The sequence below is a fragment of the Microcoleus sp. S1D4 genome (assembly GCF_036700765.1).
Lineage (GTDB): Bacteria > Cyanobacteriota > Cyanobacteriia > Cyanobacteriales > Microcoleaceae > Microcoleus.
On the sequence record NZ_JAUBPP010000015.1, the window covers coordinates 67327 to 124997 of the forward strand.

At 44.3% G+C, this 57671-nt stretch carries 55 protein-coding genes, 1 rRNA gene and 1 pseudogene (2 of these 57 only partly in view); 29 read left to right on the top strand and 28 right to left on the bottom strand.

Translation table 11 applies throughout. From position 1 onward, the window contains the following. The 3 genes from QT998_RS16850 to QT998_RS16860 all read right to left on the bottom strand — a co-directional run. On the bottom strand, positions 1-575 hold the 5' portion of the coding sequence (locus QT998_RS16850) for a serine/threonine-protein kinase (protein WP_333088738.1). Its footprint begins 400 nt before the window's first position; the window shows 575 of its 975 coding nt (coding positions 1-575); the start codon lies at positions 573-575; the stop codon falls past the left edge of the window. Further along, positions 515-730 (bottom strand): hypothetical protein, encoded by a 216-nt coding sequence (locus QT998_RS16855; RefSeq protein ID WP_333088737.1) that lies wholly within the window; start codon positions 728-730, stop codon positions 515-517. The genes QT998_RS16850 and QT998_RS16855 overlap by 61 nt, the downstream gene beginning before the upstream one ends. Positions 731-1149: 419 nt before the next feature. Next, positions 1150-1812, bottom strand: coding sequence for a glycoside hydrolase family 108 protein (locus QT998_RS16860; RefSeq protein WP_194009441.1), 663 nt, complete (start codon positions 1810-1812; stop codon positions 1150-1152). A 99-nt stretch (positions 1813-1911) separates the two neighbouring features. Between QT998_RS16860 and QT998_RS16865 the strand changes: the two genes are divergently transcribed. The 3 genes from QT998_RS16865 to QT998_RS16875 all read left to right on the top strand — a co-directional run bounded on the left by QT998_RS16865 (position 1912) and on the right by QT998_RS16875 (position 5396). After that, positions 1912-4086: an O-linked N-acetylglucosamine transferase, SPINDLY family protein gene (locus QT998_RS16865; RefSeq protein WP_333115819.1), complete on the top strand. Its 2175-nt coding sequence runs from the start codon at positions 1912-1914 to the stop codon at positions 4084-4086. Between the two features lie 145 nt (positions 4087-4231). After that, a complete protein-coding gene (locus QT998_RS16870; RefSeq protein WP_333088732.1) occupies positions 4232-4822 on the top strand; it encodes a tRNA-(ms[2]io[6]A)-hydroxylase in 591 nt (196 codons plus the stop codon). Positions 4823-4913: 91 nt separating this feature from the next. Next, positions 4914-5396 carry a GNAT family N-acetyltransferase gene (locus QT998_RS16875; RefSeq protein ID WP_333088730.1) on the top strand — a complete coding sequence of 161 codons (483 nt, stop codon included), beginning with the start codon at positions 4914-4916 and terminating at the stop codon, positions 5394-5396. 83 nt (positions 5397-5479) lie between these two features. Here the strand turns inward: QT998_RS16875 and QT998_RS16880 are convergent, their stop codons facing one another. From QT998_RS16880 to QT998_RS16890, 3 genes are all read right to left on the bottom strand, one after another. Continuing rightward, positions 5480-9319: a PAS domain S-box protein gene (locus QT998_RS16880; protein WP_333115822.1), complete on the bottom strand. Its 3840-nt coding sequence runs from the start codon at positions 9317-9319 to the stop codon at positions 5480-5482. Between the two features lie 284 nt (positions 9320-9603). Continuing rightward, positions 9604-10995, bottom strand: coding sequence for a malic enzyme-like NAD(P)-binding protein (locus QT998_RS16885; protein WP_333115824.1), 1392 nt, complete (start codon positions 10993-10995; stop codon positions 9604-9606). 830 nt (positions 10996-11825) lie between these two features. After that, the gene (locus tag QT998_RS16890; protein ID WP_194068941.1) at positions 11826-12221 is read right to left on the bottom strand and encodes a hypothetical protein; all 396 of its coding nucleotides are present in this window, start codon (positions 12219-12221) and stop codon (positions 11826-11828) included. A 293-nt stretch (positions 12222-12514) separates the two neighbouring features. On the opposite strand from QT998_RS16890, the gene argS reads away from it, so the two are divergent. After that, positions 12515-14272, top strand: coding sequence for an arginine--tRNA ligase (gene argS, locus QT998_RS16895; RefSeq protein ID WP_333115828.1), 1758 nt, complete (start codon positions 12515-12517; stop codon positions 14270-14272). 75 nt (positions 14273-14347) lie between these two features. Here the strand turns inward: argS and QT998_RS16900 are convergent, their stop codons facing one another. From QT998_RS16900 to QT998_RS16940, 9 genes are all read right to left on the bottom strand, one after another. After that, a complete protein-coding gene (locus QT998_RS16900; RefSeq protein WP_333115830.1) occupies positions 14348-14608 on the bottom strand; it encodes a ParE family toxin-like protein in 261 nt (86 codons plus the stop codon). Further along, positions 14605-15018, bottom strand: a complete 414-nt coding sequence (locus QT998_RS16905; RefSeq protein WP_333115832.1) for a hypothetical protein — start codon at positions 15016-15018, stop codon at positions 14605-14607. The genes QT998_RS16900 and QT998_RS16905 overlap by 4 nt, the downstream gene beginning before the upstream one ends. A 25-nt stretch (positions 15019-15043) precedes the next feature. Continuing rightward, on the bottom strand, positions 15044-15445 hold the full coding sequence (locus QT998_RS16910) for a type II toxin-antitoxin system RelE/ParE family toxin (protein WP_333115834.1): 402 nt from the start codon (positions 15443-15445) through the stop codon (positions 15044-15046). Beyond that, positions 15435-15653, bottom strand: a complete 219-nt coding sequence (locus tag QT998_RS16915) for a hypothetical protein (RefSeq protein ID WP_333115837.1) — start codon at positions 15651-15653, stop codon at positions 15435-15437. Before QT998_RS16915 ends, QT998_RS16910 begins: the two co-directional genes overlap by 11 nt. Positions 15654-15715: 62 nt before the next feature. Beyond that, positions 15716-16558 (bottom strand): ATP-grasp domain-containing protein, encoded by an 843-nt coding sequence (locus tag QT998_RS16920; protein WP_333115840.1) that lies wholly within the window; start codon positions 16556-16558, stop codon positions 15716-15718. Positions 16559-16746: 188 nt separating this feature from the next. Beyond that, a complete protein-coding gene (locus QT998_RS16925; RefSeq protein WP_106147661.1) occupies positions 16747-17178 on the bottom strand; it encodes a DUF4279 domain-containing protein in 432 nt (143 codons plus the stop codon). Between the two features lie 23 nt (positions 17179-17201). Continuing rightward, positions 17202-17441 carry a polymorphic toxin type 33 domain-containing protein gene (locus tag QT998_RS16930; protein WP_106147659.1) on the bottom strand — a complete coding sequence of 80 codons (240 nt, stop codon included), beginning with the start codon at positions 17439-17441 and terminating at the stop codon, positions 17202-17204. 62 nt (positions 17442-17503) lie between these two features. After that, positions 17504-18193, bottom strand: coding sequence for an ImmA/IrrE family metallo-endopeptidase (locus QT998_RS16935; RefSeq protein ID WP_333115843.1), 690 nt, complete (start codon positions 18191-18193; stop codon positions 17504-17506). Between the two features lie 15 nt (positions 18194-18208). Beyond that, entirely contained in the window at positions 18209-18532 is a 324-nt protein-coding gene (locus tag QT998_RS16940) for a helix-turn-helix domain-containing protein (RefSeq protein ID WP_172189318.1), read from the bottom strand. 252 nt (positions 18533-18784) lie between these two features. Here QT998_RS16940 and QT998_RS16945 point away from each other — a divergent pair, with 252 nt between their 5' ends. The 5 genes from QT998_RS16945 to QT998_RS16965 all read left to right on the top strand — a co-directional run bounded on the left by QT998_RS16945 (position 18785) and on the right by QT998_RS16965 (position 22532). Then, positions 18785-19051, top strand: coding sequence for a hypothetical protein (locus tag QT998_RS16945; protein ID WP_194068932.1), 267 nt, complete (start codon positions 18785-18787; stop codon positions 19049-19051). 120 nt (positions 19052-19171) lie between these two features. Further along, positions 19172-19873, top strand: a complete 702-nt coding sequence (locus tag QT998_RS16950) for a hypothetical protein (protein ID WP_333115845.1) — start codon at positions 19172-19174, stop codon at positions 19871-19873. A 61-nt stretch (positions 19874-19934) separates the two neighbouring features. Then, on the top strand, positions 19935-20303 hold the full coding sequence (locus QT998_RS16955) for a hypothetical protein (protein ID WP_333115848.1): 369 nt from the start codon (positions 19935-19937) through the stop codon (positions 20301-20303). Positions 20304-20360: 57 nt separating this feature from the next. Next, complete coding sequence (locus tag QT998_RS16960; protein ID WP_333115851.1) at positions 20361-21338, top strand: hypothetical protein; 978 nt, start codon at positions 20361-20363, stop codon at positions 21336-21338. 114 nt (positions 21339-21452) lie between these two features. Further along, positions 21453-22532, top strand: a complete 1080-nt coding sequence (locus tag QT998_RS16965; protein WP_333115853.1) for a hypothetical protein — start codon at positions 21453-21455, stop codon at positions 22530-22532. A gap of 124 nt (positions 22533-22656) precedes the next feature. Here the strand turns inward: QT998_RS16965 and QT998_RS16970 are convergent. Beyond that, positions 22657-22839: pseudogene (locus tag QT998_RS16970) on the bottom strand (alpha-amylase); the annotation flags it as partial. A gap of 196 nt (positions 22840-23035) precedes the next feature. On the opposite strand from QT998_RS16970, the gene QT998_RS16975 reads away from it, so the two are divergent. The 4 genes from QT998_RS16975 (at position 23036) to QT998_RS16990 (ending at position 26654) form a co-directional block, all read left to right on the top strand. Continuing rightward, positions 23036-23851, top strand: a complete 816-nt coding sequence (locus QT998_RS16975; protein WP_333115856.1) for a hypothetical protein — start codon at positions 23036-23038, stop codon at positions 23849-23851. Positions 23852-23869: 18 nt separating this feature from the next. Next, positions 23870-25900, top strand: a complete 2031-nt coding sequence (locus QT998_RS16980; protein WP_333115860.1) for a pentapeptide repeat-containing protein — start codon at positions 23870-23872, stop codon at positions 25898-25900. Then, positions 25897-26067: a hypothetical protein gene (locus QT998_RS16985; protein ID WP_442921520.1), complete on the top strand. Its 171-nt coding sequence runs from the start codon at positions 25897-25899 to the stop codon at positions 26065-26067. Before QT998_RS16980 ends, QT998_RS16985 begins: the two co-directional genes overlap by 4 nt. A gap of 305 nt (positions 26068-26372) precedes the next feature. Next, entirely contained in the window at positions 26373-26654 is a 282-nt protein-coding gene (locus tag QT998_RS16990) for a YiaA/YiaB family inner membrane protein (protein ID WP_333088697.1), read from the top strand. A gap of 78 nt (positions 26655-26732) precedes the next feature. Here QT998_RS16990 and QT998_RS16995 read toward each other — a convergent pair whose 3' ends face one another. The 4 genes from QT998_RS16995 to QT998_RS17010 form a co-directional block, all read right to left on the bottom strand. Next, entirely contained in the window at positions 26733-27200 is a 468-nt protein-coding gene (locus QT998_RS16995; protein WP_333088695.1) for a ferredoxin, read from the bottom strand. 100 nt (positions 27201-27300) lie between these two features. Continuing rightward, the gene (locus QT998_RS17000) at positions 27301-27687 is read right to left on the bottom strand and encodes a DUF1257 domain-containing protein (RefSeq protein ID WP_193974477.1); all 387 of its coding nucleotides are present in this window, start codon (positions 27685-27687) and stop codon (positions 27301-27303) included. A 41-nt stretch (positions 27688-27728) separates the two neighbouring features. Further along, the gene (locus QT998_RS17005; protein ID WP_332966526.1) at positions 27729-27938 is read right to left on the bottom strand and encodes a DUF2997 domain-containing protein; all 210 of its coding nucleotides are present in this window, start codon (positions 27936-27938) and stop codon (positions 27729-27731) included. 481 nt (positions 27939-28419) lie between these two features. Then, positions 28420-29292 carry an ABC transporter permease gene (locus tag QT998_RS17010; protein ID WP_333088692.1) on the bottom strand — a complete coding sequence of 291 codons (873 nt, stop codon included), beginning with the start codon at positions 29290-29292 and terminating at the stop codon, positions 28420-28422. Between the two features lie 129 nt (positions 29293-29421). Here QT998_RS17010 and QT998_RS17015 point away from each other — a divergent pair, with 129 nt between their 5' ends. Both QT998_RS17015 and QT998_RS17020 read left to right on the top strand, forming a co-directional pair. Beyond that, on the top strand, positions 29422-30750 hold the full coding sequence (locus QT998_RS17015) for a M16 family metallopeptidase (protein ID WP_333088691.1): 1329 nt from the start codon (positions 29422-29424) through the stop codon (positions 30748-30750). Between the two features lie 339 nt (positions 30751-31089). After that, positions 31090-32118: a C39 family peptidase gene (locus QT998_RS17020; protein WP_333088690.1), complete on the top strand. Its 1029-nt coding sequence runs from the start codon at positions 31090-31092 to the stop codon at positions 32116-32118. A gap of 344 nt (positions 32119-32462) precedes the next feature. Here QT998_RS17020 and nadC read toward each other — a convergent pair whose 3' ends face one another. Further along, positions 32463-33323 carry a carboxylating nicotinate-nucleotide diphosphorylase gene (gene nadC / locus QT998_RS17025; protein ID WP_333088834.1) on the bottom strand — a complete coding sequence of 287 codons (861 nt, stop codon included), beginning with the start codon at positions 33321-33323 and terminating at the stop codon, positions 32463-32465. A 108-nt stretch (positions 33324-33431) separates the two neighbouring features. Here nadC and QT998_RS17030 point away from each other — a divergent pair, with 108 nt between their 5' ends. The 6 genes from QT998_RS17030 (at position 33432) to QT998_RS17055 (ending at position 37096) form a co-directional block, all read left to right on the top strand. Then, positions 33432-33569, top strand: coding sequence for a hypothetical protein (locus tag QT998_RS17030; protein WP_333115863.1), 138 nt, complete (start codon positions 33432-33434; stop codon positions 33567-33569). A gap of 12 nt (positions 33570-33581) precedes the next feature. After that, on the top strand, positions 33582-33716 hold the full coding sequence (locus QT998_RS17035; RefSeq protein WP_333115866.1) for a hypothetical protein: 135 nt from the start codon (positions 33582-33584) through the stop codon (positions 33714-33716). 768 nt (positions 33717-34484) lie between these two features. Further along, on the top strand, positions 34485-36167 hold the full coding sequence (locus QT998_RS17040) for an alpha/beta hydrolase (RefSeq protein WP_333115869.1): 1683 nt from the start codon (positions 34485-34487) through the stop codon (positions 36165-36167). Between the two features lie 10 nt (positions 36168-36177). Next, a complete protein-coding gene (locus QT998_RS17045; protein ID WP_333218081.1) occupies positions 36178-36351 on the top strand; it encodes a hypothetical protein in 174 nt (57 codons plus the stop codon). Positions 36352-36424: 73 nt separating this feature from the next. Continuing rightward, positions 36425-36898 carry a type II toxin-antitoxin system VapC family toxin gene (locus QT998_RS17050; RefSeq protein WP_333115874.1) on the top strand — a complete coding sequence of 158 codons (474 nt, stop codon included), beginning with the start codon at positions 36425-36427 and terminating at the stop codon, positions 36896-36898. A 3-nt stretch (positions 36899-36901) separates the two neighbouring features. Further along, the gene (locus QT998_RS17055; RefSeq protein ID WP_333088683.1) at positions 36902-37096 is read left to right on the top strand and encodes a hypothetical protein; all 195 of its coding nucleotides are present in this window, start codon (positions 36902-36904) and stop codon (positions 37094-37096) included. Positions 37097-37150: 54 nt separating this feature from the next. Here the strand turns inward: QT998_RS17055 and rrf are convergent. The 3 genes from rrf to sufR form a co-directional block, all read right to left on the bottom strand. After that, positions 37151-37267: ribosomal RNA gene (rrf, locus tag QT998_RS17060) — 5S ribosomal RNA — on the bottom strand. Between the two features lie 244 nt (positions 37268-37511). Next, on the bottom strand, positions 37512-37919 hold the full coding sequence (locus QT998_RS17065) for a hypothetical protein (protein WP_333115876.1): 408 nt from the start codon (positions 37917-37919) through the stop codon (positions 37512-37514). 71 nt (positions 37920-37990) lie between these two features. After that, entirely contained in the window at positions 37991-38746 is a 756-nt protein-coding gene (gene sufR, locus QT998_RS17070; protein WP_333088832.1) for an iron-sulfur cluster biosynthesis transcriptional regulator SufR, read from the bottom strand. Between the two features lie 187 nt (positions 38747-38933). Here sufR and sufB point away from each other — a divergent pair, with 187 nt between their 5' ends. The 6 genes from sufB (at position 38934) to QT998_RS17100 (ending at position 46042) form a co-directional block, all read left to right on the top strand. After that, a complete protein-coding gene (sufB, locus tag QT998_RS17075; RefSeq protein ID WP_333115878.1) occupies positions 38934-40373 on the top strand; it encodes a Fe-S cluster assembly protein SufB in 1440 nt (479 codons plus the stop codon). Positions 40374-40615: 242 nt separating this feature from the next. Continuing rightward, a complete protein-coding gene (gene sufC, locus QT998_RS17080) occupies positions 40616-41407 on the top strand; it encodes a Fe-S cluster assembly ATPase SufC (RefSeq protein WP_333088680.1) in 792 nt (263 codons plus the stop codon). Further along, positions 41404-42744: a Fe-S cluster assembly protein SufD gene (gene sufD, locus QT998_RS17085; protein ID WP_333115880.1), complete on the top strand. Its 1341-nt coding sequence runs from the start codon at positions 41404-41406 to the stop codon at positions 42742-42744. Before sufC ends, sufD begins: the two co-directional genes overlap by 4 nt. Before the next feature lie 201 nt (positions 42745-42945). Next, on the top strand, positions 42946-44196 hold the full coding sequence (locus QT998_RS17090; RefSeq protein WP_333115882.1) for a SufS family cysteine desulfurase: 1251 nt from the start codon (positions 42946-42948) through the stop codon (positions 44194-44196). Between the two features lie 78 nt (positions 44197-44274). Next, on the top strand, positions 44275-45267 hold the full coding sequence (locus tag QT998_RS17095; protein WP_333218083.1) for a hypothetical protein: 993 nt from the start codon (positions 44275-44277) through the stop codon (positions 45265-45267). 133 nt (positions 45268-45400) lie between these two features. Then, complete coding sequence (locus tag QT998_RS17100; RefSeq protein WP_333088677.1) at positions 45401-46042, top strand: Uma2 family endonuclease; 642 nt, start codon at positions 45401-45403, stop codon at positions 46040-46042. Positions 46043-46266: 224 nt separating this feature from the next. On the opposite strand, the gene QT998_RS17105 is transcribed toward QT998_RS17100, so the two are convergent. From QT998_RS17105 to QT998_RS17120, 4 genes are all read right to left on the bottom strand, one after another. Beyond that, a complete protein-coding gene (locus QT998_RS17105; protein WP_333115888.1) occupies positions 46267-49413 on the bottom strand; it encodes an efflux RND transporter permease subunit in 3147 nt (1048 codons plus the stop codon). 114 nt (positions 49414-49527) lie between these two features. Next, complete coding sequence (locus QT998_RS17110; protein WP_333115891.1) at positions 49528-52671, bottom strand: efflux RND transporter permease subunit; 3144 nt, start codon at positions 52669-52671, stop codon at positions 49528-49530. A 376-nt stretch (positions 52672-53047) separates the two neighbouring features. Continuing rightward, positions 53048-54982, bottom strand: a complete 1935-nt coding sequence (locus tag QT998_RS17115) for an efflux RND transporter periplasmic adaptor subunit (RefSeq protein ID WP_333115894.1) — start codon at positions 54980-54982, stop codon at positions 53048-53050. A gap of 360 nt (positions 54983-55342) precedes the next feature. Then, positions 55343-55723: a hypothetical protein gene (locus tag QT998_RS17120; protein ID WP_194071190.1), complete on the bottom strand. Its 381-nt coding sequence runs from the start codon at positions 55721-55723 to the stop codon at positions 55343-55345. Positions 55724-56164: 441 nt separating this feature from the next. On the opposite strand from QT998_RS17120, the gene QT998_RS17125 reads away from it, so the two are divergent. Both QT998_RS17125 and QT998_RS17130 read left to right on the top strand, forming a co-directional pair. Further along, a complete protein-coding gene (locus tag QT998_RS17125; protein WP_333088666.1) occupies positions 56165-57361 on the top strand; it encodes a sensor histidine kinase in 1197 nt (398 codons plus the stop codon). 18 nt (positions 57362-57379) lie between these two features. Then, positions 57380-57671: the 5' portion of a response regulator transcription factor gene (locus QT998_RS17130; RefSeq protein ID WP_333088664.1), read on the top strand. The gene runs 359 nt beyond the window's last position; only the first 292 of its 651 coding nucleotides appear in the window; it begins with the start codon at positions 57380-57382; its stop codon lies beyond the right edge, outside the window.

The following is a 57671-nucleotide window of genomic DNA, read 5'->3' on the forward strand; positions in this document are numbered from 1 at the left end:
TGAACGTCGCGGTGAATTACATTTTGTTTGTGAACGAAGGCCAGGACTTCTAAGATATCTTTTAACAAAGCAATAACGCGATCTTCTTCCCAGGGTTGACCTTCGATTAATTCTTGATACAGGGGTTCTCCTTCGATGAATTGATAGACTAAATAAAAATATCCATCTTCTTCAAATCGAGCTAACAATTCCGGTATCCGATCGTGTTTTCCTAAGCGATACAATACGCGCGTTTCTCGATCGAATAGCTGGCTGGTTCTGTCTGACTGGCTTTTCAGGCGCTTGACGAGACACAAAGGTCGATCGGGCAAATTTTCATCTTCAGCGAGATAGGTATCGCTGTACTCGGTGCTCGCCAAATGTTCTCGGATTCGGTAACGCATCCGCAGCAGTTGTCCCAATATCGGATCCAGAGATTGAGCTGGTTGCGTGCCTTTTTGTACACCTCTGATGATGCAGTCCCAAAGGTTTGCTCCGACTACTCTTTCTTCTGCTTCAATAATTCCTGCTTGCTTCAGTACCTTGGTGAGGTCTTTCCACAAGTTGTAGCCGACATACCGCGCCAGGTAGCCCACTGTGTAGCCACGGGCGGATCGTTTTGCTGAATTTCTTGATACGTCAAACCCCCTAAAACGCCTCGCGCGATCGACTGTTGCAACCGAGTTAGGCGTTTTTGGGTTTGTTCGTACACCAGATTGTCTAAAAAATTTATTGCTTCTTCTACTGTCATATTTTCATGGTTTAAGTTACTCGTGCAGCCGCTATAGGTTTTGTTTTTATGTTTCTGTTATGGGCGGTTTATGTTCAACTGATTAGTCTTTTAGGATCGAAAACTTAATAACTTAAGCACTTCCTACAGTCTTTTCGTATCTAAGGATCGAAAACTTAATAATACCAATTTCATAAAGTAGCGCTAGATATTACCCCCCCCGAACTCGCGGGGGGCTAAGACTTCATCTATAGCACATCTTTAGAAAAATGGTATAACTTAAGCACTTCCTACAGTCCTCTCTCCAGAAGCCGCGAGATAGAAGGAGGCAGAGCCTCCGCACCTGCATTACCGGGCAGAGCGAAAGTAACGAGCAATTTGTTATTTGTTGATTATAATTCCGAATTGCCAACTGCCAACAATCAACTGCCAACTGCCAACTACTTAATCTTGTTTACGTAGCCCCACAAACTGTAATCGCGGCTCAGCCAACCCCGAAAAAAAGCCATTTGACTCGGATCTTCTTGCACCCGTTTGTAGCGGTAAATAATCCGTTCGTTAATCATTTGTAGCGCTGTATTTTTGTTATTAGCGACTTTCAATGCTTCCCTGGTGCGCGAATCAAAAATACCAGTTTGGGGCAATCCTAAAGCTTGCTGCAAAAATGTAATAGAATTGTTAATACCGAAATTAACTGCGGTGTCAAACATGACGATCGCCAAAGCAGGCTGCATAGTTCCCGAAAGACTAGAATCCCAGTAATATTTATAAATTTCTAGGAGCTCTGCTTCCGACATTTGCGTCACGTCAAGGGGCGGCAGCCCGCGACTGTAGCGGTACGAGTTGTATTCTGTTTGCAGGATGCCCCGATAGGTTCTGCCGCCTTTATCGGCTGGGTGATTGCTGAATCCACCCTCAAAATATAAGGTGAAATAAAGAGCAGTTTGAAATACTCGCTGCCGAAAGTTCGCTGTTTGCTGCTGTGCGAGAGTCTTTTGGGCAAAAGGCAAGGGGATTGCTAAGGCTAACAAGAGTATCCCCAGCAGGAGGTTTGGCTTCCACTTGATGTTAGGTTGGTGCTGTGTCGCTTGCTTGTCGCTCATAAATTCTCTGTGACGATCGCGCGTAATTCCGCTAAAACTGGTACTCTGCAAAATAATATAGATTCAACCTTTAACTTGATAGCACAGATAGGCCGCCAAATGAATTCCGATTTTCGCAACCAATCCGAAACACCCCAATTTGAAGATGCTGCATCGCTGACAGTCGTTGCAGAAACCTATTACTCCCAAGGTGATTTAGCAGCAGCAGTCGCTGCTTGTCGCCAAGCTCTGGAATTGCAACCGGATTGCGCGGCGGCTTACGTGACAATGGGTAACGTGCAGCAAGCCAGCGGCCAAATTGAGGAAGCGATGCGGTTTTATTCGGAGGCGATCGCCCTGAATCCCGATTTTGCTGAGGCCTATGCTAATTTAGGCAGTATGCTCTACAAGCAAGGGCGTTTGGTGGAGGCGACTGTCAATTACCAAAAGGCGATCGAACTCAAACCAACTTTGGCCGCTGCTTACTGGAATTTGGCAGGGGCGATGAAGCAGCAAGGGCAGTTTGATGCTGCTGTAGCCTACGAACAAAAAGCTCTCGAACTCAATCCCCATCTGGCTCAGGTAGATTTTTACATAAATTTGGGAGATAAATTAGCGCGGCAGGGAAAGCTAGATGAGGCTGTAGCTGCATGGCAGCGGGCGATCGCATTAAAACCCGATTTACCCGAAGCATACTGTCAAATTGGCATAATTTTGCGCCACCAAGGCAAATTTAAAGACGCCATACCCAACCTGCAAAAAGCCCTAGAAATTAAACCCGATTTTATTTCGGCCCACCAACATTTGTGCGGCATCCTCAGAGATACTAGCAATTTAGCAGCCGCGCGGCAAGCCGTGCACGCATACAGCCAAATGTGCGCCGAAACCGATCCTATTATGACGGCGATTTACTTCGTCAGCACCTATCAAGTATCGGGATTGAATCAAATTGCAGGCGATCGATTTTTAGAATTAGAATCCTACTTGCAGCAAAACTTAGAAACGGCAAGTTCGGTAGAAATTAAATCGCTTTATGCAAACTTCTTATTCAGCACGCCCTATCTGCGAGATGACTTGGCAGCCAACTCTCAACTTTACAGATTAATTGCCAAAAAGTACGTTGACAAATGTATCAAACCTAATTTTCCTCAACCTGCAAATTACAGTTACCAACCAAAAGCCCCAGGTAGCAAATTAAAAATCGGCTTTTTATCCAATCACTTCAGCCGCCATTCTGTAGGTTGGTGCAGCACTGACATCATTCGCGAATTGTCCGGCATCACACCCAACCTGCATTTATACGCTTCCGAAAGAATTATTCCAGACGATCGCACTCAGCAATTTGAAAGTTTCGGCAAACTGACTTTTCCCAAAACTTACCCGAACGGACTTGCCAATTCCGCAGAAATTATCGCCCAAATTCAGCAAGATGAATTAGACGTTTTAGTCGATTTAGATTCTCTCAGCGTACCGATTCACGCAGACATTCTCTACCAAAAACCAGCACCAGTTTGTATTTCTTGGTTGGGATTTGATGCACCTTACATATCCTCGGAAAATTACTTTCTTACAGACTGGCACTCGCACCCAGAAGGTCGCGAAAAATATTATGACGAACAGCTAATTAGGATGCCGGATTCTTTTGTAGCGGTGTCAGGTTTTCAGAGGTACGGAGTCGATCCGGTGGCATTGAGAAGGTCGAATCGGATCGGTTTGGATCAGATAGTTTACCTGTGCGTCGCTCCGGGCCGAAAATTTAATCGCGACTTAGTAAAAGCACAAGTTGCGATTCTCAAACAAGTGCCGAACAGCGTTTTAATTCACAAAGCTTTGGGCGATGCTGCGGTGTTTGAGGCTGCGTATCACCAAGCTTGCGAAGCTGAAGGAGTCAGCAAACACCGAATTAAGTTTTTGCCGAGGTTTGCTACGGAGGAAGAACACAGAATTGTCTATTTGCTGGCAGATGTTTTGTTGGATTCCTATCCTTATAATGGAGGAACTCACACTTTAGAGGCTTTGTGGTTTAATTTGCCTGTGGTGACTCGTACCGGAGAGCAATTTTTGTCGAGAATGGGTTATTCGTTTTTGCAGGTTTTGGGGATGGAAACTGGTGCCGCTCAGTCTTGGGAGGAATATGTGGATATGGGTGTAAAATTGGGTAAAGATGGTGATTTGAGACAGGCAATTCAAGCATATTTGATGAAGTCTAAAGACCCAGCTAATTTGTCGCCGCTGTGGAATCCTAAAAAGTTTGCTGATGATATGTATGGGTGTTTAAAAAGTTGTGTAAAATAGGATGACTAATATCATTTCCGGTAACACCGGAATGATGTTGACTGTTGACTGTTGACTGTTGCCAACTAACAACTAACAACTAACAACTAACAACCAACAACTAATGACTAATGACTAATGACTACTGACTACTAACAACTGACTAATGACACTACCAACTATTAAGTTTTTGAAGCAGCCGACTTCGGAAGCTTGGATCGAACAGGCGATCGCCCATTTGGATACAATTTTGTTAGATCATTCTCACTGCGAGCGGAAAGCGGCGGGAGTAGCGTTAAATTTAATGTTTCGCTATCCAGCGCGGGAAAAGTTGGTGAGGATGCTAACAGCGATCGCCAGGGAAGAATTAGAGCATTTCGAGCAAGTCAACCAGCGGTTGGAACAGCGCGGTATCGCTTTGGGGCCTTTGGCTGCGCCTCCCTACGGTGCCGGTTTGTCCGCCCAAATTCGCAAACAGGAACCGGAGAGACTTTTGGATTCTTTGCTGGTTTCTGCTTTGATTGAAGCGCGGAGTCACGAACGGCTGGGGCTGTTGGGCGATCGTTGTCCCGATGCCGAATTAGCTAAGTTTTACCGCAGTTTAATGGCTTCGGAAGCGCGCCATTATGGGATATATTGGATTTTAGCAACAACTTATTTCGATCGCGCTTTGGTGATAGAACGGCTGGAGGAATTATCATTGTTAGAAAGTGATTTGCTGGCAACTCTTTATCCTGAACCGAGAATTCACAGTTAAAAATTGGGTGTATTTCTATACTGTAAAGCACAAATAATCAGTAGTTTTACGGTTGCTACAGCAAACCAATAAGTATAATTTTCAACAACCCATGAAAACCCAACATTTAGATTTTTTGATTCGTTCCTGGGAAACGCGCGATCGGGCGGATGCGTTCAATTTAATTAAAAATATTTTAGCAGAGTACGGTTTAAACTGTGAGCCTTGCGGGGCAGATCGAGATGTCTATGATGTCGAATTATTTTATCATAAAAATGGTGGAGAATTTTGGGTAGTAGAACGGCAAGAAGAAATCGTGGGTACGGCCGCTTATTATCCGATTGAACGCGGTAATAAGGCTGTAGAAATTCGCAAAATGTATATTTTGCCGACAGTAAGGCGAAAAGGTTTGGGAAAGTTTTTACTGCAAGAGTTAGAAAGTACAATAATGGCTCGCGGCTTTGATGAAATTTGGATCGAAACGGCTAGCGTTCTCAAGGAAGCTGTTAAGATGTACGAAAATAGCGGATATTTACCGACGACTGGTGTGGAAACGCCAAGGTGCGATCGGGTTTATGTAAAATGTTTAAGTTAAAAGCCAAGTCCAAAAAACCAAGTTCGTAGTGAGGACTTTAGTCCTTCTTTCCCCAAACCCAGTTTGTGGGAATTTTACGGGTTTTAATTTCTTTTTTGCCGCAGCGGAATCTCGATCGCAAATTCGGCACCTTCTCCCACTACAGAATTGCACGACAACTGACCGCCGTGTTTTTCTACGACAATAGAGTGCGAAATTGCCAATCCTAAGCCAGTGCCTTTGCCGACTGGTTTTGTGGTAAAAAATGGGTCAAACAAGCGCTGTTGCACGTCTTCGCTCATCCCTGGGCCGCTGTCTGTTATTCGCATCGCCACGCAGTTATTTTCCGTTACTTCGGTACGAATCGTAATTGTGAGATTTTTGCCCGTGCGAGCGAAATTATCATTTTCCATTTCCACAGCGTCGATCGCATTTGTCAACAAATTCATAAATACTTGATTTAACTGACCGGGATAACATTCCACTAAAGGCAAGTTACCGTATTCTTTGACAATATTAATAGGCGGGCGATCGGGTTTATTTTTCAGGCGGCTTTGCAAAATCAGCAGCGTACTTTCGATGCCTTCGTGAATGTCAACTTGTTTCATTTCAGCTTCGTCAAGTCTTGAGAAAGTCCGCAGGCTCAAAACAATGTCGCGGATGCGATCGGCTCCGAGTTTCATAGATGATATCATTTTCGGTAAATCTTCAATAAGATAATCAATTTCCAACTCTTCTCTTGCCTCTAAAATTGTGACAGGTGGCTGCGGGTATTCCTGCTCGTAAAGTTGCAGAATTTTTAGCAAGTTTTGAGTGTATTCACTGGTGTAGCTGAGATTACCGTAGATAAAATTAACCGGGTTGTTAATTTCGTGGGCGACACCTGCTACTAACTGTCCCAAACTCGACATTTTTTCACTTTGAATTAATTTAGTTTGGGTGCGTTGGAGTTGGTGCAAAGTTTGTTCTAGGTGTTGAGTTTGAGCTCTAGCTAATTCAGCCGCTGTACGGGTTTGGGTGTATAATTCTGCGTGGTCGATCGCGATCGCAATTTGAGCAGTTACCGCTTGCATCAGCTCGACTTCCGAATCGCTCCAATGGCGCGCTGACACAGCCTGATAGCAGCTAATCGTGCCTATATCGCCGGAAGCAGTATGAACCGGCAGCGACAGCACTGAGTTAATTTTAAATAACTGAAAAATTGCGCGCACTTCTACATCTTCAAACAAGCTAACATCATCAACTCGCATAATTTTTCTGCCCAAAATCTGCTGCACTGCGGCACTAGATTTGTCATCTACAGCATAAGTACCCAACAAACTCGGCAAATCGGCATTCTTCGCTTCGCAAACTATTTCCCAAACCGGAGGATTGCTGTTGGGGCGATACCAAATGAAGATGCACCAATCTAGCTGGATAAGATTGCGAATTTCTTGAACAGCGGTTGCTAAAATTGTGTCTAAATCCAAAGAATTTCGGATTTGGTTGGCAATTTGATTCAACAGTTGTTCTCGTTGAGCTTGCTGTCTCAGGGCTTGTTCCGATCGCACTAAAGTGTCTTCTGCAAGTTGGCGATCGGTTAAATCTTGGACGACCGCTTGGATATGTTTTTGATTTCCCACTTCGATGGCTGTCAGCACGACTTCTGCAAGAAACTCAGTACCGTCCGAGCGCTGGTGCAGCCAATCAAAACGGTGGTTTCCGCGCTCAAAGGCGATCGCCATCATTTCGCTCGCCAATGTCGAAGAATCTCTGCCATTGGGTTGAAAAGGCGGCGACAATTTACCCGGATGATTGCCAATAAACTGCTCTTTGCAAGTATATCCAAATAGTTTTAATGTGGCGTTATTGACATCGTAAATACTATTTTCATCGGACATAAAAACAGCTATAGTGGTTAATTCGTAGAGCGAGCGAAATTTGGCTTCCGACTGCTGCAGTGCGGCTTCTGTTTGCTTGCGATCGGTAATGTCGGCAACCATTGCCAAAGCCCCGACATAGCGCCCTTCTTTGTCAGACAACGGATTAGTAGAAAGTATCGCCCACAAGTCGCTGCCGTCGCGGCGACGGAACTTAAAATCGTGCTGTTCTTTAATTCCTTGACGGCGGCGCTCCAGATTGAATTGCGCGATCGCGATGCCTTCTGCATCCATGAAAGCAAATAGCGACTTCCCGATCGTCTCCTCTACGGTGCAGCCGAGCATATCGGCCATTTTTTGGTTGACAAAAGTAGTTTTACCCTCCGCATCGATTATCCAAATTCCTTCATCGGCTGTCTCGACAATGCACCTGTATTTTTCCTCGCTTTCCTTGAGGGCTTCTTCTGCCAATTGGCGCTCAGTAATGTTTTGAGTCATCAACAATCCGCCGGTGATTTCTTGCCGTTGGTTTCTGACTGGCAAAGTGTAAGCGAGGTAGATGCGATCGCGGTAAGTAAATTCTGTTACAACTGTTTCTCCTGCCAGGGCTGCCCGATAATTTGGCTCGACAGCAGCGCAAAAATCCGGCTCGAATACTTCCCAGATTGTCTTGCCTTCCATCAATTCTTTGGAAAGCCCCACTGCTGTTAATTCTGTACCTTCTACCAGGGTGTAGCGCATTTCTGTGTCAAACAGCATCACCGCACCGTTAGGAATGTTGCTTGCCATCGTGCGGTATAGCTGTTCGCTTTTTTCCAGTGCTGCTTCTGCTTGTTTGCGATCGCTAATGTCAATCACGAGTGCACCGATGCCGATCGCCTCACCGTCTTTATCGAGCAGAGGAAAATAAGAGCCTGTCATGTGTCGCACAACCCCGGGCAGTCTGGGATTTTCACGGCTCATCTCAATGTTAATGAGGGGAGTTTTCGTTCTCAATATTTCTTCGTACAAAGGCTCTACTATTGGAGCCATATGCGGCAATATTTCGCGTAGAGTCTTGCCGAGGTGTTCTACGGCAGTGAGGCAATTTATTTGTGCTAAAAATTGATTAATTTGCACGTAGCGCAGTTGCGAGTCAAAAATGCAAATTCCCGCCGGGGCTTCCTGCAAAAAGCTATCGAACAGTGCTTTTTTTTGTGCTAATTCTTGTTCTAAAACTTTGCGATAGCTGATATCTGTCAAATAGCCAACCATCCCAATAACTTCTTCCGTCTTGTCTTTCAGCAGCGAAAGTGACAGGTGCGATTCAAATTGTTCTCCAGACTTGCGACAGGTAATAATTTCTACTTCGTGAAAACCTTTTTTTTGTAGGGGTTTGATAACTTGCTCTAATAAAAATTCCTGCTGTTGGGGAGGGTAAATTATAGAAATATGCTTTCCGATTACCCAATCTTCTTGATATCCGTATAACCTTTCGGAGGCTTGATTCCAACTGGTAATATACCCGTCGATATTGGTGCAAATCACCGATTCTCGAATTTGGTCTAAAACCAGACTGTGGTGGTGCAGTTGCGATTTTGCCACTTTGAGTTCGGCGTTTTTTTGTTGGAGTAGTTCCTGAGTTTTTGCCAGTTCAGCAGTCTGCTTCGCGAGCAATTTTTCTAGATTTGAATTGCTGTGTTCTGTTGATTCCAGCGGCTCGCTATTGTCATTCTGAATATTAAAAATTTCTTCCGCACTCAACCAAATCGCGGACTCTCCTTCTGTTTCAATTGTCCGCTGGGAAACTCGCACGGGTACGAGATAGTTATTTTTATGTTTATATGCTGCAGCGCACGATCGCGTAGAGCTATTTTTAGTAAGATTTTCTCGATCTTTTTTTGTTTCAGCGCAATCTGTTTGCAGAATTTCCCAGTAGTTGAGCTTGATAGTTTCTGCAACTGTGCGCCCGATCGTACTTGCAAAAGCTGGATTTACGTCCAAAAAAGTCCCGTCCGCGCGGCACAATGCTAGCCCGATCGGACTTAGTTCTAATAAGTTGCGGTTGCTGCGATCGCTCCGGTCTTCTCCTAACTGGCTTTGCATCTGACTTAGCTAGACTTGGGTGATTCAATTGGGAGCATATGGGGCTTTGTAAAAAGCATTTTTTTATTGAGAGTGTTCCGCGCGTGCATTCATTGTAAAACTCGCGAGCCGGGACAGCACTCTAAATGTAAAACAGAGACGCTCCGATTCAATTATATCTTTATTATCTAGTTTATTGTAACTTTTATAACTCGGTAAGGAAGTTCGACCAAGAAAGCCGAACTTCCCTCTATGCGTTACATCAGTTAAATCTGCGATCGAATCCGTTGCGGAACTTCGTTCAATTAATCGCGGGCGATACCTTCGGCGCGGGCGGCCAACTGCACTGCATCGGCGACTGCTATCGCAACTCTTTCGTCAAAAACAGATGGTATAATATGTTCTTTGTCAAGTTGAGAAGAGCTGACTAAAGAGGCGATCGCGTAAGCTGCACCCAAATACATACTGGTCGTAATCGTGCTAGCTTTGCAGTCCAAAGCACCTCGAAATATCCCCGGAAATGCCAAAACATTGTTAATTTGATTTGGGTAGTCGCTGCGTCCGGTAGCAATAATCGCGGCATCTTCCATAATTAATTCTGGCTGAATTTCGGGAATGGGATTTGCCATTGCAAAAACAATCGGATTCTCGGCCATCGATTGCACCATCGATCGCGTCAGCACGCCGGGGGCGCTAACGCCTAAAAATACATCCGCACCGGCGATCGCATCTGCCAAAGTACCGCCCTTGGCCACAGCAAATTCTAGTTTTTCTGGGTTCATGTCCGTGCGGTCTTTGGAGAGGATACCTTTGGAGTCGCACATGATGATATTTTCGGCACCTGCTTGGCGCAACAAGCGGGCGATCGCGACTCCGGCCGCACCGGCACCGTTAATCACGATACACACTTGGGCGAGGGTTTTTTTGACAATTTTCAAGGCATTAATTAGTGCTGCCAAACTGACAATTGCAGTGCCGTGCTGGTCGTCGTGAAAAATTGGAATATCTAAAGTTTCCCGCAATCTTGCTTCGATTTCAAAACAGCGGGGAGAAGAAATATCTTCGAGATTCACTCCCCCAAAAACCGGGGCAATATTCTGCACCGTGCGAATAATTTCTTCGGTATCTTGAGTATTCAAACAGATAGGAAAGGCATCAATTCCGGCAAATTCTTTAAACAGCATAGCTTTGCCTTCCATGACCGGCAGGGCGGCCTCTGGCCCCAGGTTTCCCAGTCCTAAAACTGCGCTGCCGTCGGTAACAATGGCAACAGTATTTTGTTTGATTGTGAGGTTGTAAACTTGTTGCGGATCCTTGGCGATCGCAGTACAAATGCGGGCGACTCCGGGGGTGTAGGCCATTGCCAAATCAGACTGGCGTTTGAGGGAAATTTTGCTTTCTACGCTGATTTTTCCGCCTCGGTGCAAGTGGAAAGTGCGATCGTACACGTCGAGCACTTTGATATCCGGTAGCGCTTTCACGGCTTGGACTATTTCTTCGGCGTGCTCGGTGCTCGAAGCATCGACGGTGATATCGCGAACTGTAGTGGCGCGGGTTTGCTCGATCGAGTCGATTTCTCCGAAGTTGCCGCCGACAGAGGCGATCGCGCTGGTGACGCTAGCGAGCATTCCCGGCTGGTTCGGCAGAGCAACGCGAATCGTTAAACTAAAGCTGGGGTTCGGTGTCAGTTTTACCATGATGGCTTAATTTGAGATTTGAGAATTTCAATCTTAGATTTTATCGCCCATGTTAGACATAAAATTTAATAATTAAAATTTTCAACTTAAATTTTTAACAAATTCTCCGATCGCGGCAGAGCGATCGCACGATATATCGCCGTAGGGTGCGTCAGTTTCAACCTGTTTGAATTGTGTCAAAAATCGGGACTGACGCACCCTAAGCTGTTGCTCATATAGATTGTGTATGGCAATTGAGGGGGAGAGGGGGATCGGGGGAGAGAATTTGACAATTTTTGATTGTCATCAAAATCTACAATTTAAATGCACAACAGCTTACGAACTACTAGCGATATATCGCCGTAAGGTGCGTCAGTTTCAAAGTGTTTGAATTGTGTCAAAAATCGGGACTGACGCACCCTACTAACTACTAACGATATATCGCGTGGTGAGGTACGCCCTATGCCCTATGCCCGGTTTGGCCTATGCCCTATACCTCATAGGAGAGATCGAAAGGCTCTACTAACTCTCAACTGTCTTTTGAAGCGAGACACCCGGAAATTTTATGCGGCGTTTTAGCGGCTTTGATGGTGGAGCTAAAAAGTAGATGCACGGCTGTTTGAGCCTGCAGGTAAAAATCAGAGCGACTGACAAGCGAGCCTTTTATATATTAATTTTCCCGACTTGTTTAACACTCTTTTATAGCGAGTGAAATGTTGATTTCGATCGAATTACCTGCACGATTTGCCCTCTAGATTCCAGCAACTGAACTAACAAGCAATCTATGCGATGCCTGCACGCTGCACAGCTTGGGCAGATCGCAGCGATTTGCTGGTTGCTAACTGTCAATTTTAGCGATCGTTCGCAGCATCCGCACAAATAACAGTAAAGAATTTGCAAGCAATACAATCGGGGGGAACTTTTTCGGAGTTTGGGAGTTCGACAGGTTGCTCGTCTTCGCTGTCGGTGGGAAAGATGCACAGGCCAACTTGTCTGACTCCAGCCATGAGTTCGACAACTCGATCTAAAATACTGTCGATTCTTTGAATTAGTTCGTCTGCTACATCCAGACTCGGCGCGATGATGAAAAAGGTTTTGACTCCTTCGGGACAAGTGGCGAAGCCGAGGGTGCAATCTTCTAATAGTGCTTGAGTTGAAAGACTCAGAGGCTCATCGAAGCGATCGATTACTGCTCGATCGAAGGCTTGTGTCAGAGAACGATCGCCAAAAACAGGTTGAGATAACATAACTACTTCCTTTCGTAGGATTTTTGGGAGCATTGAAAAAATTTTAACATACCTTAATGTAAGCGATTTAACAAAATTATTTAGCGATCGCGATCGTTGACTATATGTGATCTTGACAGGTTTGTTTGGCGATCGGCATTGTGATAATCTGTAGTCTAAGATACGAAACGCTGTGATTGAGGTCAGGATAGAAAATATTATCGAGGGGGAAATCCCCCCAGCAGTAAAGCTAAAAGTTGCGATCGACCTCAACCCCTAGCGTTTAAAATAAATATCCAATCAAAATATTAAAGATGAACTCGATCGCCCAACAGTTAAAAACCAGATTTGAAAAAGCCTTCACCTCCGCATTCGGCGAGAGTTATGCGGGTACAGATCCGATGCTAGCCGCTGCGGGAAACCCCAAGTTTGGGGACTTTCAGTGCAATGCAGCGATGAGTTTGGGCAAAAAGTTAGGCAAGCCCCCGCGGGCGATCGCCTCTACAATCATCGAAAATCTCGACATCGCCGACATCTGCGAAACCCCAGAAATCGCCGGCCCCGGTTTTATCAATTTGAAGCTGAAACCGGCGTATTTGGAAGCGCAAATAAGTGCGATCGCCGCCGACACCCGTTTGGGGATTGAACCGGCGAAAACGCCTCAGAGAGTGGCGATCGACTTTTCCAGTCCGAATATCGCCAAAGAAATGCACGTCGGACACTTGCGATCGACAATCATCGGAGATGCGATCGCCCGCATCCTCAAATTTCAAGGCCACGACGTACTCAGAATCAACCACATCGGCGACTGGGGCACCCAATTCGGGATGCTGATCGCCTACTTGCGCGAAGTTCACCCCGAAGCATTAACAACCGCTGACGCTCTAGATTTAGGCGATTTAGTGGCATTTTACCGCCAAGCAAAACAGCGCTTCGACGCAGACGAAACCTTCAAAGAAACCGCCCGCCAAGAAGTAGTAAAACTGCAAGCAGGCGCAGAAGACACCCGCCGCGCTTGGAAACTGCTGTGCGATCAATCCCGCCGCGAATTCCAAGTAATCTACGACTTGCTCGATATCAAATTAACCGAACGCGGCGAATCCTTTTACAATCCATTATTACCCGCAGTAGTCGAAGATTTAACAAACTTAGGTTTGTTAGTAGAAAGCGACGGCGCAAAATGCGTATTTGTAGAAGGTTTTACCAACAAAGAAGGCGAACCCCTGCCGCTAATTGTCCAGAAAACCGACGGCGGCTACAATTACGCCACAACAGATTTAGCAGCCATCCGCTACCGCATCCAAAACGACAATGCAAAGCGCATCATTTACGTCACAGATTCAGGACAAGCCAACCATTTTGCCCAAGTATTTGCCGTAGCCAGAAAAGCCGGTTGGATTCCCGAAGATGTCGAAATTGTCCACGTTCCCTTCGGTTTAGTCTTAGGAGAAGAAGGCAAAAGATTAAAAACCCGTTCAGGAGAAGCTGTGCGCTTGCAGGATTTGCTCGATGAGGCGATCGTCCGCGCCCGCAAAAATTTGGAAGAGATATTAGTCAAAGAAGAAAGACAGGAAACTGAAGAGTTTATAGCTAACGTAGCTCACGTAGTTGGTTTGAGTGCAGTTAAGTATGCCGATTTAAGTCAAAATCGCGCCAGCAACTATGTATTTAGTTACGACAAAATGCTCGCATTGCAAGGAAATACCGCACCTTATATGCTGTATGCTTACGTGCGCGTCCAGGGCATTCGCCGCAAAGGAGAGATTGATTTTGACAACTTAGATGCTGGTGCAAAAGTAATTTTGCAGTCAGATGCCGAGTTAGTATTGGCAAAGCATTTATTACAGTTCAATGAAGTTATAAATGCTGTGGGCGGCGACTTGTTACCGAATCGAATTTGTCAGTATTTGTTTGAATTAAGTCAAAAGTTCAATCAATTTTTTGAGCAATGTCCGGTATTGAAAGCCGAGGAACCGCTGCGGACTTCGCGGTTGATTTTGTGCGATTTGACGGCGAGGACTTTGAAGTTGGGGTTAGGATTGTTAGGGATTCAGGTATTGGAAAGGATGTAAATTTTTCACCGCCGATCGAGAAAGAGCGATCGCCTTTTTGAAGAGATGACTTGAGCAGATATTGGCTGATTCATACTAAAAAAAGCGTTCGTAATCATCGTGTTTCCCAATCCAAAACCATGTCACTGTATCTCCTTGTAAAATCCCTACTGCTCGATAGCTCCGCGTTATTCTCACAGACCAGATATTGTCTTCTTGGTTGATACACTTGAAGTACAAATATCGATGAAAGGGATTTTCCAGCCAGAAACTATAAGCTTTTCTAGCTTGCTCTTTTACTCTAATGTCAAGAGAATTGTAGTTTTCCCAAAAAGAAGGAAGGGTAGCAGATTTCATAACTCATTCAGTTTCATTTCCTGTGCCTTTCCTTCAGCAATTTCTTGTTTTGCGCGTTGGGCAGCAGCCACAAGTTGCGGTTGCGTTTTCTGGAAAGATTCGTCCCATCGAAGCTCATCTTTTAAGTCTTCGATATACTCTTTCAAGTATTCTGCTACTCGCTGCTGTAAAGTTTCTGGCAGAGACTCCATCATGTCGATCGCTGCATCAATACCTTCCCACAGTTCAGAAAGCGGTACAGTCTCTCCTGTCATTGCTTCGTGCCATCCTTGACGAAAACAATCTTCGGCTGACTTCAGCGGTTCCTCGTCAGCAAGAACAATAACGCGAACTCGGCGACCCGAAAATTCTGAAGCATAAGTAAGAACTTCTTCCCAAGTTCCCTCTAGTTCTAACATTTGTGATGTCATTTTTTTTTATTTTGATTCTTAACCGTCAGGACGGACGATCGCTATCCTCTTCATCTTGTATTTCTTCAGGAATAGTGGCATCATTCAACTGGCTAATAATTTGTAGAATTTGCTCTACTGAAATATCCACTTGTTCTGATTTTGCATAAATACTCATCAAAAAGATTGCTGTAGGCATCAGAACGTAATATATTAGTCGATACCCAGCACTTTTGCCCTTTTTGATATCGCTGTTTTTGACACGCACCTTAAAGACAATATCATTAATTCCCGGTATTCGATTTCCCGGCAATTCTCCAGCTTGAAGTTGTTCGACAATCGGCTGAACGTCAGAGCGAATGTGGCGGTACTTTTTGGAAAGTATGCGTAAATTGCGCTTAAATTCATCGGCAAAGTACACATTAATTGAAGGAGATTTACTCTGCATCAATTCCATCCCACAGTTCTGATACAGGTCTAGTTTTTCCTGTCTTTATTTCTAGCCATGCTTGTCGAAAACTTTCTTCTGGAGATGGGAGTGCTTCTTCATCTTCGTTAGCAAGAACGATGATGCGGACTCTGCGTCCAGCAAAGTTTGCTGCTTGCGCTAGAATTTCTTCCCACGTCCCTTCTAGTTCTAACACTTGTGCTGTCATTGGTTTTACTTTTTTTAAAAGTTGGATTTAGTAAATTGTAGCGCATTCCTCAAATCGAGCATTTACGGCTTTTTGTTAAAAATCAAGCTCTCCAGAAGACCTTTAAACATTGTTACCACAATTTGGCGATCGTTATCTCTCACAAAAATATCGTAATTGGGACTTGAGTTAATTTCAATCAACCAATATTGTCCGTTTTTATCTAGCGCAATGTCAAGCCCAGCATAATTAATTGCCATTTCATCAAAAACAGGTTTAACAAAATCTTCAATCTCCGACATGAGAGCAGGATTAATTATATGTTTAGCTTTTGCACCTTCCCAGTGCAGCGGGCTTAAATTCCCCGCAAATTCAGCCTGAGATTTGTCTTTCTCGTACAGCAAAACTAGCTTTTGTTTGCAGAATACAGCCCGATATTCGTGGGCAATTTCGATATATTCTTGAGCTAGTGCCACATAGTCATAATCTTTGCTGTTGACATTAAATATAATTTCTAGAGCTGCTTTAATTTGCTCTATAGTTTTACACAAAAAAACATTGTTGCCACCAGCACCGCGATTTCTTTTGAGAATAACTGGAAAAGCAAATATTTTATTTACTTCTAAAACTATTGATTCAATATCTGGGAAAGTTAAATATTTTTTATACTTCTCCTCGCAGTGAGGCGAGACAAAACCGAGAGTTTTGGGAGTATTTATCTTGCCGTTTAAGATTTGATAGGTATATTCTTTGTCTTTAAAAATCTCTGCTGCTGACGCGCTGTTAAATGGCGTCATGTAATTGACAAAATAATATTCTTCGCCGCCATGTTTGATTCTAATCAAGTTTTGGGTAGGATGCAGGATTTCGCAAGGGATATTTAATTCCTCACAAGCTGCCAGCAGGATTTCAATATTGGTTAGCATAATTTGAACAGGATAAATTTTTAGGACTTACGCGCCCTGACCTCAGAAACCCGGTTTCTTAAAACTCGTAGAAACCCGGTTTCTAGCCACCATGCGTAAGCCTTGATTTTTTTCATTCATACTGTACCACAGGAGGAAGCAATGAGACTAAAAGGGCGATCGCTCTTTGCAGAACAACCCTATACCCCTCATGCTGCTACTGCTTCATCCGAGGCAGTCTCCTCTGGCAAAACATAAAAATCTACATCAATTGCCGCATTCAATTGATGTACTTTTTCAACAATATATTTATCAAAATGAATCGCTGGGATGCTGCCACTTCTGTAATAAATGACGCAAGAAATCTCGACTTTACAATGCTTACACAACTCTACCAAAGATAGCCATCCCGGTTGAAGTTGTTCCATCACAGATTTAATGTGAGATTCTAAGTCGTCCGACTTGCTAAGTTGAGAATCTACTCTCCAGCCATTGTACTTTTTGCGGATAGTAGCCTTTGAGTGAATTAAATCGCCAATTTTCCAAGTTTTACTTGGTTTTATGCCGACTTTTTCTGTTACCTCTTCTGGAGATAAGTCAGTTCCAATTAAGGCAAAATAAGCGTAAATCTCTGATTCCATCCTCAAACTCCTGTTTAATATGATTAGAAATCATTAATGTTTATATCTGTTGGTTCGCCCGGACTCATACCGCCTTTAGGTTTGACATATATGTTTCCATCTCTGTCTTTGTAAAGGTCTTTTTTAGAGGCATTTTCTTCATTTTTGATTTCGTGTATGTCAATTTCTCCTGTTTTCAATCTCTCAATCTCCTGCTTGGTAAGCAGCTTGTCTTGTCTCCAGTTTCGCTCTTCTGCACTATTCCCTGATATTATTTCCGCTATTCCTTACACCAAAAAAAGCTGAGGTTTGAACATTTCTCTCAAACCTCAAATTGAATCAAATTTTATCCAAACAACCGCTGCTGCCCGTTTGCCGCATCTTTCCCGGCATAAATCTCGCGCGTTCCCTTGGGAATGTAAATCCAATCGAATTCTTGCAAGCGGTTGGTCAAATTGGAAATACTGACTCCCAATTCATCTCTCATTTTGTATAAGTGCGACCATTTTGTTAAATCGCGTCCCTGTCTTTTATCTTCCAAAACAACTCGGGGCATTAACAAACAGCTTGCAAAATATTGGGCTTGCCATTCGATCGACGCAATTTTGGTATTCGCGATCGCACCCCGACAGACAAACGGTTCTTCGACATCAGACGCTGTTTTTTCTCGATCGCCCAAATTGAGTTCTAACTGTTCCACAGTGCCGTCTGCTTCGTCTTGATTGACGTGCAGCATCCAGTGGCCGATTTCGTGGGCGATCGTCGATTCGATGAACCCCGGCGGTTTTTCGAGAATCAATTCGTTGATTTCGATTAACCGCTGCTGGGGTAAAATCCTGGCGGCGATCGCACCTTCTTCATCCGGCTCAATGTAGTCCCAAACTACGCCCAAATCCAGAAAATCAGCAACCGTCGTCGCTTCAAAAGGCCATTTCGGAGCAAACTTTTGCGTTTTCTGCATCTGCATCAGGATGTCATTTGCCAAACGCTCGATCGATTCTTTGGGATAGAAGCAATACGGTTTAAAAATACTCACTATCAGGGGCCTCTCTTACGCTTCAAAAGATTGTTTGAGCCAATCTGGATTTTCTTGCATCCGGCGGAAAAGAGCCTGCATTTCCTTCGGATTTTGCTTCAGCAGCGCTTCGTACTGCTGAGGCAGTCTCCCCGCCAAAAAAATCAATTCCTCTTCGTTGATATCGAGATTCCGCGCCAATGCTCGAATTACGTCCTCTTTTGGCGCGTAATCGGCGCGATCGTTCTCCAACTTCGACAAATAAGTAAAATCCACACTTAGCATAGCAGCAAGCTCACGTTGTGAGTAAGCCTTATCCTTGCGAGCTTGACGGATCAGTCTTCCAAATGTTTGTTCCACGGTTTTTCGCCTCCTGACAAGCATTCTAGCCTGTTTTGATGAAAACTTCAACAAAATACTTGACGGGAAAATCAACATACGTTACCATGAATTTAGTTGACGCTTTAGTCAACTCTTTTTGCCACACTGTTGTGGTAAAAAGTGGAAATAATCTAAAAAACACGCTATATATAGCGCTACAAACTTGAAAGGAGCGATCGCCACCCGGATCTAAACCCTTGTACGCAGCAAATAAGGAGGAACAGATAGCAAATGCTGAGAACCTGGACAGACACGCATTACAAGCTCGAAGACGATGACTGGCTATACATCGCCACCCACGAAGAACAAAGCTCAGCCTCACTGGTTTGTCCGGGCTACGCGCGGGATGGCGAAGGCTTCAGCATCCACTTCACCCCAGCCCACCTAGAAACCTTAGAGCATTTGCTCACCGCCCTGCGGATTATCAAAGCTCAACAAGAGGCGATGCTGGAGTACAAATATCCAGAACCAAAAGCTACAACACATCTCATTCGGTAATCGGAAGGGGAGATGGAGAGATGGGGAGATGGGGAGAGGGGGAGAATTAGCCAATTACCAATTCCCAATTACCAATTCTTAATTGTCTGTAAATCAATAAAGAACTAAGGAAAAACAACAATGACTACTACAAAAGAAAGACCTACATTTTCAGTATTTGGAGCCAAACCGAGCAACGCTTTGCTAGTACCAGAAATCCCGATCGCAGTCCGCAACAATTGCCAAAGCGGCCAATGGGCGATCGGCGATACCGATTACGGTTCCAAGTGTTCGATCACCATCCTCAAATTTGCCAAATTTTTTGGTTCCCTCGGTCAAACTTCCCACACACTTTGGGGTCAACTTTGGTTCGTCGCAGAAACAGGCGAACTCCCCCAAGGAGTTGTCATGGTGACATACATCAAAAACCGCAGTTTAAACGATTTTAACCGTTTAGTCGCATCAGTTCAATCACGCGGCGTAGAGCCGGCAACCGGAATCTTTGTTCCCGAATTCGTCAAACATTCCGGTCAAAAACCAGACGACAGCGGAGTAGTAAAACCAATCAATTACTACAGTTTAAAATGGTCGTGGATGGAGCGAAAAGACTGGGCAGTTATCGATCAAGCCGCAGCAGTTTTGTCCGATCCGAGCAATCAATCGCGGATGATTGACTTAGAAGGAACCAGGGCTATGATCTGTTTAGATAACCTACCAGCAGCACAAGTTGCGTCCTTGATGGCCGCTCACACTAGCGGTGAAAGCGATGCTATTGCTTTGAATTCTAACGGCGGTATGTCGCTACCGTCAGCGGAAGATAGAGCAACTGCTGACTTGTTCTAATTTTGTGGAAAAGGCGCGATTTAATCGCGCTTTTTCCGTAACTGTGACAACGAAGAGTAAAATGAAAAAAGTCACTAAAATTAAAACCAAACCAAACCTGCAAGAAAGCCGTTTGATAGAGAATTTCGAGATGCTCGATCGCATTCGGGATGATACAGTCAACGACATCGAAAGTCTTACCGAAGACTTCCAGCACATGACTGTAGTTGCCGAATCTATCCGGCGGAATTACCGAGCTTTGCTTTCGGAAAATCAACTGCTAAAAAACACGCTTTTAAGTATAGTTGAGGAGTGCGAATGCTGGCAAAGCAATCGGTGCGATCGCTGTCAAAAAATTCTCAAATCTCTAGACAGCAATTATCCCGACTTTCCACCGAATGCAGCCAAAGAATACCGAGCTATTCTCAGCCAACTGCGGAAATTAGAATAGCTAAAAACGTCTCACAAGCCAACCCTGCAAAAATTTGAATCAGGAGCAACAAACCTTATGACACTAGCAACAGCCAAAGATAGCAAAACCAAGATTTTGCAAAATTTTCAGCAGATTTTAGCAGACAAAAAAAAGATTGAATCTAAAGTCGAAACTAAGGAACAGTCAGCCGAAAAAGCCAAAAGCAAACAACTCCTAGAAGTTGCTTCTACCTACACAATCGATAGCATTGTTAAAGGCTTGGCAGACTTGCAATTAGATTTCGGCAGCATCACCAGCGGACTTTCGGAAAAACTGAAGGCGGAATCTGCAAAATTAGATGAATTAAAACGGGCGATCGAAATTGAAGCCGAACAATTGCAAGAGTTGCAGCAAGTTAGAGTTGTAGCAGACGCTCTCCACATTTTAACTCAAGAGCACCGGGAAAAACTGACGCTCCTCGAACAAAACGCCGCCAATCAGCGCGAAGTATTGGAAAAAGATACAACCCAAAAGCGCAAGATTTGGGAAAAAGAACAGCAAGAATTTGATGCAGCATTTCAAGAACAAACTGCACTCACAACTAAACAGCGCCAGCAGGAAACAGCCGATTATCAATACGAATTGCAACGCGACCGCAAAATTGAAACCGACGAATACGAAGAAACGAAGCGCAAACTAGAACGGGAATTGCAAGAATCTACCCGCGAAAAAGACAAAAACTGGGCGGAAAGAGAAAAAGTCCTCAGCGACAATCAAGCGGAGTTTGAAGAGAATCAAAGGAAAGCCGCTGGATTTGAAGAAGAACTCAAACAGGCTTATATGAAAGCCAAAGAAGAAGCTATTCAAGAAGTTTCCCGCGAAGCTAAAGTCAAGGCAGATTTAGCGGACAAGGAATGGGAAGGAAGCAAGCAGGGATATGAGTTGAAAGTGCAATCTTTACAGCAGACAATTGCGCGGCAAACTGAACAAATTGCTGAGATTTCCGCGCAACTGCAAGCTACGATAAAGCAAGCGCAAGATTTGGCAATGAAAGCTTTTGCGAGCAAATCTTAAAGATTACTCGGCGGTTGAAACCGATCCTACACAAACGAAGTCCGCGCAACGCGAGACTAAGAATTAGAATTGAAACCAGACCAAATTTGCCCAACTATTAAGAGATGGAAAGTTGTGAACAAAAAAGTTAGCGACAAAAGCACCAAGGCTGAAATCTTAGAAGCGTACAAGGAAGCCGCGCAAGAAAAAGCTGCATTAGAATTGCAAATCAAACAGCTAAATGCTTCCCCAAAGCAAGCAGCAGTTTCTGAAAAACTTATTGTGGAGGCACAAAAATCAATGGTTTTAACTCAAACTCAACAAAAAATGCAGTCCACAATCGACAATCTGATTTTGCTGCAATTTGGCTTTGGCGGCGCTGTCAGCGAGTTGTCTGAAAAGTTAACTTCCGAAGCTACTAAATTGGAAGAATTGCGGCGCGTTGTGGGGGAAGAAGTTCAACAACTGCAAGAGTTGCACAGTTTAGAAGATGTTGCGGAAGATACGCTGGATAATTTAATTCAGCAGTACGAAGAAAGTGCGAAAACTTTTACTGACGAACTCAGCAAACGGCGCGAAACTGTTGAACAGGAGTTGTTGGAACTGCGGCTGGCTTGGGAAAAAGAGCAGGAATTGCAAAAGTTGACTGTTACAGAACGTAATGATAATCAGCAAAAAGCTCGCAGCCGGGATGAGGAGTTGTATGATTACGATCTGAATCTTCAGCGAAATCTGGATATCGAAGAATACGAACAGCGCCAGCAAAGGCTTTATCAAGAAATTGAAGAGTTTCGCCAGGAACAGGAGAAACAGTGGGCGGAACGCGAAAAATCTATTTCGGAACGGGAAAGTTTGTCTGCGGATGTTAAGGCTAAGGTGGAAGCTTTCCCGAAGGAACTCGAAGCTAATATCAAGAATGGGAAGGATACTGGTCGCAATATTGGCAATTATCAAGCTAAGGTTAAGGCGGATTTGTTGGCTAAAGATATTGAAGGACAAAAGCAAAATTATGAACTGCAAATTCAAGGGATGTTGCAGACTATTCAAAATCAAGATGCGCGGCTTGCTAGTTTGTCACAGCAACTTGATTCTGCTTTGAAACAGGTTCAAGATTTGGCTGTGAAGGCGATTGAGGGTTCGTCGAATTTGAGTTCTTTCCAAGCTGTGAGGGAAATTGCGATCGAACAAGCTAAGACTCAGCAGAAAAATAAGTAGATACAGCGCTTTTAGGAGTTAATTAGGTTGCTTTAGATACCCGATTTCTTGAAGAAGTCGGGTATCTGGGTGGGGTGAAGTAAATGGCGTTTATGCCTAAGTCTTGGAGATAATCTAATTGTTACATGACACCCCATAAGTCGCCGCCTTTTTAGCCTTGAAGGGTGGGAATTTCGTGCCATTGTTCCCAAAGAAAGTTTTGCAGTAGCCGTCTGCGGGGTTGTTTACTTCTGGCGAAGCGATCGGGGAATTTTTGATAAAATATAGCGTTCTTAACCCTAACCCAGTCTGGTGTTTGAATTTGCATATTAGTCTTGCTGACCTTCTATAGGCTAAGGCTACAATTATCAGGGCTGCTTTTGAATCTAACTTTTGGTATAACCCCTACCTGTTAAGTAATATTACTTTAAATAAAGTTTTATTGATATTCCCTGATTTTTTCAGGTTTTTGCTCAAGATTAAGTATATGCGTAGTGTGTTGTAGCATTCGGGAAGTTAAATCAATGGTTACTCTTCGCCTTCAAGAATTAGCTGAAGCAAAGGCTTTATCTTTACTGAGTCATATTTCAAATATTCCAGAAGAAAATATTCCAGTATTATCTAGAGAAAACTTAGGAAAACTTGCTTCTGCATTAGGAAACTCAGGAGGCGACGAATTTTTTGAAATATCAATTTCCCAAAAGGCTCGAGAACAAGCTTTATCTTTACTAAGTCAGGCAGCGGGCATTGATGAAACTGTTATTCAAAAATATGCCAAAGAGCAGATTGAAATAACAAAGGCTACTGCTACAGATTTGACAAAGATTGCCGAAGTTTTAAAAGTTTCTACTCTCGAATTAGTTAATCCTGTTTTGAAAATAGAAGCCGTAAAGCTCAAAATTAGTGAATTGATTCAGGCAAATAATACATCTTTAGAAGACTTAAGTGCTAAGACTCAAATAGACTTACCAACTCTTTGTTTTTACAGCACGCAACCTATAGGGAAGCAAAAACTAAATGACTCTCCAATACGCGACAATCTTGGAAAAATTAGTGAAGCGTTGGGTCTCTCTAGCATAGAAAATTTACTGGATGCAGATGTAGAATTGCCCCCGACAAGACTTCGCATTCTAGAGGTAGCCAAAGAAATAAATCTAAGTTTAGAAGAATTAAGTTTAATTTCAGGTATAAACCCCCATCTCCTAGATTTGTTAGCCAACCATCCTGTAGATATAACAGCTCTAAAAATTTTAGATCCTATATCTTGGAACACAGAAGGAATACTTTGCAGATTAGTTTGTATAGTTTTAAATCGGACTAACAATTGTTTTTGTGAATAATTAAAATCTATAAAAAAAATGAAATCTCATGAAAAAGATATTAGAAGTTTTGAATATCGAGGTCAAAGTTTAAATAATAAAAATTTTTCAAATGCCTGTTCAGGACAAAAACCTTTAGAAAAAATAAAAATCGTTAGTTTGGGTATCCTCGGATGTTGTCTATCGAGTATTGTACCTTTTCTTTCAGGTGGCTTGTTAGAAATTGTCTGGACGACAACAAAAGCAGATTATTCAGTAGACTTAATTAAAAGTGTATCCATTACCTTATATCTAACCAATTTAGTTTGTATTGGACTTTTAGGCTGGCAAGTTGCTACAGCGATCGCGAGCGTAGTATTGATGTTTATAGGAGCTATTATTTACATTACTTTTGAAATAAATAGTTCCAATTTAGGAATAGGAGGCGTTGCTGTTGCTCAAGGCTTTAGCATGGCTTTAGCTTGGGGAGGAGCAATTAGTATAGCATTTTTTATGAGTTTAAATGATTTATGTCTGGGAGCTGTCGGGAAATCATTAACACTTTTAGGAGCTGTAATTTCAACTGAAAGTATAATTTTATTAGGTTTAAAGTTTGTGAATAATCCAAAAGCTGAATCTGGTTTTATTCATAGCATTGCAGCCCTCGTAGTCATCCTTACAGCCAGTATTATCGCTCAACAAGTAGTGAAAGGTTCGCCCAAATTTGCTTGGCTTGCAGATGAAGCGCTTTTATGGGCGGCAAAAGGTGGAACGTCTTTTTATGGAGTCGATTTAACAGAGGCTTGCTTTGATGGCGCACATTTACCCCATACAGATTTTAGAAAAGCAAATTTAACTCGTACAAGTTTTAAAGGTGCAACCGGATTAGAACTGGCTCTTTTAAAAGATACGATATTAGAATCACCTAAAATCAGAGATTTATTGACAAGTCACGAAGGTGAAGGGGAAATTTATAGCGGATTATCTTTAAAAGGAGCAAACTTGAAAGGAGCCGATCTCCAAAATTCAAACTTTATGGAAGCTGATTTATCGGGTGCAGATTTGAGAGGGGCGAATTTAGAAAGAGCTATACTTACAGGATCTAATTTAAACAATGCTAATTTAAAAGAAGCTAAATTAAACGGCGCGAAATTAGTAAAAATACAAGCATTAGGGGCAACTTTTTCAGAGGCTTCTTTAACAGGTTCTTGTATTCAAGATTGGAGTATTAATCAAACTACTGACTTTGATGATGTCAGATGTAAGTATATTTTCCTGAAATTAAGTCAGCATCAAGGTGTAGAACGGCAACCCACTGATAGAGAATTTCAACCCGGAGAATTTGAGAAATGGATAAAAAAATCCAATCAAGTGTTTGATTTAATTTTTAGGCAGAAATTAGAGTTAAGTGCTTTTTTGATTGCTTTAGCTCAAACTGCTAACGAACATGAGGGTGTTGATACTTCTCATTTTATTATAGAAAAAAATGGGAATAGTATCTTAGCTAAATTAGGCGTTTTTCAAGGGGCTGATACCTCAGTTATTCCCCAGAGCTTTATAAATTATTATAAAGATGCGGTGGTTATTCAGGGTGAAGAACATAATATTGTAATGAATTCAAATGCAGAGGTAAAAATCGTGGAAAAGAAAAAAGAAACCCATGTAGGCGGCGATCTCATTGGTGGAGATAAGGGAAATAAGACTACAGTTGGTAATATCACTGCTGGCGATGTCACGGGTTCAGCACTGGTAGGCGATCTCAGCGGTCAAGTTTCCGTAACAATTCAACAGCTAAAAAATGTAAAAGCTGTCGATAGCGATGAGTTAGCAAGTATTCTCACGGCTTTACAAGAAGCAATTCCTGGTGACTCTGCTCTTTCTGAAACACAACAGAGAAGTGCATTAAAAGCAGTGGAAACAATAGCAAAAGAAGGCAAAAAGCCACCTAAAGAACGCGATAGTGACATTTGTTCGATGGCTTTGGATGCTCTGACAGGTGTTACCGCTACTGTAACAAATGTTAGCAAACTAGCAGAACTTGTTGAGAAATATCTACCGACTCTTACTCAACTACTAAAAATTAGTTTGTGATTAGCTATACTAAAATCAGCATCCCCAACCCATCAACAGTTATGGTACAACAACTACCCGCCGAAACTGTATCAGAAATCATCTACCCCGATCGCGACGGAGAACCAACAGCAGACAATATCAAACAATTCCGATGGATTGTCACTATTAGCGATCGCCCAACTTGAACCAGAACGACAGCGTTATCAAACTTTGCTACCACAAATACAGCAGCAAACCATAGATCCCGACCCTAGTAATTAACAAAACGAATCCAACTCAATCAATATCCCTTAGTCCAGTTTCCCAACTGTCTACTCCCACCAAGTCTTTCGAGAGCCTCAAACCCTATTTAGAGCATTATAGTTTTTAGTAAAAAGCCCGATCGCCCTGTGCACTTCTAGAAACTGTCCTTTGTTCTCCTGACTGCTTCATTCACGCTCATTATTGTATAAGTTAATCAACCAAAAAATATATTTGGGGCTTAAAGATTATGTCACAACAAATCATACGTCAAAAAGATACTAATGCTTGGATTCTGCAGTGCTGGGTTTCTTTTATTGTTGCCATTTCTGCAACTACTGTTGGTGTGATTTATTTACAGGTAGATCCTTGGCAAAAAGCTTTTATGGGTATGGGTTTAACTTTTTCGGTTGGCTCCTCTTTTACTTTAGCAAAAACCATTCGCGATAACAACGAGTCAACAAGATTGACTGCGAGAATCGACGAAGCGAGAGTTGAGAAAATTCTCGCGGAACATCATCCTCTCAAATGAATTTTAATTATACAATATATACGACAAACAGCCCGGGCGGGCTGTTTTTGTTGAGCTTGAGGTTAAAACCTGCGGATTTCAATGGCTACCTTTGAACTGACGATCGCCCTTATTTTTTTGGCGCTGGCGAATGCCGGCCTGAACCGTAGCCATATCTACGGGAAAACCAACGACAGGAATCACCTGATCCTTGCGTTCTTCTTCCAGATTCTTGAGTTCGGTGTAGTCAACCCAGTGAATGCAATTTACCGGACAAGTGTCGATCGCCTCAGCAATCAACTCTTCAGAATCCCCGTCTTGTCGAACTACGCGCGATCGCCCGTAATCCGGCTCAATGTAGAAAGTATTGCGAGCAACATGAGCGCAGTGCTTACAGCCAATACAGGTAATCTCATCAACATAGACACCTTTTTGGCGAAACACACCGCCTAATTCCGGTTCCAAACCAGAGCGATCGGGCGCATCCCGCAAAAATCCGCCCAACTCCGGCTCCAAACCAGTGCGATCGCTTGCTGTATCTATTCCGAGTCCAGAAAGCTCAGACATTTAGATCCCTCAGAATAATCAATAAGTCCAGGCGGACTCGAATCTTTCCCCGATCGCCAGCAACGACTTGCATTCCTGGCTGCGAACAATCTGTAAATTTTTAAGCACACCAGCGCTGAACCACCAAGCGGATCGAACCGTCTTGATTTTGCTTTTGCTCAGAAACTTGGAAACCCTGCTTAGCGCTTTCATTAACCACAGTATGGTAAGCATAGCGCTGAGTCACCTTATTCAGAAAACGGTCTACAGACCAAGCTTGCTGCCAAAATTGCAAATCGGCCACCAATTCATACTCAGTCCCGTTCCAGCTAAAACCTAAGTCATAGCCGTTTTCTTGCTCGATTACAACCTCAGCGGTGCTGGTGAGGCCGCGATAGCCGCGCACCTCAGTCGGGCCCGACTTCCAGTCGATACCCAAATCAGTTAAAGCAGCTTCCAAAGAATTCAAATTGCGGATCTGGGTCTTAATTTGGCTAAAGTGTGACATGGTGATTCCAAAAAAAATTTAAGTGAACTCAACAAAAAAGATTACCAATCGCTAAAAGCCACTTGGGCCGTCGCTTCGGCTGACTGATTGAGCGCAAGCGCGAAATATTCAGATGTTGACTCTTGATGAAGCACCACGCCAAGCTGGGCTTCTATAGCAGCAGTTACCTCAGCGCAGGAAGCACCGACAATGCCGGTGACTGTTTCCTGTACGCGGCCATCTGGATAAATCACAAATTCTAGTGTTTCCATAATCCGGGCTGACTGAATAGGAACGATGAAATCAGACACCGACGCCAGCAAGCTTGGTACGATGCCTCCTGAAGTCGCTTCTTGAGAGTTGGCTGACTCGCCACTATATCAATTTTGACTAATTGATAGGTTTTGAGTCACAACTTAACAGAACTTATTAATAGGTGGGATCAATACGTCAGTGTTATGTAAAGTTTCGCGTACATCGTGACATCAGTCAAGTCGATTTTAGATTTGAGATTTGAGATTTGAGATTTGAGAAAGAGGAGGAAGTTCGGCAACGGATTGTATAGCGGACGTAACGGATGTAATTGATGTATGTAATGGGTGGATGTTGAGGTTCGAGGGTAGAAGAAAGATTTTGCCCAATCTCCCAATCTCCCACTCTCCCAATCTCCCCCTCTCCCAATCTCCCAATCTCCCCCTCTCCCCCTCTCCCCCTCTCCCAATCTCCCCCTCCCCCAATCTCCCACTCTCCCTTCTAATTCCCCCTGGGGTCTAAAACGTCTCGCAGGCCGTCGCCTAAAAGGTTGAAACCGAGAACTATCAAGGTAATTAGCAAACCTGGAAACAAAATAGTCCAAGGAGATGAAAGAGCATATCCGCCTTTAAAAGCATCAGAAAGCATCGTCCCCAACTCAGGAACCGGCGGCTGTGCGCCCAAACCCAAAAAACCTAAACCAGCAGCTTCTAGCGTGGCTGTACCAGTCGAAAGAGTTGCTTGTACAACTAGCGGCGCGAGACTTCCCGGCAAAATGTGGCGAAAAATAATCCGCAAGTCGCTGGCGCCCAAGGCTTTGACTGCTAAGACAAATTCTTGTTCTCGCAGCGATAGCACCATGCTGCGCGTTAGGCGGATGTAAATGGGAATTTGCACGGCGCTGACGGCGATAATTACGCTTTGCAGGCTCGGCCCGGTGACGGTGACAACGGCGATCGCCAGTAAGATCGAAGGAAACGCTAGCAAAATATCCGCAAAAGTGCCGATCGCTACCTCAGCCCATCCGCGAAAATATCCGGCGAAGAGTCCCAACAGCCCTCCCACAAACAATCCCGCAGCCACAGAAACTAAGCTGACGAGCAAAGATATCCCCAATCCGTGCCACACTCGCACCAACAAATCTCGCCCCAAACTGTCGGTGCCGAACCAATGCTGGGCGCTAGGAGCCACTAATCGGGATAAATAATCGCGATCGACCGCCGGATTGTAGGGGGAAAGTAGGGGAGCTAACAGTGCCGAGAAAATCAGCGCTACAGTCAAAATTAAGCCGATTTTCCCGGAGGTCGATCGGGCGAATCGCTGCCAAGCAGGCTGTCGAAATATTAAATTTTGATGCAATTTGGGATTTTCCATTTTTAATAATGTCAAAAAAAAACAGTTGTGCCCGATCGCAGTTTTTATAGCCAATGACAGATGCCGAATCCTCGATGCCTTCGTTAAAGACCATTTAAGATATAGAGAACAAATAAATTTAAAACCCTAATGACATCAACCCTGCTCAAATCATCCTCCCGATCGCCCCTAAACGCTCCAACAGTGCGCCATTTCCCCAACGGCCTCACAGTTATAGCCGAACACTTACCAGTCGATGCCGTTAACCTCAGCGTGTGGATGAATTTAGGCTCAGCCGTAGAATCCGACGAAATCAACGGTATGGCTCACTTTTTAGAACACATGATTTTTAAGGGAACTCCCAGCATTCAGAGTGGAGAATTTGAACGGGCGATCGAACAACGCGGCGCTGTCACCAATGCCGCCACCAGTCAAGATTACACGAACTATTACATCACCACAGCTCCTAAAGATTTTGCTGAACTAGCCCCCCTGCAAGTCGATGTCTTGCTCAACGCCAGCATTCCCGACGATGCCTTCGAGCGCGAACGGCTCGTAGTATTGGAAGAAATTAGACGATCGGAAGACAATCCGCGCCGGCGCACCTATCAGCGATCGATGCAATTAGCCTTTGAAGTCCTGCCCTACAAGCGACCGGTACTGGGCCCGACTTCCGTCATCGAAAATCTGAGGGCCCAACAAATGCGGGATTTCCACAGCAGCAGATATCAGCCAGGGGCGATGACAGCAGTCGCTGTAGGTAACTTGCCGGTCGATCAACTAATAGAAATTGTCGCCGAAAGTTTTGCCAGCAAAAGCACAGCACAAAACAGCACCATAAATCTGCCCGCCCTCAGCAACTTTCACCCAGAATCCGAAATTCTCAACTACGGCCAAGAATCGCCCTTTACCGAAACAGTTCGCCGCGAATTTGTAGACTCTGCCCTCCAGCAAGCTCGACTGATCGTGATGTGGCGAGTCCCCGGCTTTGTGGAAATGTCCGAAACATACGCCCTCGACGTTTTGGCGACAGTATTGGGGCACGGGCGCACAACTCGCTTGGTTAAGGATTTGCGCGAAAATCGAGGGCTAGTCTCGTCAATTTCCGTCAGCAACATGACTCAGCGACTAGGCGGGGTATTCTCGATTTCCGCTCAACTGGCGACAGAAAATATAGCCGAAGTGGAAGCAGCCATCGTCGGACACATCCGCACTCTGCAAACCGAACTGGTGACTGATGCCGAAATTTCCCGCATCCGCACCCAAGTAGCAAATCGGTTTATCTTCGGTAACGAAACTCCCAGCGATCGAGCAAGTTTGTACGGTTACTATCAGTCGATGGTAGGAGATATCGCTCCCGCCCTCAACTACGCAGCCTGCATCCAATCTCAGACAGCCGAGGATCTCCGGGAAGCCGCCGTCAAATATCTGTCTCCCGATGCGATGGGTGTGGTGGTAATTCGCCCCGAAGCAGCATAAACCCGACTGCTTCTTTCCCAGACGCAATCGTTTGCTTGTCAAGCTAGGGAGCACAAAGAAGGTAAATCATCGCCTTCTTTGATTTGAAAATACTGTGTCAGATCGTGTCTGATCTAGGATGGTAACAAAAAAAGGTTAGTAGTGCGGACTTTAGTCCGCACTACTAACCCATCTTATTTCGATCGATCGACTGGACAGGATATCAAGTTCGATCGCACTCCGCCTTAAAGGTTTTGTATCGAATCATGAATTTAAAGCTTTTAAGGTACGGACGATCGGTAGAATGGCCGTAATTTTCTGAGAGTATAAACTTGGAATCGTTGAAGTGTGCAGGGAAGCATGAAATTACAAAACTTTCTCAACTCAAAAATTAGGTACGATGCCAAAGCAATCGCTGCCGACAACGAGCTCAGCCGCCAAATTCAAAGCCGTCTCATTGACCTGGGTTTACTGAAACCTCCAGTAGACGGCATCTTTGGCCCACTTTCTACCGCCGCCCTCCACCAATTTCAAACCTTGATGAAGTGCGGCGAACCGGGTTTTTTGGGAGCAATCACAGCCAAAAAGCTGATCGAAACGAAAACGACGGACATTCCCACACCTCGCCCGATCCTGAAAACGACCAGAGACACTATTTTTAAATCAAAACCCCTAGCGTCTTCTCAACTTCAGGACTCAGAAAAACAAGTAATCCCAGCGGGAAAAGAGTTTGAACTCCTGGCTTTTGTTCCTATTCGCGGTCACATTAGGGTTGCTCTCCGCAATGAATCTTTCAAAGGTTCAGGGATTTGGTATGTTTACGGAGGACACGCTCAAGTTACTTTAGACGGCGTTTTGCTTTATCCCAAACCAAACCCGCCCACTGTCCGACTTGGCATTCCTTATCGATCGCAATTAGATAATTTTTACAATCCTACAGGTGCTTGTAATGTAACTTCCATAGCGATGTGTCTGGACTTTTTGAGAGTGCCGCGGCGCAATAGAAGCGGACAATATGAAGATGAACTCTACGAATATGCGATCGCCAAAGGTTACAGTCGCTGGGATCCCTATGATTTAGCAAAGATTGTTAAAGATTACGGCGCTCAAGATTACTATACCGAGAATGCAACTATTGAGGACGTTCAAGATTGGCTGGCCAGCGGAAATCCCGCTGTCATCCACGGATACTTCACGTCTTTCGGTCACATTATAGTTGCTGCGGGCTACGACAGCGAAGGATTCTTCGTTCACGACCCCTATGGCGAGTGGTTCCCAGGCGGCTACGATACAAGTGTCAGCGGTTCTTATTTGCACTATTCCTATCGTTTAATCCGCAGCGTTTGTATGGCTGACGGAGATTTTTGGGTGCATTTTATCTCGAAGTAGTTGTTTGTTAGTGGTTATTTGTTAGTAGTTAGTTGTTTGTTAGTGGTTATTTGTTAGTGGTTGTTGGTTATTGGTTATTTGTTAGTGGTTATTTGTTAGTGGTTATTTGTTAGTGGTTATTTGTTAGTGGTAATAACAAATAATAACTAATAACTTAACCAATATAGAATTTACGCATTTCAATCTAATGATGTCATTCTGAATGAATGCCGACCCTAGGTTCTGCAAGTAAAGTATGAATATCAAACCCTTGCAAACCGCCCTTGCGTAAGTTCTACTAAATAACAAATAACCAATAACCACTAACAAATAACCAACAACCAATAACCACTAACAAATAACCACTAACTATTAATTTTCATGCTCAAATCCAGCCAAGTCGATCGCGTAATTGGAGCACTGGTAGAAATATAATCAACTCCGGTTTCCGCCACACTCCTAATAGTTTCTAAAGTAACATTCCCAGAAGCTTCAATTTTTACCCGATCGCTCTTTTCGCGAATTATGACCACAGCCTGCCGCATTAAGTCAAAGGACATATTATCCAACATGATAATATCCGCCTTGTGCTGCAATGCTGTCTGCACTTCAGCCAGAGTTTCGGTTTCGACTTCGATTGTCAGCGGATAGGGGATAGAATTGCGAATTAGGGCGATCGCCTCTGCAATTCCCCCAGCCGCTGCAATGTGATTATCTTTAATCATCACCGCGTCATCTAATCCCATCCGGTGATTGCAAGCGCCGCCGACTTGAGTTGCGTATTTTTCCAACAATCTCAACCCCGGTGTTGTCTTGCGGGTATCGACTAATTGCACGGGTAAATCGGCAATTTTGTCAACATATTTCTGAGTTAATGTAGCGATGCCGCTCAAACGCATTGCTAAGTTTAATGCTACTCTTTCTCCGGTTAGCAGCGCGTCGAAATTGCCGGAAATCTCGGCAATTACTTCTCCTTTTTCGCACAGTTTCCCTTCGGGTACTTGGGGGAGAAAACTGAGGCTGCTGTCTAAAAGTTTAAATGTGCGATCGGCGATCGGCAATCCGGCAATGACTCCAGCTTCTTTGACAATCCATTTAGCGGTACCCTGGATGCTGGCTGCGGGAAATAAGGCCGATGTTGTGCGATCGCCCCTACCGATATCTTCTAGCAGCCAGTTGTGCAGTAGGGAGTCTAAAACTATCCAAGGTGGCAATATTGCTGTCATGTTTTCTTTGTGATTCCTGCTACTAGGAACGATAGTCGATCGCGTAATTTTCGGCAAGTTGCAAGATAGTGATGGTGTTAGTGCGATTTTGGGCGATCGCACTACATAATGGGCTATTCTGTTGCTGACATTGGGTTTTGGTGGTTTAATGGAGTAGATGGGCGATCGCGAGTAAAAACAATGATACAGCCAGTCATTTTAGAAAAATTAGCAGAACTTCCTGAGTCTCTTCAGACAGATCTGTAGGAGGATTTTGAGTTGGCGTGCGATCGCTCTTTGGCCCAGAGTAACAAGACTCTGGCGACTTGCGAGCGGGTGGCGGTTGAGAAACAAAAAGGGCCGATCGCTGAGGCTGTGAATTTTCTGGGAATTGACAAGGGTGGCGACATCTGAGTGTTCTTTAGCGGCTGCGGCGGGTATCCTATTGACGACCTTGGGTGTCGGTGCTTTGATGGGATGGATGGGTTTACTTTGGTCGCGAGGAGGGTTTGTGGCGGGACAACCAGTTCATTTCATCTGACTCAGGATCTGGCGGAGGCTTTGCGGTGGGCGACCAGTGCTGAGGGGACATAAAACCTGTGGAATTCCACTTTTGTACTCACTCTGAGAGTACCTATATTATACTGGACTTACGCACTATCGAAAAAGGTTGGCTTATGTTTGTAAATGTTATAGTTCATGTGCGAACGCCCCAGGGAGATAATCAAGCAGGGGTTGAAGGTTTTTCTAGGGTTCCTAGTATTGGCGAAAGCATCCAAGTTCCACAAGGAATATTTAGAGTTATAGATGTTACGCATTTTTCCAACAGAGGCTTATCCTCAAATCATCCAGTAGCATCTATATTAATTGAGTCTTAAAAGGAACGCAATTTTTGGATTCTGCACTTGCTATCAATCCCAAGAAAATCACCTTCCCACTCGCTATGGAAACGACTCTCCTAGATGCTAGATGTGAAAAGTAGTGGTTGATCCAATTCAACTGGAAAAAGAAGGCTGAAAACCTTGATGCCGCTAAATTATAACCTTACCTTATCACCAAAAGTACGGGAGAGCCGAAAAGCGGAAATTTATGAATGAAATGTTTCCGGTTTTAGGCCCTGTAATGGCGCATGAAAACTTGTTATGTAATGTAATTAACCTTACCTAATTAGAAGCTCAGCATATGAAGCGATTAATAGTATTGGCAACTGGACTCAACGGATCACCTCAAAAATGGCGACCTCTATTAGAGAGACTACGTGAAGAGGAGTTAATAGTTGGCAGTAAATGGCTAATTTTTAATCACTGTGGATTCTATGATATTCCTGGATTTAGTAAGTTGTTTACTAAATCCATTGAAAGACTATCGCTTGAATTGAAAGCGAAAATCGAACAGTATTGGCTTGCGGCAGTTGCTAGTGATGAACCTTTTGACGATATTATTTGCATTGGTCATAGCTTGGGTGGATTAATTGTAAGACAAGCTTATTTAATAGCGGCAGGAGCTTACCCAGAAACTGTAAAAAGTGAAGTTTCCTGGGTAGAAAAAGTTAGTCGCTTTGTTCTACTTGCATCGCCTAATCGAGGATTTGAATCTAATAATTTTTTAGTATCAGCAGGTGTAGATATATCAAGCGCAACAGGTTTGTTACCAATTTTACGAGATATGGTTCAAGGATCTGCTTTTATTACTAACTTAAGGATCGCTTGGATTCGCTATTTTTCAAGTTTCAATGGACAAGAACCAGTAATGGTTCAGCTTCTTGGCATTCAAGATAGTCTTGTTAAGAGAAAAGATAGCATCGATATTCATCAATTTCCTAATGGTGTGCAGTTTGATATTTCTGATGCAAACCATCACAATATTTACCATCCTCAAGGAAGAAATTCTGAAGCACTTGAAGAATGGGAGCTACGCTATAAAGTAATCAAATGGGCAATTTTACAATGTAATCCTCAAGAACCCGAGCAAATCCCCTCTGAACTCAGGAGTGGTGTTACAATTAACCCTACAGAAAGCGCACCTGAAACCACAACTGTTTTTGTCATACACGGTATACGGGATAGTAACAGTGGTTGGGCTAGCCACTTAGAAGATCAGATTAGGAATCTTACCAAGGGAAAAATTGCAGTAGTACGCTCTACATATGGTTATTTTTCTGCTTTTAATTTCTTCTTTCCCGGGCTCAGGCGGCAGAATATTCGCTGGTTTCAAGATCAGTACAGTTATCGCTTTGCCTTAAATCCCAAAACAGAATTCCATTTCATTGGTCATAGCAACGGTACATACATTCTTGGAGAAAGTTTGAAAAAAGTGTCAGCTATGAGATTTAATCGAATCTACTTAGCAGGTAGTGTTTTACCTTGTCAGTATCCTTGGCAAGAACGCTTTGATTTAGGTCAGCTTAAGGAACTGCGGAATGACAGAAGTTGTTGGGATTGGCCAGTTGGAATTTTGTGCAGTGGTTTACGTGGACTTGGAATGAAAGATATTGGTACTGCTGGATTTGACGGTTTCTATTTCGATGATGATCGGATAGAAGAGGTCTGCTATTACTACGGAGATCATGGAAAACCTCTTAATAAGGAAAACCATAGCAGTATTCTTGCATTCATATTGGGTGGAGATCGCTCTCATCCCCCAAATCTCCTCACACTCGAACAAGTTTCAGCTAAGTTTAAATTGATTTCGCGAATGGCTCCCTACTTTGCGCCATGGCTGTTGTTGCTAGCCTTGTGCATTGTATTTCTATGGATTTGGTGGATTATTCAAGGTTTTGCGTGGAACAATTTGGAGTTCTGGCTCAAACTTATCATTTCGGTTGCAATTGTATATTTTGCCTATGCTGTTGCTAAAACGGGTTGACTGCTTTGTGATGCACAAGCACCAAAATAGAATAGCTGAACCCAAAATCCCAGACGATATTGCCAAAGCTTGGGCAAAATGGTTCGAGGAGGTCGATCGCTTGGAAGTAATGACTAATCAGCCGAAGAGCGAATATCAGCAACTCCTACTCAATAAGTATCGGCAACAAGGTTTAGAACTATGATCCTATGCGATGCAGAAGTTTTACAACGAGGAATGGTTGGGTTTAAAATGAAGAGGCTATCAACCTATCCCCTATGAGCGAAACCCTCTACATTGAAACCAGCATCTTGGGCTACCTAACAGCTCGATCGACCAAAAACCTAATCCTGGCTGCCAATATCGAGGTAACAAAAGATTGGTGGGAGTATCGCCGCAGTGCTTTTACAATGTACATCTCACAGGCTGTCCTAAACGAGGTAGCACAAGGAGACACAGAAATTGCGGTTCAACGTATGGAACTCCTTCGCGGTGTTCCATTGCTAGAATTAAATCAAGCTGTCCGAGAGTTAGCCGCACAATTTCTTGCACGCAGCAATCTTCCCCCTAAAGCAGATATCGATGCAATTCACATTGCCGCAGCCACCGTTCACGGCTTGGATTACCTGTTAACCTGGAATTGTAAGCATATCGCAAACGCTCAAATCCAGGGAAAACTTGCAGAAATCAGTTTTGATTTCGGATACGAGTTGCCGATTCTTTGTACGCCCTATGAACTACTAGGAAATTAATTTATGTTGCAAGATGAAATCGTAGAAGAAATTCACAAAATTCGTGAAGAGTATGCCAAGTCTTTCAATTATGACTTGGAGGCAATATTTGCAGACTTGCAGAAGAAACAAGCTGAAAGCGGCAGAGAAGTTGTGAAATTGCCACCAAAGCGCGTTCTAACAGGGCGTTGGAGCGGACGAGGTAAAAATATTCTGTAAAAAAACTAAAGCTCCTTTCCGTTGTTGCGGGAAAAGAGCTTTAATTTATTATTAACCTGGCACCGAGCTATTTTACCGGGCAGTGACCCGCCGAGTATCTTCGCCATAGCAACGTTTAACAACCGAGTTCGGGATGGATCGGAGTGGTTCCATTACATCATAAGCACCAGGAAAGCTTTGAAAACTTTGAATCCTGTGTCTGCGTTTAGTTTGATGCCCTGCATCTCTTTCGCTCGACTTAATTACCTTAGCAAGCTTTCCCCAGTTTGTCAACCCCTTTGTCAAAATTTGTTTTTCGATGATGTCATGGAGTCCGATGAGAGGCGAGAAACCGGGTTTATTATGAAAATATTTCGTTGCAGGCGACAGATTCCGAAAAAACCCGGTTTCTGGGAGTCTGAGCGCGTCAGCCCAATCACAAATCCAAAAACGCCGCATCCGTTCCCTGCTCTCGGCGAACCTTCCCGTCCTTTACAAACCACGCCACAACCTGCTTAACTGTTAATTGTTCGATCGCACTTTCAGATTCTGCCGCAATTTGCTTCAACGGTCGCAAAGACGCCACCACCAAATTAGTAAAAAAGTTTTCAAAACTAGCATCAACTTGAATCGACCGTTGAATGCTCTCATCATTCTTAATCCAATCCATCACCTGCTGGTTAGACACCTCAGTTATCGGCAAACCAGTCTCCCCAGCAATTTGCTTGAGCACCCTCAAACCATAAATTGCCAACCGAGTCGAAAACTTTTCCTTCGACGACAGCAGCGCCCTATCAACTTCCGCGCACTCTTCCGGCTTTAAAAAATCTGCTAGCGGTTCCATAGTTATTAGTTATTTGTTATTAGTTATTAGTTATTAGTTATTTGTTATTTGTTATTTGTTATTTGTTATTGCTAATCGGTGACATCGGTGACATCCGTTACCAAATCCGTTGCCGAACCGACATCCGTTAAATCCGTTACACTCATCCGCTGCCGAACTTCCTTCCTAGCAATCAAATAACCGCAGCGGTGTTCCCCATCAATAATCCAGTGAGTCCGCTCCACAATACAATCTGGCAAAACCCCCGCAAACATTTCCAACTCATTGCCGCAAACACTCGGAAAAGTTTCCGCCACATTAGAAATAGCACAGTTGTGTTCCATCAACACAAATCGATCGCCCTTAACATCGCGATCGCACATTTCCACACCTACAGATTCTACAGGATAACACTCAGCCATATAACCTTCAGCCCTGCGGAGTTCCACCAACTTAGTCACCCGCTCTTGCAGCGAACCCGAACCCACCAGCCGCCGATAGTCCGTAGCCTTGCGCTGCCACTGTTTTCGCAGGATACTAATCACTTGCTCGCGGCCGACGGTTTCCGCCAAAGTATCCAAGAAAGACACAGCAAAATCGCCGTAACGATTCGGGAAGCGATCGCGCCCCAGACTGGTAAGCTCATAAATGTGCTGCGGCCGCCCCATACCAGCCTGAACCGACTGATACCGAATCAGCCCCTCCGCCTCCAAATCCTTCAAATGACGGCGAATCGCCTGCGGGCTCATCTCCAAAGACTCCGCCAACTCAAGAGCCGTCCCCTGACCCCCCTTGAGCAAATATTGCAGGATGTCCTGTTTCGTGGAAGTCTGCTGAGTGGTCTCCATCTTCACAAAAAATTATTAATTTGACTTTGACAAGATCGCTGTTGTTAATGTAGCTTAAAATATACTAAAGCAACAAACTTGTTGTTTAACTTCCCCAAGCAGCCCCCAGAACTAGCCGGGCCCCGGACAGTTCAAGCGTCTGCCATCTTTGAGAGACTTATCCAGAACACTCGAAAGCGCAAAATTCATGAGCTCTACAGTCACAACCCTAGTCAACCAGCCCTATAAATACGGTTTCGTTACCGACATCGAGTCGGACACCATCGCCCGCGGCTTGAGCGAAGATGTAGTCCGCCTGATTTCCTCCAAGAAAAACGAACCGGAATTCATGCTGCAATTCCGCCTCAAAGCATACCGGAAGTGGCTGACAATGACCGAGCCTACCTGGCCTCATGTCAACTATCCCGCGATCGACTACCAAAACATTATCTACTACTCCGCCCCCAAACAAAAGCCCAAAAAGCTCAACAGTTTGGACGAAGTTGATCCGACACTATTAGAAACCTTCGAGAAATTAGGAATTCCCCTATCCGAACAAAGACGACTGGGAAATGTCGCCGTCGATGTTGTTTTCGACAGCGTTTCAATTGCCACAACCTTTAGAGAAAAACTAGCCAAAGACGGCGTTATCTTCTGTTCCATCACAGAAGCCATCAAAGATTATCCCGAACTAATCGAAAAATATCTTGGCACAGTCGTACCAGTCGGCGACAACTTTTTTGCAGCCCTCAACTCCGCCGTATTCACCGATGGTTCCTTCGTTTACATTCCCAAAGGCGTAAAATGCCCGATGGAATTGTCAACCTATTTCCGCATCAACAACGAAGATTCCGGCCAGTTCGAGCGCACACTAATTATTGCAGAAGAAAACAGTTCCGTGTCTTACCTAGAAGGCTGCACCGCGCCGATGTTTGACACCAACCAACTGCACGCCGCCGTCGTGGAATTGGTAACAATGGACAATGCCGACATCAAATACTCAACAGTCCAAAACTGGTACGCCGGCGACGCGAACGGTAAAGGCGGAATTTACAACTTTGTGACAAAGCGCGGTTTGTGTCAAGGAGTCAATTCCAAGATTTCTTGGACACAAGTAGAAACAGGTTCCGCGATTACTTGGAAATATCCCAGTTGCGTCTTAGTCGGCGACAACTCCGTGGGCGAATTCTACTCAGTAGCCCTGACAAATAACAAGCAGCAAGCTGACACCGGCACCAAAATGATCCACGTCGGCAAAAATACTCGCAGCACGATTATTTCTAAGGGAATTTCGGCGGGGAATTCTGCAAACAGCTATCGCGGATTGGTAAAAATGGGGCCGAATGCTAAGGGCGCTCGCAATTACTCTCAGTGCGATTCGATGCTGATTGGCGACAATGCTCAAGCGAATACTTTCCCTTATATTCAAGTGCAGAACCACACTGCTAAAGTCGAACACGAAGCTTCTACTTCTAAGATTGGGGAAGAGCAATTGTTCTTCTTCGCACAGCGGGGAATTTCCGCAGAAAATGCTATTTCGATGATGATTAGCGGTTTCTGTAAAGATGTTTTCAATCAGTTACCGATGGAATTTGCGGCGGAAGCTGATAAGTTGTTGAGTCTGAAGCTGGAAGGAAGTGTGGGATAGAAGGAAGTGTCGGATAGAAGGAAGAAGGAAGAAGGAAGAAGGAAGAAAATATTTTGGCGGGCGAGAAACCCTCGTTACCAGGCTCTGCCTGGTAACGCATATCTAGAGGCTCTGCCTCACGTTTCTCTCTCCCGTTTCCAACGAGGCAGAGCCTCGCCACACGCATTCCTAGGCAGAGCCTAGGAACGAGAAGAACGAGAAGAAAAAACTGTAAACTGCATTGAGGCAAAGGAAAAAAAAAGATGATTGTTGAAAATAGTCAAGTGGTGTTATCCGTCCGCGATTTAACTGCGAATGTGGATGATACCCAAATTCTTAAGGGTTTGAATCTGGAAATTAAATCGGGTGAAATTCACGCGATTATGGGCCCCAACGGTTCAGGTAAAAGCACTTTGTCCAAAATATTAGCTGGCCATCCTGCTTATACAGTGACAGGTGGAGAAGTTACATTTTTGGGACAAAATTTGCTGGAATTACCGCCGGAAGAACGTTCTTTGGCTGGCATATTTTTGGCTTTCCAATATCCTTTGGAAATTCCGGGCGTTAGTAATGTGGATTTCTTGCGCGTGGCTTACAATTCTCACCGCAAACATCGGGGATTGGAAGAGTTGGATGCTTTTGATTTCCAAGATTTAATCGAGGATAAGCTGGATGTTGTGAAGATGAATCCGGCTTTTTTGAGCCGCAGCGTCAATGAGGGTTTTTCTGGGGGCGAAAAAAAGCGCAACGAGATTTTGCAAATGGCGCTGTTGGAACCGAAGTTAGCTATTTTGGATGAGACTGATTCGGGTTTGGATATCGATGCTCTCAAGATAGTCGCCGGCGGTGTGAATCAGTTGTCAACTGCTGAAAATTCGATGTTGGTGATTACTCACTATCAGCGGTTGCTCAATTACATTATTCCTGATTTTATTCATGTCATGGAAGCGGGCAGAATTATCTTGACTGGCCCGAAAGAGTTGGCGCTGGAATTGGAAGAACGCGGTTATGATTGGGTTGTGGAAGAGGAAGCAGCAGGAGTTGGGGCGCGATGATAAATACGCAAGTTGCTACTAGGGAAATGTTTTTGGCTGATTTGGTTAATCAGTGCAGCAAGTTGGAGGTTGCTAATAGCAAAGATTCGGCTTACGGGTTGCAGGATTTGCGGGATGCGGCGACTGAATACGTGCTTGCTGCAAGTTTTCCGACGGTGAGGGATGAGGAGTGGCGCTTTACTGATTTGTCGTCGATGTTGCAAGTTCCTTTTCATGTACCGCAAAGCTATCAGTCAACGGTTAAGCTGGCTGATATTGTTATGCCTGTGAAGAATCGGGAGGATTTACCGTTAAGATTGGTATTTGTCAACGGTTTTTATGCGCCGGATTTGTCAACGGTGGAGTCGGCGGTTTTGCCGAATTTGTCGGACTTTTATGCAGGTAATTTATCTAATGTACCCGAAAAATATCGATCGCGCATTACCGATGTTTTGAGCAAGCACAGCCAGCCAACGGAAGTGTTTACAGCGCTGAATACTGCGGGTTTAGCAGATTCTGCGGTGGTGTTCGTGCCGGCCAATGTGTCCGTCGAAATGCCGATTCACTTGCTGTTCCTCACCGCACCAGGTGCATCTGCGACGATGTGTCAGCCGCACTGCTCAATCATAGCTGAGGCTGGCAGCAAAGTTACACTGATTGAGGATTACACCACAATCGGTAATTTACCCGCTTTTACGAATGCTGTGACGGATGTTTTTGTGGGCGAAAACGCCACGGTGAACCACGTTAGGCTGCAGCGGGAAACTTTGAATGTGGTTCATATTGGCAAAAGTGCGATCGAGCAATCGCGCAACAGCAGTTATACTTGTCATGCTATCAGCTTGGGCGGCAAAATATCGCGCCACAATTTAGAAGTGTTTCAAGGCGGCGAAGGCACGGAAACAAATTTAAACGGCTTAACCGTAGCCTTTGGCGAACAGTTAGCAGACACTCACAGTCTAATTGATTTCAATCATCCTCACGGTACAAGTAGGCAATTGCACAAGTGCATTGTTGGTAACAAAGCTCGCGCAGTATTTAACGGCAAAGTTTTCGTTCGCAAAGCCGCACAATTGACAGATGCCGGACAGTTGAGCCGGAATTTGTTGCTGTCGCCGAGGGCGCGCATCGATACCAAACCGCAGTTAGAAATTGTGGCGGATAACGTTAAATGTTCCCACGGTGCAACTGTCAGCCAATTAGAAGATGATGAGCTTTTCTACTTGCAAAGTCGCGGTTTGGATTTGGAAAGAAGTCGCTATTTGTTGATTGATGCTTTTGCGGCGGAAATTCTCAATATGTTGCCGATTATTGGGGTGGCGAAAATGCTTTCTACTTGTGTGGCTGTGCAAGAATAAAGGAATTAGCAACAGGCTGGGTGATGTTTTATTGTCGCAATCAAAGCCGGAGATCCCGCCTAGCCCCCCTTAATAAGGGGGGAACAAGAGCTTTCTCAAAGTCAACCCCTACTCCCCTTATTAAGGGGGATTTAGGGGGATCTCCCGATTCAACAATACGCCCTATAAGCGAGTTTCACAACAATACTAACTTCAAAAAATATGACACTTATTCAAGAAAAAACCTTAGCCTCAAAAGTTCGCGCAGACTTCCCAATTTTGAATGAAAAAGTCCACGGGAAACCGCTAGTTTATTTAGACAATGCAGCTACTTCTCAAAAACCCTTAGCTGTACTCAACGCTTGGCGCGATTACTACGAACAATACAATGCTAACGTGCACCGCGGCGCTCACTCTCTCAGCGCTAAAGCGACTGATGCTTACGAAGGTGCGAGAGATAAAGTTGCAGCGTTTATCAATGCGGCTTCGCGACAAGAAATTGTTTACACTCGCAACGCCACCGAAGCGATTAATTTGGTTGCTTATTCTTGGGGTTTAAACAATCTGCAAGCCGGAGATGAAATCATCCTGTCGGTGATGGAACACCACAGCAATCTGGTGCCTTGGCAAATGATTGCTCAAAAAACTGGCGCGGTGCTGAAGTTTGTTGAGTTGGCGGAGACTCAGGAGTTTGATTTGGAACAGTTTAAAACGCTGATTTCAAATAAAACTAAGTTGGTGTCTGTAGTTCACGTTTCTAATACTTTGGGTTGTATCAATCCGGTTAAAGAAATCTGCGAAATTGCCCACAGTTTCGGCGCAAAAGTTTTAATTGATGCTTGCCAAAGCGTGCCGCACATGGTAGTAGATGTGCAAGCAATGGATTGCGATTGGCTGGTGGCTTCCGGTCATAAAATGTGCGCTCCGACTGGCATCGGTTTTTTGTACGGGAAACTGGATTTATTGAGAGAAATGCCTCCGTTTTTTGGCGGTGGCGAGATGATTGCTGATGTGTTTCTCGAATATTCTACCTATGCCGATTTGCCGCACAAATTTGAGGCGGGCACTCCGGCAATCGGAGAGGCGATCGCCCTTGGTGCCGCAATCGATTATCTTAATAACATTGGCATGGATAAGATTCACGCCTGCGAAGCCGAATTGACGGCTTATCTGTTCCAACAATTGCGACAAATTCCACAGATTAAAATTTACGGGCCGCAACCGGACAGCAACGGCGAAGGTAGGGCAGCTTTGGCGGCATTTACTGCGGGAGAAATTCACCCTCAAGACTTGTCTACCATGTTAGACCAGGAGGGAGTCGCGATTCGTTCCGGGCATCACTGCACGCAAGCTTTGCACCGCTATTTGAATATTTCATCTACGGCGCGGGCGAGTTTGTATTTTTACAATACTCGCGAGGAGATTGATGTGTTTGTGAAAGCGTTGAAAGAGACGATCGACTTTTTCGGTTAGATGATGGGGTAAGTTGATAAGGTGGGCATTTGCCCACCTGGTTAGAATATTGTTTGCCTTTGCCGAGCGGAATATCTCGTGAAAATAGTTGAGTATTATAGTTTAATAATACAACCACTAAAAAATATGAATAAATATCCTATTATCCTCTTGCCCGATCCTGTTATGCAAGCACTGGAGGCAGTTCCATTCACATGGAAATTTAGTGAGCCAAAACCTTTACCTCCCACTTATAAGCCCAAACCAATTGATATATTTTTGTTTGTCTATAAAGCTCTTCCATTAATTATTCCTTTTACAACTATTGCTCTGATTGTCAGTAGAAATATTGTCATCACTTTCTATATTTCTGTAGGTGAAATTTTGGTTACTGCCTTAAACTTCGGGCGACAACAAATGTATTACTTACGAATGCTTAATAACTACGAGCAAGAAATGCGGGATTATCAACGTCTGTTAGCAGAATGGAAAAAACGTGAGATTCAGCATAAGCGGCAGATGGCCGAATCCCAAAAACCGGAAAAAATAAAACAGTATCGGTATCAGATAATTAAAGACATTATCATAAAAACCGTCCCTCCCGAAGGTATAATTGTCAGTACAAAGTGTCAGTGGCTTGAAACTAAATTTTATAAGAATTTACAGCAATTATTTCAAGATAAAGTTTATAACAATTTAATCATCCACAAATCCCACTCCTATCAACCTTACTGCATAGAAATTTCTTATTTTGATAAATTAACAAATTTACGTATTGATATAACAATTGATAAACCTTATCACTATGAAACCGGGGAGCCTAAAAATTACGAAGTGCTTGTCCAAGAAAATCAGCGCCATCAACTATTTTTAGAAAAAGGATGGATAGTCATTAGATTTGCTGAGGAGCAAGTAGTCTGTTGGCCACAAAGCTGTTGTCGGGTAATAGCCGAAGTAATCAATCAAATAATAGGTACACCAATTCCCGATGAATTGACAACTGTAGAAACTTTACGACCTATCCAGCAATGGAATGAATTTGAAGCACGACAAATGGCACAGGAGCGCTATAGAGATAACTATTTAATCTAGCGATCGCCTTTTATAATCTGCGGTCAAAAAAGAGCGCTCGCCCCGATCCATCTATTCCTGGGATTTTTGCAATCGTCAAAATTGCCTGTGGTACAATAAAACTATAGTTTGCTCAACTCAAGGAGATTTTGAGATGATTGCTACTACTTCAAGTTTAGCCGAACAGAGAACACTGCTAGAAAATATTAGCTGGTCAACCTTTGAAACCTTGCTCAAAGAAATAGGCGATAGCCGAGGTTATCGCATAGCTTATGATAACGGGATGTTGGAAATTATGAGTCCTTTATACGAACATGAAAATCCCAAGATTAAGTCTGACCGCTTCATTTTTATTTTAGCAGAAGAACTAGGCATTGAAATCAAAAGTGCTGGCTCAATGACTCTCAAGCGAGAACGGGCTAAAAAAGGCATAGAACCTGATAATTGCTATTATATCCAAAACGAACCAGCAGTCAGAGACAGGCAAGAACTAGATTTAGAAACTGCACCCCCGCCGGATTTAGCAATTGAAATAGATATTACCAGCAGTTCAATTAATAAGTTGGCAATTTATTCAGCACTTCGCGTCCAGGAACTCTGGCTATATAATGGACGAGTTTTGAAATTTTATCAGTTGGTAGAGACAGAATATGTTGAGTGCGACTTTAGTATTGCTTTTCCCTTTGTATCTGTAGCGGAAATGGCTGGGTTTTTTACTCGCACTCAAACTATGGGAGAAATGGCTTTGCTGAAATCCTTTAGAAATTGGGTTAAAGGAAAAATAGAGAAGTTGTAGGATGAATTTTAACTACAAAAATCTTACAGATAAATAACGATCGCCCTTTCTGACTATCCGCATCTCATTTTTGTAAAAAGCATTTTTTTCTTATAGTGCGAGCGTCCCCGCTCGCGTATTATACGATACGCGAGCGGGGACGCTCGCACTATTAAATGCAAAACACCAGATGCTCCCTTTCTTCATTTGCGTCTATCCGCGTTCATCTGCGGTTAAATCACCTCTTAATTTCGCCTCTCAGATCGAGTTTTAGGACGCCAAAAGAATTCAGAAAGCTTAATTTTGGGATTACCTAACCGTTTTCTCAACCCTTCCATATAAATGTAAAAGACTGGAGTCAAATACAGGGTTAAAATTTGCGAAAACAGCAATCCGCCGACGATCGCAATTCCCAACGGGCGGCGCGATTCCGAACCGCTACCCACGCCCAGGGCGATCGGCAAAGTGCCAATTAATGCTGCCATTGTCGTCATCATAATCGGGCGGAAGCGCACGACACAAGCTTCGTAAATGGCATCAAAGGCGCTGTGGCTGCTGTCTTGTCGCTGTTTCTCGATCGCAAAATCCACCAGCATAATCCCATTTTTCTTGACAATTCCCACCAGCAAAATAATCCCGATAAACGAATACAGATTCAATTCCACCCCAAAAATTACCAGAGTTAACAGCGCACCAAATCCGGCTGATGGTAAACCTGATAAAATGGTCAGCGGGTGAATAAAATCCTCGTATAAAATGCCGAGAATTAGATAAATTACTAAAATTGAAACCACTAACAACCAACCTAAATCGTTAAATGATTGGTTGAATACCTGGGCTGAACCTTGAAAACTTGTTGTTACTGACGGCGGCAAAACTTCCTGGGCAACTTTCTCAATCGCGGCGGTTGCTTGACTCAGCGATGTGCCTGGAAGCGTATCAAAAGAGATTGTAGCAGAAGGCAATCCGCTTAGGTGATTGACTGTGAGCGGGCCGACTGTTTGGGTGATATTTGCGATCGCACTTAACGAGATCATTTGTCCGGTATTCGATCGCACGTACAGCATCGACAAAGCACTCGGATCGCGCTGAAACTCAGGCTTTAATTCCAACACAACCGTAAATTGATTGTTGGGAGTATAAATCGTCGAAACCTGTCCTGAAGCGTAAGCAGCGCTGAGGGTTTTCTGCACTTGTTGCGGGCTAACACCGACAATTGCTGCTTTAGCGCGATCGACTTTAACCTCAAGCTGAGGCGTGCTCAATTGCAAATCGCTATCGACACCGCGCAATCCCGGCAGCGTTTTAACTTTAGCTAACAATGCCGGCACCGCTTGACGCAGCGCTTGCAAATCTAAACTTTGCACCGTAAACTGATATTGCGAATTCGTTTGTTGACCGCCAATCGGAATTGCAGCCGGAGAACGCAAAAAAGCTTGAATGCCAGGAATTCCGCGCAATTTCGGAGTTAGTTTTTGGATAATTTCATCCGCACTGAGGCGGCGTTGCGAGATCGGTTTGAGCCTAATTGTAATCCGTCCGTTATTCGCCGATGCGTTCGGGCCACTCGCACCTACAGTTGAATTCAACGCTGCAATATTTGGATCTTTCCGAAGGATATCAACAATTTGTTGTTGGTGAATCATCATATCATCAAACGAAATATCTTGCGCTCCTTTCGTGTTAGCCATCAATTGTCCGGTGTCTTCAGTCGGAATAAAACCTTTCGGAACTAAAACAAACAAATAAGCCGTAAATACCAGGAGAACAACCGAAACAATCAGCGTTAAAAAACGGTATTTCAAAACAGGTTTAAGCGTCCATTCATATCCTTGCAAAAGTAGCTCAAATCCCCGCTCCCAGAAGCGGTAGAAGCGGTTGTTTTTTTGGTGGTGGGACGGAGATTTAAGAAATCGACTGCACAACATCGGTGTCAGGCTCAGAGATACAAAGCCCGACACCAAAATTGCTACAGCAATAGTTACAGCAAATTCGTGAAACAATCTACCGATTAATCCACTCATAAACATCAGAGGAATAAACACTGCCACCAATGAAAGCGTCATCGAAAGAATAGTAAAACCAATTTCTTTCGAGCCTTTTAATGCTGCTTCTAGGGGTGCTTCTCCCATTTCTTGGTGGCGGACAATATTTTCCAGAACTACGATCGCATCATCCACCACAAACCCCACTGAAAGCGTCAGCGCCATCAGCGACAAGTTATCTAACGAGTATCCCAACTGATACATCACAGCAAAGGTGCCAATAATCGCCACAGGCAAAGCTAAACTCGGAATTAGCGTCGCTGTGATGTTCCGTAAAAAGATAAAAATTACTAAGACAACCAGACACACCGACAACATTAAGGAGAACTTCACATCGTCTACAGAAGCCCGAATAGATTGAGAACGATCGTACATAATTCCCATTTCGATCGATTGGGGAATTTGTTGTTTTAGTGAAGGTAACATTCGCACTACCGCATCGACAATATCAACGGTATTTGCATCGGGTTGAGGCTGCACTGCAAGCAAGATTGCAGGTTGATTGTTGACTTGTCTATCGCTGTACAAATTCAACACTTTGTTGTTCTGCACGTCATCAAGGACATTGCCTAAATCTTGCAGCCGCACTGCTGCGCTATTTTTGTAAGCAACGATCAGCGATCGATATTCTGCAGCAGTATTTAATTGACCGTTTACCTGAATTAAATAGCTTTTTTTATCGCCAGAAAGGCTGCCAGTTGGTAAGTTAACATTTCCTTGAGTAATGGCGGTTCTAATTTGATCTAATCCGATTCCCCTCGCAGTCAATTCTCGCGGATCGAGTTGAATCCGCACGGCATATTCTTTCTGCCCGTAAACCTGCACTTGCGCCACACCATCTATCGCCGAAATTGGTTGGGCCACCGTCACTTCTGCGGCTTCGTCTACTGCTGCAATGGATAGGGTTTTTGAGTACAAATAGAGGTAGAGAATTGGCGAAACAGAAGGGTTAACCTTGCGGTAGCTGGGCGCTTTGGTCATTCCAGCGGGCAATGAACCTGCGGCGGCGGCGATCGCAGCTTGTACGTCTTTAGCAGCAGAATTGACGCTGCGGCTGAAGTCGAATTGTAGGGAAATTCTGGCGCTACCGGTGGAACTTGTAGAGTTAAAAGAATTTAGCCCTGCTATTTCTGTAAACTGCCTTTCTAGCGGTGCGGCGACGGAGGATGACATGGTTTCTGGCGTTGCACCGGGTAAGCTGGCGGAGACGCTGACAAAGGGATATTCTACGTGCGGCAAGGCGCTAATTGGTAGCAGAAAATAACTCATTAAACCGAAGATTAAAATGCCGACTGTGACTAAGGTAGTCATTACGGGGCGGCGGATAAAGATTTCTGATAGGTTCATAATTATGAAGGAAGAAGGAAGAAGGAAGAGGGAAAAAGTTGTATGGTGCGTCAAAAAAACATTTAAATAAATATCAACAATCTCATGGCGACGCACCCTAGGACAAGGTTATTTTCACCGCTCTCCTTTAAATGAAAATACTTGCCCAAACTTAACCTCTCTGAGTTTCTTTCGCCACGATTCCATGTAGATGTAAAATACGGGCGTTAGATACAGCGTCAAAACTTGTGAAAATAACAGTCCGCCGACAACTGCAATACCTAACGGGCGGCGAGATTCTGAACCTGCACCAACTCCCAACGCAATTGGTAATGTGCCCATTAATGCCGCCATTGTAGTCATCATAATTGGTCGGAAACGCACTAAGCAGGCTTGATAGATTGCTTCCGCCGGTTTTTTGCCATCTATGCGCTGGGCTTCGATCGCAAAATCGACCATCATAATCCCATTTTTCTTGACAATTCCTACTAGCAAGATGATACCGATGAATGAATAAACGTTGAGTTCGACTCCAAACAACATTAATGTTAATAACGCCCCAAATCCCGCCGAAGGTAATCCCGACAAAATTGTAATCGGATGGATGAAATCTTCGTACAAAATGCCGAGGATTAAATAGATGACCAAAATTGCGATCGCCAACAACATCCCCAAACTAGGTAGCGAACTCTGAAATACTTGACTCGCGCCCTTATAATTGGTGGAAATGCTCTCAGGAATCAGCGATTTGATGATTTGGTCGATCGCGCTATTTGCATTTCCCAGCGCCACCCCAGGCGCGAGGTTGTAGGAAATTGTCGCAGCATTCATCCTACCGACGTGGTTGACAATTAACGGTGCAACTCCTAGAGAAATTTTGGCAACCGTTGCTAGCGGCACCTGGGTTTCACCCCCAGAAGCATCGCTAGAATTACCCGCTGTACTGATGTAAAGCTGCATCAAAGCATTCGGATCTTTTTGATACTTTGGTTCTAGTTCCAAAATAACTTGATACTCGTTACTCGCACCGTAAATCGTCGAAACTTGGTAAGCGCCGTAGGCATTTCTCAGGGTGTTTTCGATTTGACTAGCCGTAATTCCTAATGCTGAGGCTTTGTCGCGATCGATATCAATTTTGATTTGAGCAGTCATCTGCAAATCGCTGTTAACATCCTGAATTTCCGGCATTGCTTTCATTTTTTCAATTAGTTGCGGTACGTATTTACGCAGCGGTAAAACATCCGAACTTTGCAGCGCCAGTTGGTACAATCCCGTGCTTTGTTGAGTGCCCAGCGGGATTGCTGGAGGATTTTGCAGGAAGACTTGAATGCCTGGAATTTCGGCTAATTGCGATCGCAAACTCTGCACAATTTCGTCGGCACCCATCTGCCGCTGCGAGATCGGTTTGAGGCGCACAAACAAGCTGCCGGAATTCCCCGCAACCGCAGCCCCGCCGCCATTGGCGCTCGAACCGGCCCCGATATTCGAGTTTACTGCTTCCACGTTTGGATCTTGGCGAATCGCACTGACAACCGCTTGCTGGTGGCGAGATAATTCATCAAAAGAGGCATCTTGGGCGGCTTGGGTAATTCCGGTAATTTGTCCCGTATCTTGGCTGGGAATAAAGCCTTTGGGAACTACAATAAATAATCCAACTGTAACGAACACCATTGCTAATGATAAAATCATCGTGGTGCGGTGATATTTTAAGGCTATTTTGAGACTCCAATCGTACAGGCTTAAAATTCGATCGAATACGTACTCAGAAGCTCGATAAAGCCGGCTTTGATTTTCGTGATTTACCGGGCGCAAAAAACGGCTGCACAACATCGGTGTCAAAGTCAAAGAAACAAAGCCGGAGACTAAAATAGAAACCGCAATTGTGACGGCAAATTCATGAAACAAGCGCCCCAACAACTCGCTCATAAATAACATCGGAATAAACACCGCCACCAAGGAAAGCGTCATCGATAAAATCGTAAAACCGATTTCGCTAGAGCCGTTTAGCGCGGCTTCTCGCGGGCTTTCTCCGGCTTCGATGTGGCGGACGATGTTTTCGAGCATGACGATCGCATCATCGACTACAAAGCCCACAGATAGCGTCAGGGCCATCATTGACAAGTTGTCGAGGGAGTAGTCGAACAAGTGCATGATACCGAAGGTGCCGATCAGCGATACCGGTAGCGCTAAACTGGGAATGACTGTGGCAGAAAGATTGCGTAAAAATACGAAAATTACTAAGATGACAAGGGCGATCGTCAAAACGAGGGTAAACCGCACATCATCCACCGACTCGCGAATCGATTGAGACGCATCGTACATCACCCCAACCGCGATCGAACTTGGAATCTGAGTTCTCAAATTGGGTAGCAATTTTTGAATCGTATCTACCACTTCTACGGTATTCGTGCCCGGCTGTCTCTGAATCGTGAGGATAATTGCGCGATCGTTATTGTACCAACTAGCAAGTTGAGTATTTTCTACACTGTCAACCACTCGCCCTAATTGTTCGAGATAAACAGGCTGTCCGTTTTTATATGTCACAATTAAACGGCGGAATGCAGCAGCATCTTTCAGTTGTCCATTAGTTTGCACCGCAAAGTTTTTATAACTTCCCGAAAGGCTTCCTGTAGGTAAATTAACATTGCCTTGTTGGATAGCAGTTTGCACTTTATCTATGCCAATTTGCCGCGCTGCTAACTGTTGCGGATCGAGTTGAATTCGGGCCGCATATTTTTGAGAACCGTAAATCTGCACTTGCGCCACACCGTTGATTGTCGAAAGCTTTTGCGCGAGATAACTTTGCGCGTAACTATCAACCTCAGAAAGCGGCAAAGTTGGCGAAGTAAGATAAAGGTAAAGAATTGGCCCGTCGGCGGGATTGACTTTGCTGTAAGTCGGCGGATTTGGCAAATCATTAGGCATTTGGCCCGAGGCTGAAGAAATTGCCGATTCGACATCTTGCGCCGCATCATCAATATTATGACTGAGATTGAATTGCAGGGTAATTTGAGTTTTACCGCTGGTACTGGTAGAAGTCAGCGTATCGAGTCCCGCAATACTCGAAAATTGCTTTTCTAGGGGGCGCGCTACCGATGCGGCCATCGTTTCCGGGCTAGCACCGGGGCGGGAAGCGCTAACTTGAATTGTGGGATAATCGACGTTGGGTAAATCGCTAATGGGTAGCAAGCGATAACTCATCCAACCAAAAATTATAATTGCCGCCATCACCAATGTGGTCATAATTGGACGACGAATAAATGGTTCTGATAAATTCATTTAGTTACACCAGTTTAAGATCAAAATAAAATTGCATTCATTTGGTATATTTCGTTTTTTCCTGAGTCTCTATCCCCTAAATCCACCTTAAGAAGGGGGACTTTGAATGCTTCCGATTTTCACGTCAAAAAGGGGGCTTTGAGCGCTTCCTGTGATGAATTTCGTTTTTTCCTGAGTCTCGATCCCCCTAAATCTCCCTTAAGAAGGGGGACTTTGAAAGATTCTGATTCTTCCCTTAACAAGGCGAACTTTGCTCGCTTCCGGTTCCCCCTTTCTTAAGGGGGGCTAGGGGGGATCTAGAGCCCATCGTCACATCCAAAATCTAAACTCGATCGCCCTACGGATTATTTCGCGATTTACCTGACTTATTTCCCGACTAATGGGAGTCAGCGCCAGATTTTTTATCCCCTGATGTGTCTGACTTATCACCTTTACTAGACTCAGAATTATCTCGATCGTCCTCTGCATCTTTAATCCGAATCTTGCTACCATCAACCAGATTAGCTTGTCCGTCGGTGACAACATCATCACCAGCATCCACACCTTTTTTGATGACACTTAATCCGCCGATCGTATTTCCCACAACTACAGGCACATTGTCTACTGTATCGTCGTCTTGGGCGACAAATACAAACTGTCCGTTCGGCCCGGTTTGTACTGCTTGGGAGGGAACTACAATTGCATTTGGCTGTTGAGATAATGTTAAGGTAGTATTGACAAATTGACCGGGAAATAGTTTCCCATCGGCGTTATTAAAATCGCCAATCAGTTGAATAGAGCCTGTGGAATTATCAACCGTGTTGTTGACAAATGACAAGGTTCCTGATATTGGGCGATTGTTGCCGGCAAAGGTGACCTCAACTTTTAGCTTGCCATTTTCTACGTATTTTTGGATGTCTGGAAGGTTGGATTCGGGAACAGAAAAGGCAACTTGAATAGGATTGATTTTCGAGATTGTGACTAAGGGTTTGTCTGTGCTTGGTTGCACTACATTGCCTTCTGTGACTAGGATATTGCCGGCGCGTCCGTCGATCGGCGCAAACACTTTAGTATAGGATGATTGCACCTGAGCGTTTTGCAAACTACCGCCGTCGGCGCTGACACTAGCTTGAGCACCCTCGATCGCCGATCGATCGCCATCAACAACAGCCCGAGCATTGTCAATCCCCACTAAATCGCTCTTCACCGCCGTCTGAGCGTTCTCAATTCCCACCAAATCGCTCTTCACCGCAGTTTCAGCATTTGCGATCGCCACGGAGTCACCGTTGACGACAGCCTCCGTATTTGTGATGCCAATGCGATCGCTCTTTACCGCCGTTTCTGCATTGGCGATCGCCTGTTTGTCAAGCTCCACCGTTGCCGCCGCAGCTCGACTGCTGGTAGCGTATTGTTGCGCTTGATCTTGACTAATTACTCCTTGTTTGTAGAGCTCTGCGTAACGTTGACTTTGAGCTTCGGCATACTCGGCTTGCGCTCGATCTTTTGCTAAAGTTGCGATCGCCTGCTTAACCGCACCTAAGTCTTTTTCCAAAGTCATTTTCGCCTGTTCAACAACTCCCTTATCTTTCGCCAGAGTCATTTTGGCTTGTTCGACAACACCCCGATCTTTTTGCAGAGTCGCTTTAGCTTGTTCGACAATTCCTCTATCTTTATCCAAAGTCGCCCTAGCTTGTTCGACAATTCCCTGATCTTTAGCAAGATTAGCCGTCGCTTGTTGCACCTGGGCCCGGTCTTTTGCTACGATACCCTGAGCTTGTTGGATCGAAGCATTTTGAGAGCGATCGTCGATCGAGAAAAGCAACTGTCCTTTCTTAACTTCTTGCCCTTTCTTAAAATAAACTCTCGTCACCCGCCCGCTAGCCTGTGCAGTCACCGAAACAGTAGCACCAGATTGCACAGTACCGATCGCCTGTAACTGAATCGGTACAGTTTTTTTAGTCGCCGTCGCCACCAGAACCGGAGTTATTTGCATTTTACCACCGCGACGACTCGCTTTTTCCGGTTTAGGGGCGATCGCCCGTTGCCAAACCAAAAATCCCAAACCACCAAGCAACAACAACCCCAGCAAAAACATCGCAATTCGCCCTTTCGCCAGCACCTTTTGAGGCTTCGGTTCTTTTGCTAAAATATTATTTGTAGGCTCGCTTTCCGGCAAACTTGGAGATTCCAGAGCCACTTCAGGAACAGTGTCATTCGGAATTTTATCAACAATTTCCAAATTCTGCGTCGGTTCCTCGTTCAGCTTCAAATTTTCATCAGAAACTTTAGGGCGAGTGCCATTTCGACTGTCACTAATAATTTCTTCTATCATCACAAACCTCTTAACAATAGCCCTCATCTCATGTCCCGTCGATGAGCGCAAAAAAACGTTTGGCAGGGCGGAATTTAGTGCACTGTTGAAGTTCGTAGTGCGCTCAATCCACCGGACACAATATCACTCTTCATAGCAGTTATTAGATTTTCAGTAGAATTCCCTTTGGTATCTTGAATTTATCTGAGTAAATCGGTCTTGATCTGCCTCGATAGGCGGTTAACCTATTACTCAAACATTTATGAAATTCAAGTTTATTATAGGGTGCGTCAGACCCAAAAGTTAGCAATTACTGAAAACATTAAACCCCTGACACACCATACAAAAACTGAAAACGAACAAAACTTGTTCTTAGATCATTTACTTAGCTTTAGCTCCAGACTGCCCATTTTGCGAGCGAGGATAAGCAGCCTGGAGAATCCCCTTAACTTGGGTTTTTTGCTCAGCACTGAGGTTTAGCTCGTTAAGAGCTTTCCGCATTTTTTCGCCTCCCTTGATTTTGGAGTCCAACTGTTTCACCTGCTCGGGAGTTAGCACCGCTTCGACTTGTTTGCGAAGTTCGTCGCGTTTCTGGGCGCGTTGAGCAGGAGAAAGCTTCGGTTGTCCTGAAGTTGCTGCATTTGCCGCCACCGCGTTAGATTTGGTGACATTAGAAGCGTTGGATGGCATACAACCAGACAAACTACCTACCAAGATGGTGCCGGCGAGGATAAATGCTGCTGCGATGGTATTTCTTTTCATGATTGACTTTCTGTAAATTAATCTTCACCTACAAATCTTAGAAGCTTAAACCAGCCAGCGCATCACGCAATACTCCTAATCTAACCAGTCAAAAAGCACATAGCACTTGTGACTTTTTTCCTAGTCCCAAACCCCAAAATCAGCCACAAAGGCTCTAACGCAATCGATCGCACCTTCGCTAAGCTGTTATAGCAAAAGGGGGAATGGGAGAGGGGGAGAGTGAGAGAGGGGGAGAGTGGGAGAGTGGGAGAGGGGGAGAATTGCCCAATTACCAATTACCAATTATCAATTACCAATTCCTTCAACATCCATCCATGACATCCGGTGACGAACTTCCTTCACCATAGGGGGAATAATATGTTTTTTGACTCCAAAATACCATCTATAATTAAATCATTGCGATTGCTTGAATCGCTTCAGATATTGATGGGAAAAAGTTCTATGATTCGGCTAAACTATCCGTCCTTTCGTTTGTTGCTTTATTTGGAGTGGCTGCTGCTAGCGACGGCCGCAGTGATAGAAATGCTGCATCAGTTTCAGTCGCTGCAGTCGCTAATATGGCGCGTGGGGGCGATCGCACTTTTCGGCATCATCGGGCTGCGTTTACCAACAGTTAACTTACGCAAAAAAGTTTTATTCACCGCCCTCGAATTTGGATTAATTTTCCTACCAATAGTCCAACAAGGATTATCCAGCAGATCGAGCTTTTTGCTGTTTCTCGTTTTGCTGATGCGGAGTTGCCTAATTTTCCGGCAGCCCGGACAGATAGCAGTCTTAAGTTTAGCAATGGTGTCCTATACTTCGCTGCTGTTGTTCAAACCAATTTTACCAGAAAAAGTCATTTCCACAGTTTGGGAATGGCGGTTGAGCAACGTGTTATTATTTGGGTTGACCTTAGTATTTGCCTTGCTATTAATCAATGCCTTAATTGCCGAACGTCAAAGCCGAGAGGAATTAGAAATTGCCCACGATAAACTAGCGGTGACTCACCAGCAACTGCGCCACTACGCACTGCGAATAGAAGATCAAGCAACATTGCAGGAACGCAACCGCATTGCTCGCGACATCCACGACGGATTGGGACACACCCTTGCAGCTCAAACAATTCAGCTCAATAACGCCCTATTGTTCTGGAATTCTGAGGATGAAAAAGCCCTGGGATTTCTGAAACAAGCCAAACAACTCGGTTCAGAAGCATTGTTAGAAATTCGCAAATCTGTTTCTGTATTGCGATCGAATCCTTTGCAGGGATTATCGCTCGAAAGTGCGATTAACAAACTGCTCCAAGACTTTAAGTGCATGACTGGTAGCGAAATTTCTGACTCAATTAACTTACCTGTTAGTTTATCTCAAGAAATGAATATCACGCTTTACCGTATTGTGCAAGAATCGCTGACCAATATTCACAAACACGCCCAAGCAACGCTCGTCATAGTTAAATTGCAGCAACACGCCGGACTGATTCATTTGTCGATTTCTGACAACGGCAAAGGCTTCGATCCGGCCCAGAATACTACAGGATTTGGAATGCAAGGAATGCGAGAACGAGTGGCGGCGCTGAGCGGTCAATTTGCCATTTATAGCGAGTCAGAAAACGGTTGCCGAATTTCAGTTTCTTTGCCTTCTCAAAATATTTAGGGTTGATAAGTTGATAATATGATTAGAATATTGCTAGTAGACGATCAGCATATTATTCGTCAAGGACTCAAAAGTATGTTAGAGTCCAATTCAGATATGCAAGTAATCGGTGAAGCAGAAAACGGACAGCGGGCGATCGCCCAAATCCCAAGTTTAGCACCCGACATCGTATTGATGGACATTCGGATGCCCGTGATGGACGGCGTAGCAGCAACCGAGGCGATCGCCAAATCCTATCCCGACACAAAAGTCCTGGTACTAACCACCTTTGACGACGATGAATATGTCAGCAAAGCAATGCGAATGGGTG

Excerpts from the sequence above, each read along its gene's own strand:
- QT998_RS16880 (WP_333115822.1), bottom strand. The coding sequence starts at position 9,319 with ATGCAAAGCCAGTTAGGAGAAGACCGGAGCGATCGCAGCAACCGCAAC.
- QT998_RS16995 (WP_333088695.1), bottom strand. The coding sequence starts at position 27,200 with ATGTCTGAGCTTTCTGGACTCGGAATAGATACAGCAAGCGATCGCACT.
- QT998_RS17020 (WP_333088690.1), top strand. The coding sequence starts at position 31,090 with ATGAAATTACAAAACTTTCTCAACTCAAAAATTAGGTACGATGCCAAA.
- sufC (WP_333088680.1), top strand. The coding sequence starts at position 40,616 with ATGATTGTTGAAAATAGTCAAGTGGTGTTATCCGTCCGCGATTTAACT.
- sufB (WP_333115878.1), top strand. The coding sequence starts at position 38,934 with ATGAGCTCTACAGTCACAACCCTAGTCAACCAGCCCTATAAATACGGT.
- QT998_RS16905 (WP_333115832.1), bottom strand. The coding sequence starts at position 15,018 with ATGACATCACAAATGTTAGAACTAGAGGGAACTTGGGAAGAAGTTCTT.
- QT998_RS17115 (WP_333115894.1), bottom strand. The coding sequence starts at position 54,982 with ATGATAGAAGAAATTATTAGTGACAGTCGAAATGGCACTCGCCCTAAA.
- QT998_RS16975 (WP_333115856.1), top strand. The coding sequence starts at position 23,036 with ATGGTTACTCTTCGCCTTCAAGAATTAGCTGAAGCAAAGGCTTTATCT.
- QT998_RS17100 (WP_333088677.1), top strand. The coding sequence starts at position 45,401 with ATGATTGCTACTACTTCAAGTTTAGCCGAACAGAGAACACTGCTAGAA.
- nadC (WP_333088834.1), bottom strand. The coding sequence starts at position 33,323 with ATGACAGCAATATTGCCACCTTGGATAGTTTTAGACTCCCTACTGCAC.
- QT998_RS17015 (WP_333088691.1), top strand. The coding sequence starts at position 29,422 with ATGACATCAACCCTGCTCAAATCATCCTCCCGATCGCCCCTAAACGCT.
- QT998_RS17010 (WP_333088692.1), bottom strand. The coding sequence starts at position 29,292 with ATGGAAAATCCCAAATTGCATCAAAATTTAATATTTCGACAGCCTGCT.
- sufD (WP_333115880.1), top strand. The coding sequence starts at position 41,404 with ATGATAAATACGCAAGTTGCTACTAGGGAAATGTTTTTGGCTGATTTG.
- QT998_RS17065 (WP_333115876.1), bottom strand. The coding sequence starts at position 37,919 with ATGGAACCGCTAGCAGATTTTTTAAAGCCGGAAGAGTGCGCGGAAGTT.
- QT998_RS16950 (WP_333115845.1), top strand. The coding sequence starts at position 19,172 with ATGACTACTACAAAAGAAAGACCTACATTTTCAGTATTTGGAGCCAAA.
- QT998_RS17040 (WP_333115869.1), top strand. The coding sequence starts at position 34,485 with ATGAAGCGATTAATAGTATTGGCAACTGGACTCAACGGATCACCTCAA.
- QT998_RS16875 (WP_333088730.1), top strand. The coding sequence starts at position 4,914 with ATGAAAACCCAACATTTAGATTTTTTGATTCGTTCCTGGGAAACGCGC.
- QT998_RS17125 (WP_333088666.1), top strand. The coding sequence starts at position 56,165 with ATGATTCGGCTAAACTATCCGTCCTTTCGTTTGTTGCTTTATTTGGAG.
- QT998_RS17045 (WP_333218081.1), top strand. The coding sequence starts at position 36,178 with ATGCACAAGCACCAAAATAGAATAGCTGAACCCAAAATCCCAGACGAT.
- QT998_RS16910 (WP_333115834.1), bottom strand. The coding sequence starts at position 15,445 with ATGCAGAGTAAATCTCCTTCAATTAATGTGTACTTTGCCGATGAATTT.
- QT998_RS17030 (WP_333115863.1), top strand. The coding sequence starts at position 33,432 with ATGGGCTATTCTGTTGCTGACATTGGGTTTTGGTGGTTTAATGGAGTA.
- QT998_RS16980 (WP_333115860.1), top strand. The coding sequence starts at position 23,870 with ATGAAATCTCATGAAAAAGATATTAGAAGTTTTGAATATCGAGGTCAA.
- QT998_RS16865 (WP_333115819.1), top strand. The coding sequence starts at position 1,912 with ATGAATTCCGATTTTCGCAACCAATCCGAAACACCCCAATTTGAAGAT.
- QT998_RS17050 (WP_333115874.1), top strand. The coding sequence starts at position 36,425 with ATGAGCGAAACCCTCTACATTGAAACCAGCATCTTGGGCTACCTAACA.
- QT998_RS16900 (WP_333115830.1), bottom strand. The coding sequence starts at position 14,608 with ATGAAATCTGCTACCCTTCCTTCTTTTTGGGAAAACTACAATTCTCTT.
- QT998_RS16960 (WP_333115851.1), top strand. The coding sequence starts at position 20,361 with ATGACACTAGCAACAGCCAAAGATAGCAAAACCAAGATTTTGCAAAAT.
- QT998_RS16890 (WP_194068941.1), bottom strand. The coding sequence starts at position 12,221 with ATGTTATCTCAACCTGTTTTTGGCGATCGTTCTCTGACACAAGCCTTC.
- QT998_RS17110 (WP_333115891.1), bottom strand. The coding sequence starts at position 52,671 with ATGAATTTATCAGAACCATTTATTCGTCGTCCAATTATGACCACATTG.
- sufR (WP_333088832.1), bottom strand. The coding sequence starts at position 38,746 with ATGGAGACCACTCAGCAGACTTCCACGAAACAGGACATCCTGCAATAT.
- QT998_RS16885 (WP_333115824.1), bottom strand. The coding sequence starts at position 10,995 with ATGGTAAAACTGACACCGAACCCCAGCTTTAGTTTAACGATTCGCGTT.
- QT998_RS16870 (WP_333088732.1), top strand. The coding sequence starts at position 4,232 with ATGACACTACCAACTATTAAGTTTTTGAAGCAGCCGACTTCGGAAGCT.
- QT998_RS17105 (WP_333115888.1), bottom strand. The coding sequence starts at position 49,413 with ATGAACCTATCAGAAATCTTTATCCGCCGCCCCGTAATGACTACCTTA.
- QT998_RS16915 (WP_333115837.1), bottom strand. The coding sequence starts at position 15,653 with ATGACAGCACAAGTGTTAGAACTAGAAGGGACGTGGGAAGAAATTCTA.
- QT998_RS16860 (WP_194009441.1), bottom strand. The coding sequence starts at position 1,812 with ATGAGCGACAAGCAAGCGACACAGCACCAACCTAACATCAAGTGGAAG.
- QT998_RS16920 (WP_333115840.1), bottom strand. The coding sequence starts at position 16,558 with ATGCTAACCAATATTGAAATCCTGCTGGCAGCTTGTGAGGAATTAAAT.
- QT998_RS17090 (WP_333115882.1), top strand. The coding sequence starts at position 42,946 with ATGACACTTATTCAAGAAAAAACCTTAGCCTCAAAAGTTCGCGCAGAC.
- QT998_RS17055 (WP_333088683.1), top strand. The coding sequence starts at position 36,902 with ATGTTGCAAGATGAAATCGTAGAAGAAATTCACAAAATTCGTGAAGAG.
- QT998_RS16925 (WP_106147661.1), bottom strand. The coding sequence starts at position 17,178 with ATGGAATCAGAGATTTACGCTTATTTTGCCTTAATTGGAACTGACTTA.
- QT998_RS16955 (WP_333115848.1), top strand. The coding sequence starts at position 19,935 with ATGAAAAAAGTCACTAAAATTAAAACCAAACCAAACCTGCAAGAAAGC.
- QT998_RS16855 (WP_333088737.1), bottom strand. The coding sequence starts at position 730 with ATGACAGTAGAAGAAGCAATAAATTTTTTAGACAATCTGGTGTACGAA.
- QT998_RS17000 (WP_193974477.1), bottom strand. The coding sequence starts at position 27,687 with ATGTCACACTTTAGCCAAATTAAGACCCAGATCCGCAATTTGAATTCT.
- QT998_RS16990 (WP_333088697.1), top strand. The coding sequence starts at position 26,373 with ATGTCACAACAAATCATACGTCAAAAAGATACTAATGCTTGGATTCTG.
- argS (WP_333115828.1), top strand. The coding sequence starts at position 12,515 with ATGAACTCGATCGCCCAACAGTTAAAAACCAGATTTGAAAAAGCCTTC.
- QT998_RS17005 (WP_332966526.1), bottom strand. The coding sequence starts at position 27,938 with ATGGAAACACTAGAATTTGTGATTTATCCAGATGGCCGCGTACAGGAA.
- QT998_RS17120 (WP_194071190.1), bottom strand. The coding sequence starts at position 55,723 with ATGAAAAGAAATACCATCGCAGCAGCATTTATCCTCGCCGGCACCATC.
- QT998_RS16945 (WP_194068932.1), top strand. The coding sequence starts at position 18,785 with ATGCTGAGAACCTGGACAGACACGCATTACAAGCTCGAAGACGATGAC.